Origin of the sequence: Bradyrhizobium sp. LB8.2 (assembly GCF_040548035.1) — a bacterium.
Classification (GTDB): Bacteria; Pseudomonadota; Alphaproteobacteria; order Rhizobiales; family Xanthobacteraceae; genus Bradyrhizobium.
Window position 1 is genome coordinate 172,887 of sequence record NZ_JBEPQV010000006.1, and the last position, 57,671, is coordinate 230,557.

Consider the following 57,671-nt stretch of genomic DNA (forward strand, 5'->3'; position numbering starts at 1 on the left):
ATCTTCGCGGTCTTGGACAAGCTACACTCTCGGTACGCCGCATGATGCAAACCGCCCTTCGCGGCCATCCGTCGGGGGTGCGCCCTCGATGCCGAATGTTGTGGCGAGTCCACTAACACCAACAGGGGTCACGACGAGCGCGCGGCTATCCCGGACATGCTCAACCCAATCGTTCTCGAGAGCGTGACGAAGAATGGCAGCACCGACCGCCCCAGCCAGATGGGGCCGGCGCTCGCTCCAGTCGAGACAGGGACGGCAGAAGACTCGGCGCTTGGAGGAGACGCGAAGATCGATGCCGTACTCATCGAAGAATGACCGACCGGCATCGGTTAGTTGCCCGCCATCCTCGTCGAGCAGAATAAACGACTGTTGGACTAGCCGGGCAGCGATCGCGACGGCGATGCGGCCGGCCATGTGATCATAGCATGTACGCGCGTGTCGGAGCGTCTCTCCGCCGCGCCAGAGATTGCGCTGCCGGGCGGGGCCTTCCTGCGCCAAGACCATGAGACCTTCCAGCATGCGCGCGACGAGCGGAGAGGCGAGGCGGAAATATCGTCGCCGGCCCTGCCTTTCGAGCGCGAGCAATCCGGCGTCGCTGAGTTTCGCAAGATGGCCGCTCGCTGTCTGCGGTGCCACGCCGGACACATAGGCGAGTTCCGAGGCGGTCAATGTTCGGCCATCCATCAGCGCGCTGAGCATGTTGGCGCGCGCCGGATCGCCGACGAGTGCCGCGACCTGGGCGATTTTGGGTCCCGTGTCCATGTCTTGTCCTACGCCGACGAGGACGCAGCGCCAAGCACAAATACTACGGCCAGGACGGTAGCAGTTCCGCGAGACTGGTTCGATCGTGGGACATAGGTTGCGCATACACCGATGTGCCCTGCGAAAGGAAGTGCCGCCATGAAGCGAAAGATCATCCTGCGGCTTCGAATATTCGATCAAATTCTCACAGGAAACTGAATGTGATCCATGCAAACAACTTTGCTCAAAACAATGCAGCCGGAACAAGCCCGCCCCGACAACACATCATCCCGTTCGCATCTCGCGACGGCGTTGGCACTTGCCGCCATGAGCCTTGGCCTTGGCGTGGTGCAGCTCGACATCACCATCGTCAATACCGCGCTGAGCAGCATCGGCGCCTCGCTCGGCGGTAGTGTCGCCGAGCTGCAATGGGTGGTGACCGCTTATACCATCGCGTTCGCCGCCTTCATTTTGACCGCCGGCGCGCTCGGCGACCGCCTCGGCGCCAAACGGATTTTCATGGCGGGCTTTGCGACCTTCACGTTGGCGTCGCTCGCCTGCGCGCTGGCGCCGTCGGCGGTGTTCCTGATCGCCGCGCGCTCGGTGCAGGGCTTGGCGGCGGCGATCCTGGTGCCGAATTCGCTGACGCTGCTCAATCACGCCTATGCCGATCCGAAGGAGCGCCGCCGCGCGGTCGGCTTCTGGGCCGCAGGCGCGAGCGTCGCACTGACCGCGGGGCCGTTCGTCGGCGGCGTGCTAATCGCGCTGGTTGGCTGGCGCTCGATCTTTCTGGTCAACCTGCCGATCGGCGCCGCCGGCCTCTGGCTCGCCTGCCGTTATGCGGAGGAGACGCCGCGACTCGCGCAGCGCGAGATTGATCTGCCGGGCCAGATCGCGGCGATCACAGCGCTCGGCGTGCTGGCCGGCGCCCTGATCGAGGGCGGCAGGCTCGGCTGGGGCCATCCGCTCGTCATCGTGGGCTTCGCGGCGGCGGCCGTGGTCGGACTCCTGTTCGTGTGGCGCGAGGCGCGCGCGCCACAACCGATGCTGCCGCTCTCGCTGTTCGGCCATCGCATGTTCGCGCTCACGGCGCTGGTCGGGGTTCTCTTCAACATCGCCTTCTACGGCCTGATCTTCGTGCTGAGCCTCTATTTCCAGAATATCCGTGGCTCGTCGCCGTTCGCAACGGGCCTCGCCTTCGTGCCCATGATGGCCATGGTGCTGCCCGCCAACCTCGTGGCCGCGTCGGTCAGCGAGCGCCTCGGAGCACCGCAAACCATCGCGCTGGCTTCGGTAATCACCGCCGTGGGCTGCGTTGCGCTGCTGCCCATGGCCTCAGACACGAGCTACTGGGCGATCGGCGCGCAGTTCCTCGTCCTTGGCGGCGGGCTCGGCCTGCTCGTGCCGCCTTTGACCTCGACGCTGCTCGGCAGTGTCGATAAGTCGCGATCCGGCATCGCCGCGGGTGTGCTGAATGCGACGCGGCAGACCGGCAGCGTGCTTGGCGTTGCCCTGTTCGGCTCGCTGGTCGGAGGGGACAACGAGTTCATTACGGGCGCGCATGCCTCGCTCGTGATTTCGGCCGCCGTTCTGCTCGCAGGCGCGATCGCGATCACCTATGGCCGCGCGAGGGAACCGCGATGAAGGGCAACGCCGGGTCTTCAGGCCTTGCACCGGTCGTGGCACCGCGCGCGGGCTGGAGCCTGATCCTGGACTTGATCGTCGCGACGCTGCGCGAGTGGCGCCGCCGCCACGTGGGGCGCCGCGAGCTCGCCAGCCTTGACGAGCGGACGATCCGCGAGCTCTGCCTCGATCCCAGCGTCGTCAACCACGAGGTGCGCCAGCCGTTCTGGCGGCCCCTTCGCGATTGGCGAGATTGATCGCCGCGGCGGCGAACCGAAAGGCCGTCATAGTGGCAGCGGCGACCGGACAAGAACGGAGGATTTTCGCGTGCGGGACGGGCACACCTACTTCAATCTCGTCCTTCAGGCCGGCGCTCTGGTTGGCGCTCTCGGTTTGCTCGTCCCGCCATCGACATTGATGTTGCTTGGAGCCGTCGAAAAGTCACGATCTGGTATTTGCCGCACTCTGATCAGCGATGCGTAAAGGGTTCGGGGACCACGATCTGCGGGAAACCCGCATAAAGATGGCCGTGTTCGCCCGTGTGGTTGTCGAAACCCGGCTTAGTCAGGAAGCCGCGAGGTGGGATGAAGCTATAGATTGTGCGCTTAGGTCTCTCATGCCACCCAATATTAAAGGCGGCGAGATTGGGGAAGAATTGGAGATCGCTGTAGGGCAGGTGGTCATGGATCCACCAGGCCATGGCCTCCCATGTCGCACCGGACCCGAGACGGTCGACCAGCCAGGGCACTACGACGCTTGTGACCGCGCCCATGCCGCCGTCCGCGCTGCGCCGATCCCACGTATGACGAGCCCTGTTCTTCTCATTCGAGGCGCAGCTGAGCCGGTGGATGCAGCCAAAGGCGTTGACTTGAGGCGACCGGTAGGCCGAGCGGATCGCTATGCGCCCGAATGTCGCCTGCAACGGTTCCAGGAGATTTTCGCAAAGACCGCGGCCGGCGGCGATTGCGAGATCGAGATCCTCGGGGAGGTTCGCCATGCCTTCGATTGCAGCGATCTCGCTGTAGAGAAAGTCGCGCATGAAGAAGGTCCGCGATAAGCGGACGCGACTGAAGGCCTCGGCGGCCCTGACCGTCATGGGCGCATTCATCGGATCATCGTCTCAGTTCTTTGACCGGTCACAGGGCCGGCGGCGGGCAGCTTCAGTTTGCCCCGCAAGGACTGCGCGCTCGCCGACGTACGGGCAGTGCGCACCCTCTCTTCCACGCGCGAGGGTCGTAGTCGAGGCGGCGGTGCTTGAGCACCTGCAATTGCCATGGTGCTCTCCAGCATTTGGCTGACCAACGGTGACGCGATCCGCGCAACAGTGCCGCCGGCCGCGCTCCGTCAAGATCAGAGGGTTGGGCTTCGAAAGCTTGGCCAAATGCCCGCTGGTCGTCCGGGGTGTTACTTCGGCTAGATACGACAATTCCTTTGCGGAAAGCGCGCGGCCATCCATCAGCGCAGCTAGTTCGGCCCGGGTCGCCGACAAGCGCCGCGATTTCGGCAACGTTCAAATTGAGTGACGGCATTTCGCAATCATAGCCAGTTCAGATCGAAAGGCCCCGCGCGTCATTACGGTCGTGACCGTAGTGTTTGCGGTGTTCTTCTTGGATCACCGGAACCAATGTTTCGTTGTCAACGGGAGCAAAGCGCAATGTCTGACAACAGCCCGATAAAACGCCCGCTGCACCACAGCGGGTTATTCACCCGCAGATCCGCCTTCACGATATTGGGGGGATCCGTTGCCTTGTCCGAGGCGGCTTTTGCGTTGCCGGCCGAGGCGCAATCTCAATTCCGAACACCCGAGGGAACGGACATTATGAGCCAGGGCAGTGTGAACCAAAGTGCAATAAACGAAATCGGGCGGGGCGGCGGTATCCTCGTCGTCGCTCAATGGGAAGCGAGGGAAGGAAAGGCGGACGCGGTTGTCGCCACGTTGCGCCGCTTTTTGCCGCAGGCACAAAGCGAACCCGGCATGAAGCTGTTTCTGATCGGTCAGGGCAAGGACGATCCCGCGCAGTTTCTGTTCTACGAGCTCTTTGAAAACGACGATGCCTTCCTGGCTCACCAGGCGAGCGAGTATTTCAAGAGCCTCATCGTGGGCGAAGCACTTCCGCTTCTTTCCAAGCGAGAACGCAAACAATATTCGCTTCTGTAGCCAGATGACGTTGGAGAATTCGAAGCCTAAGCAGCTTAGATGACGCGAGGTAAGACCCGGTCGACGCCAAATCGTAGCCCCGGCAAGGACCGGATAGAGTGGCGTGCATAAAAGTAAAAATGGCGGAGAGAGTGTCAGTCAATCCTCATTGAAAGATAAAGTGTTTCCGACGTTCCTGGACCAAAGCCCATCATTTGAGCTACGGCCAGAATGGGATTTCGCCGCCGGCAAAGGCCTGTTCAGCCGCCGGAAGAGCCATAGCGCCTCGCAAGGTAACGTAACGTGGAGCAAGGCTTCCAGGATTTGAACCCCATAGCGGTTGCTAGACTACGAGGAGTAGCATGTTGAGTGGCGTAGCTCTATCGCGCGCGCATACGGGCTGGGGGAAGGCCCGGCGCGTGTCCGGGCGATCCGACAGCGCATCCGCGTAATGGCTGTTGCGCGTTCGACATTTGGTCGAGGGCGATGACGATCAGCGCAAGCTGCCGCTTCATCTGCGCGAACTTGAACGCCTGCTTGGGATCCCTTGGGATCCCATCGCGCAATGCGCTCAGGCCGGTGGCGCCGCCGCTCGACGCGGAAGCTCGACCTGGAAGCCCTTGACCAGCCAATCAAATAGCAGCCCATACACTACCGCGAGTGGAATCCCGACAAAGGCAGTCGCCGCCATCAGCTCCTGCCAGTAATAGATATCGCCGCGAATCAATTCAGTGGGCACGCCGGCGCTCACGGTGCGGCTTGCGGTCGCGCTCACGAACACCGCCGCGTAGATGTAGTCGCTCAACGACAGCGCAAACGCGAAGACGACGCAGGTCGTAATACCTGGCACCGCAAGCGGTAGCGCCACACGGAAGAAAACGCCGACGCGGCTCCAACCGTCGGTCAGCGCCGCCTCCTCGACATCCCGCGGGATCGAACGAAAGAAGCTGAGCAAGAGCCAGGTGCAGAACGGAACGGTGATCGTCGGATAGACCAGAACCAACGACCATATCGAGTTGGCGAGACCGAGCTCGGTCACGATCTCATACAGGGGAATGAAGAGAAGCGTGGGCGGAATGAGATAGACGAGGAAGATCGCGATGCTCGAGTGTTCGCCCCAATGGCCCATGAGCCGCGCGAGGCTGTAGGCCGCGGGCACCGCGAGCAGCAGGGTGATGGCAACGACGATGATGCCGATCAGGAAGGAATTCCAGAGAAAGATCGGAAAATTCGTCTGCGCAAACAGGAATTCGATGTGGCTCAGCGTCGGAGGAAGATTGAACAGAAACGGATTGTTGGTCGGATTGTAGAGGTCCGCGTTGCTCTTGAAGGCGGTGATCAGCATCCACGCGGCCGGGAAGATTGCGAACACGCAGAACAGCAGCAGCCCCGCGTAGAAGCCGATCGAACGGAACAATCCCGTCATGCGCATAGCCGCTACTCCTCCCGCCGATAGGCCATGCGCAGCACGAGGACCGCCGCGGCGAGCAGTACAGGAAACAGGAACAGCGCGACCGCCGCGCCTTCGCTCAGCGCCCCACCCTGGATGCCTTTCAGATAGGCCCAATACGGCAGAATCTGGGTCGTGTAGCCAGGCCCGCCCCTGGTGGTCAGCGCGACGACCGTCATGTCGCCGAAGATGACGAGAACGGTGAACAGGATGGCGACAATGAGCAGGACCGCCAGCGCCGGCAATGTGATCTGGAACAGGACGCGGAAATAACCGGCGCCGTCGAGCGCAGCCTGCTCGTATAGTTCGTTCGGAATGGCGGTACGGCCAGCCAGGACGATGATGGTGGACAGCGGGAGTGTGCGCCACACGTTGATCACCACGATGGCACCGAGTCCAAGCCATTCGCGGCCGAGATAAAACAGGTTGTTGGCCGGCCCCAGCACGGTACCCGGTCCGAGCAGGCCCACCGCCCGAAGAATCCAGTCGATCGGGCTGAACTCCGAATCGAGCAGCCAGAGCCAACCGACGGCGGCGAGCGCAACCGGCATGGCCCAGGGCAGGATCAGGAGTATTTCAGCAAGCTTCTTGCCCGGGAAGTCGCGCGCCAGCAACTCCACCTGAAGGATCGTCAGGATGGTGAGCAGCACGAGCGTCGCCGCGGTGACGATGACACTGTTGCGTAACGCAAGCTGGAACGCGGCGTCGTGAACCGCGCTCACGAAATTGCCGAGGCCCACGAAGTGATGAATGCCGGGATTGCCGACCGTCGCGTCGCTGAGGCTCAGCGCAACGGCAAGAAAGAACGGTAGCGCGACCAGGCCGATCACGTAGATGATGGCCGGCGCCAGCATGATAGTGCCGACAGCACCATCGCGATCCGCAAGTCCGATCCGCACCGGGGCCTGCGGCAGCTCCTTCTGGCCGCCGGCTCGTCCACCCGATTTCACCTCGTCCCTCAAGCCTGCATCTCCCTGCAATATCTCAGATCGGCGAAGGTGCCGCACGCATGCCAGTCGCCTTGCTGAAAAAACGCAAGTTGTGGCGCGCCACCACGAACTCCTGGACTACGCCAGCTTTCACCTTGCCGACAGTCTCCGGTCGCAACTTGCACAGCACGTTGACGTTGCCGAATTGGCCATCCGCGCTGCCGTAGGCGAGCCATTCGGCGCCGAGAAATTCGATCCGCTTGATGCGCACCGAAAACGCGGCGACATCCGCGGATTCGGGAGCTGTGGCGCGCGGCAGAGCGTGCTCCGGGCGAAAACCCACGATCGTGCCGCCATGCTCCAACAGATTCATCGGCGGCGTGCCAATGAACCCGGCGACAAATGTGCTCGCGGGCTCGTTGTAAAGCTGCTGTGGCGAGCCCAACTGGCGCAGCGTGCCCGACTGCATCACCGCGACACGGTCGCCGAGACCAACTGCCTCGACCTGATCATGCGTCACATAGACGGTTGTGATGCCGGTGCGATCATGCAGTTGGCGGAGCTCGGCGCGCGCCACCGCCCGCACCTGGGCATCGAGGGAGCTCAGCGGCTCGTCGAAGATGAAGAGGGACGGTTTGCGCACGATCGCCCGCGCCAGCGCTACCTTCTGCTTCTCGCCGCCGGAGAGCCGCGCCGGCCGGCGCTGAAGCAGAGGCTCGATGCGGAGTATTCCCGCGGCCCAGCGGATCAGCCGCTCCTGCTCTGCTTTCGCAATGCCCCGCGCCTTGAGCGGAAAGGCGATGTTGTCGGCAACCGACATGTGCGGGTAGAGGGCGTAGCTCTGGAACACCATCGCGATATTTCGCGCCCGTGGAGGCAGCGGGGTGATCGGCCTGCCGTTGAGAAGGACGTCGCCGGCGGTCGGCTTTTCAAGGCCGGCGATCAATCGCATCAAGGTCGTCTTGCCGCAGCCGGAAGGACCGACGATGGTGAGGAATTCACCTTCCATCGTCGTCAGGTCGATTCCCTTGAGAGCCTTGAAATCACCGAAGTGCTTCGCCAACCCTCTGACTTCCAGTATGGCCACGACTGCGGTCCTCGGCTAGCTAATCCTTGCTGGCCTCGCGGCCGCAGCCGACGAAGCCAAGGTGCTTCCATTTATCGGTTATCTTCTGCACCTGAGCCGCGGTGTCCTTGACGGCCTGCTCGGGCGTTTTTTCACCGCGCGCCGCTTGCGTCATCATCGTGGAGAGCAGGAACGTGTTGTAGACCTCGCTGGTGGCCGGGCTGGCGTAGCCGGGATAACCCAGCCATGCGGTCCAGGCCAAGGCTCCCTTGAGCACCGAGAGCTTGTCCGGCGGGTTCGAACCCCACGGATCGTGATCGATCCAGCCGTCCTTCTGCGCAAGCTGCGGGACCGTCTTCGGATAGGCCGGGAAGTCATAGAGCTTGCTGTAGTACGTGTCCGAACTGTAATTGGCGGTGAGATCGAGCATGAACTTCTTCGCCGCCTCGATCTGGTTCTTGTCGGTCACGTATTTGGGCAGCACGTAGATGAACCACACATGCGCGGTCTGGTGCACGTCACCGGCCGGGCCCTTCAGCCCCGGCCTGAAGCCGGTGTCGGTCGCGGTCTGCGGGTTGGATTCCTGAGCTGTCCGATAGAAGGAGATCGAGTTCTGGACGTAGGACGCGCGGCCCGAGACGAACGCCTGATTATTCGATGCCGCATTCCAGGAGAACACCTCCGGCGTTTCGACGGTATGATACAGCTTGGCCTGATACTTCACCGCGTCGATCACTTTCGGCGAGTCCAGCGTTACGTTGCCGCAGGCGTCCTGCACCTGGCCGCCGAACGACCAGATCAGCGAGCGCGCATAGAATTCCGAATCGATCTCGGGCGACATTCCGACGCCGACCGGAATGCCGGTCTTCTTGTAGATCTTCTCGCCACCCTTGATGAGATCGTCATAGCTGGCCGGTCCCTGCGGATAGCCGGCGTCCTTCCACAATGACGTGCGATAGTCGCCGGGATCGGGGACCCAGCCGACGCAATAGGCATACCATTCCTGCTTGACGGGCAGATAGGCCTGATGGGTGCACGGCGCCACGCCCTCGCCGTAGGTGGCTTTGGCCGCGTCATTGACGTCGTCCAAGGGCTGCAAACCCTGGATGAACGCGGCGGGCGTCGCATTCATCTGCATGAGCGTCGGGCCGCTCTTGGCGGCAATGGCGGCGGCGAGTGTCGAATTGAGGTCGGCGTAGCTGATGTGCTGGACCGAGACCTTGACGTTATGTGCCGCTCCCCACTGCTGGACGTAGGCGTCGAACCACTTGTCGTACCTCGGAACGAAATGACTCCATTGCGTGATCGACAGCGTCGTGCCGTCCGGGAATTTCTCCGGGAAGGTCAGCGAGCCGTATCTCGTCGAAAAATGGATCGGTGACGGTTTGACGCCGGAAATGGGCTCATCTGACGTTTCTGCGGCGCGCACAATTGCGCTTGCGCCGAGTAGACAAAGCGCAGCGGCAGCAAGCGGCAGCGCTTTGCGCATTAGAACGTTACACCATGTGGGCATGGCTTCTCTCCCTTTGACGAAATGCTGGTGGATTGGGATCGAACCCCGGCCCTCGCTCGTACATGCTTTGTTCGATCGGCTTTCGGCTCCTTTTATCGTCCGCAAGACAAAGCGAATAACGCAACGCGTGCCCAAGGGTTGCTCGGCGCAGCGCTAGACTAAAGTTGCTAAAACATTCGACGCGGGCGCAGGTGACTCGATCTGAGCGAGGCAGCGCGCGCCTTCTGCGCTTGCGCCGCAACCAACGTGGCATCCGCGATCCAGATCGTCGCGGCATCCAACGTCATCATCGCTACACCCGACATACTGAAGGCTTCCACGCCACCGTGCCGGCAGCGTGGCGGATCAGCATGGGGGACGGGCAGAACCTGTTCCGTGATTAGGGAGACCAAAATCGCGTGCTGCGCGAATTACTCCTTCACCGCCCCCGTCAGGCTGGAGACGTAATACTCGACGAAGAACGAGTAGATCAATGCCACCGGCACCGAGCCGAGCAAGGAGCCGGCCATCAGCGAGCCCCATTGATACACATCGCCCGTGACCAACTCGGTCAAGATTGCCACCGGCACCGTCTTGCGGTCAGTGCTCTGGATGAAGGCAAGCGCGTAGATGAATTCGTTCCATGACAGGGTGAAGGCGAAGATCCCGGCCGAGATCAGCCCTGGCACCGCGAGCGGCAGGGTGATCCGCTTCAGAATCTGCAGCCGCGAGGCCCCGTCGATCAGTGCGCATTCTTCCAGCTCATACGGGATCGATTTGAAGTAGCCGATCAGGAGCCATGTGCAGAACGGCACCAGGAAGGTCGGGTAGGTCAGCACCAGCGAGATTGGGTTGTTGAACAGCCCGAACTGGAAAATCATTGTCGCCAGCGGAATGAACAGGATCGTCGGCGGTACCAGATAGGCGAGATAGATCGCCAGCCCGACATGTTGCGCGCCTTTGAATCGCAGCCGCTCGATCGCGTAGGCCGCGAGCACGCTCGCCGCCACAGACAGGAAGGTGGATGCGACGGCGACCGACATGGTGACCAGCAGCCAGCGCGGATAGTTGGTGTGGAACAGCAGCTTGTCGATGTTGGCGAGCGTCGGCGAGTGCACCCAGAACGGGCTGAACTTCGCATAGTCATACATCTCGTAGTCGGGTTTGAGCGCGGTGATCGTCATCCAGTAGAACGGAAACAGCAGCAGGATCACGAACAAGGCGAGCGGGATATAGAGCGTCACCACCCTCTTGGCCTGCGAATCCCACGACGGCCTTTCGGGCTCGTCCTGTACCGCGCGGGCGAGCGGCCCGGGCTCTGTGGCGTCGGTGATCGTATCAGTCATTGCCGGCCCCCTGCTGCCATTTGCGTCGGCCGACGCCGTAGAAGCATAGCAATGTCGCCACGATCAGGAACGGGATCATCGCAACCGCGATCGCCGCCCCTTCGCCCAATTGCGACCCCGGGATGGCGCGCTGGAACGCGAGCGTCGCCATCAGATGTGTGGTGTTGAACGGCCCGCCGCGGGTGATCGCATAGACCAGCTGGAAGTCGGAGAAGGTGAACAGCACCGAGAGCGTCAGCGCCACCGACAGGATCGGCATCAGGAGCGGCACGGTGATGCGGCGGAATCTCTGCCAGCCGTTGGCGCCATCCAGCAGGGCCGCCTCGTAGAGTGTGGGCGAGATGGTTTGCAGCCCGGCCAGGAGCGTGATGGCGACGAACGGAATTCCGCGCCAGATATTGACCACCACCAGCGACCCGCGCGCATTCCACGGCGCGCCAAGAAAGTCGATATAGGTGCTGCGCAGGTGCAGCACGTTCACCAGCAGATAGGAGATGATCGAGAACTGCGGGTCGTAGATCCACCACCACGCGATCGCCGACAGTACCGTCGGCACGATCCACGGCAGCAGCACGATCGCGCGTATGAAGGCGCGGAATGGGATGTAGTTGTTGAGCAGCATCGCCAGCCACAGCCCGAGCAGGAACTTCCCGCTCGTCGCGACCACCGTGTACATGATCGTGTTAGTCACCGACATCCAGAAGATCGGGTCTTGCGACAGCGAGATGAAATTCTGCAAGCCGATGAAATGGCCCGGCTGGCCGATCGTCGCATCGGTCATCGACAGCCACAGCCCGAGCCCGAGCGGATAGGTGAGGAAGATCAGCAGCAGCCCGGCCGTCGGCAGCATGCACAGTGTGACCAGGAATGCCTTGTTGTCGAACATCCGGGTCAGCCAGCCGTCTGGGCGGCGGATAAACAGCCGCTCGGCCGTGTTCGCGGTCGCGTCCATCACTCCTCCCTTCGGGGTCGATCCCCGCAACACGGAGGGGCGGCGACGCCGCCCCCCGCTCTCGCAGCTTCACTCGAGGGCCGGGGCCGCCGCTCCGCTGAGGTTGAACGTCGGCCTCTGCACCCCGCCGCTACCCGTAGTACCGTTGGGCCTGACTCGCCGCCAGCTTGACCGCCGATTCTGGCGATGCGGCGCCGGACGCGACCGACGCGAACATGTCAACGACGGTATAGTTCGCCGCGACGGCGCTCGAAGCCGGGCTGATCGGTCCCTTGTAGCCATCGTAGAACTGCGTATCCATCGCGCCGCGGAAGGCCTGCAACCGCGGATTTTCAGTCCAGAACTTCATCTTGGAATAGGCATCGAGCGGCTCCGACCAGTAGCCGAGGCAGGCCGACAGCCACGGCCCGTACTGATCCTTCTCCATCATGAAGCGAACGAAATCCTTGGCCGCGTTCGGGTATTTGGTGTGCTTGAACACCATCGCGCTCAACACCAGCGCCGATTCGGGCGTCGTATGCGCCATCCCCTTCGGCGCCAGTTGGAAGAAGGTGTCCTCGGCAATCGCCTGCTGCGCCTCGTTGGGCGAGAACCGGTTGGCGAAGTAGATCGACACACCGTTGAAGGTGAGGCCGATCTCGCCGGCGGCATAGGCCTTGTTGTTACCCGAATCGTTCCACGACAGTGTGCCGGGAATGAAGGTCTTCTGCAGCCGGGTCGCGTATTTCAGAGCCGCGACCGTCTCCTTCGAGTCAATCGCCATCTTGCCCTCCTCGTCGACCAGATAGGCGCCGTGGGTCCACAGCAGCCAGTTGGCGAAGGCGTTGGCGTCACCGACTGCATGGCCAAGTGACGCGCCGGCCGGATGCCCGGCCTTCTGCAGCTTCTCGCACAATGTCAGAAAGCCTTCGAGATCATCGGGGATCTTGCTGTAGCCGGCTTCCTTCACCCACGACACGCGATAGGCGCACGGACCCGAACTGCCGCCCATCGGGATGCCGATCCAGTCCTTGGTGCCCCATTTGGTGCCGTACAACTTGGCCAGATTGTACCAGCCGCCATACTTGGTGCCGAGATACTCGGCCAGGTCCGACATGTCATGGACCTTGGAAGCATAGATCTGCGGGTCGGAGCCAAAGCCCACGATCATATCTGGCCCGGCGCCGGTATTGGCGGTCACTGCCTCCTGCGGGCGCATGTCCTCCCAGCTCAGGAAGCTAGTCTTGACATCGATGCCGGTCGCCTTGGTATAGGCGGCGGTATTGATGTTCCAGTATTTTTCGTCGGCGGCGACGAACTTTGCCGGCCGTAACACGCTGAGCGTCGCCCCCTTCTCCAGCTTGTACTCAAGCTGAGTGACACTCTTGGTCGGCACGTCATCGACGGCGGCTTGGGCGCGCCCGGCGCCGAGGATCGGTATCGACGCGGCTGCCAGTCCCAGCGCCAACGATTCTCGCCGTGTGAATTCCACCATTTCCTGTTTCCTTCCCTTGCTCGTTATCCGGCCCGCCTCCAGCGCAGTGTCGCGCCGAACCGGCCCGGTGCTCAGCGGCCACGCGGCCGTGGCGCTCCGCCGTCAACCGCCCTCCATCCGCTGATGATTGCCGGCGTCGAACAGATGCACGCTCGCCGGATCTACCGCGATTTGGATGGTCTCACCCGGTCGCGCTGCGACCCGCTCGCGGAACGCGCAGATGATCGGCACACCAGCGAAGCGCGCCGTCACCTGGGTTTCCGACCCGGTCGGCTCGATCAGGCTCACCGTCGAGGGCTGTCCGTCGGGGCTCAGCTGGAAGTGTTCGGGCCGGATGCCGTAGATGATCGGTCTCCCGTCGGCGCCCTCGGCTTTCAGCGATTGCGGCAGCGGCAGCGCCACCCCATCCGCCGCCCGGAACGCCCCGCCGTCGATCCGCCCTTCGAGAAAATTCATCGCCGGCGAACCGATGAACCCCGCCACAAACATGTTGCGCGGCCGGTCGTAAAGATCGAGCGGCGCCCCGATCTGCTCCACATGGCCATTGTTCATCACTACGATCTTGTCGGCCATCGTCATCGCCTCAACCTGGTCGTGGGTGACATAGACCGTGGTCGTGGTCAGCCGCTGGTGCAACTCCTTGATCTCGGTCCGCATCTGCACCCTGAGCTTGGCATCGAGGTTTGACAGCGGCTCGTCGAACAGGAACACTTGGGGGTCGCGCACGATCGCCCGCCCCATCGCTACGCGCTGGCGCTGCCCACCGGAAAGCTGGCGCGGATAGCGGTTGAGATACTGCGCGAGGCCAAGAATCTGCGCTGCCCGCGCCACCTGCCGGTCGATCACGTCCTTCGGCGCCTTGGCGAGGCTGAGCGCGAACGCCATGTTGTCGCGCACCGTCATGTGCGGATAGAGAGCGTAATTCTGGAACACCATGGCGATGTCACGCTCTTTCGGCGCCACGTTGTTCACCACCCGCTCGCCGATCGCGATCTCGCCCGAACTGACGTTCTCGAGCCCTGCGATCATCCTGAGCAGCGTCGACTTGCCGCAGCCCGATGGCCCCACCAGAATCGCGAACTCGCCATCGCCGATCTCGACGCTGACGCCGTGCAGAACCTCGGTCGTGCCAAAACGCTTGCGCACATCGCGGATGGAAACGGTGGCCACAGTAGCTCCTTCTGCCACGTCTGTCCCGGTCATTGCCTCGGGCCGTCGCTGCGACCTGACCAGATTTCTGCCGGAGTCGTTATGAAATCCCGAACCGTCGATCTCTGTTACCGCTATCAAAGCCGGCACCGACAAGATAACGGCTCTCGCGTGTAAGATCGCCCTGCGTCAGCGCGGTCTCGTTGGCGTCCGGTTGTAACGCGAAGCGTGCCCAAGAGTTGCTCGGTGCAGCGCTAGACTAAAGTTTGCTGAAGCATTCGACGCGGGCGCAGGTGACGCGATCGCTCCCGAGCGAGGCAGCGCGCGCCTTCTGCGCTTGCTCCGCGCACCGAATTTCTCGTCCGGTGGCAAGCGCTGGACTGAATCTCTACACGCCTGATCGAGGCGTGCTTCGTTCCGGTTGTCTCCGGAGGAATGGCAGAACCGAATCTCAAATCCTGCCAACGGCATCACCGGCCGCCGGGAGTTGCGAAGCGCTCTGCTCGGCCCGGCGGGAATGATCCGTCGCGATCAACAGATAGACGGCCGGTACCACGAACAGCGTAAAGAGCGTCCCGATCGAAAGCCCGCTCGCGATCACGAGCCCCATGTTGAAACGGGATACGGCGCCGGCGCCGCTAGCGAGGATCAACGGGACGACGCCAAGCACCATCGCCGCCGTCGTCATCAGAATGGGACGCAGCCGGATTCCAGCGGCCTGCTCGATCGCCTCGCGCTTCGACACGCCGCGGCCCTGCAGATCATTTGCAAACTCCACGATCAAGATCGCGTGCTTGCTGATCAGGCCCATCAGCGTCACCAGGCCGACATCCGTGTAGATGTTCAGCGATGCCCCGCCGACGCCAAGGCTGACGACAATCAGCGCGCCCGCAATCGACATCGGCACCGAGACCAGGATGATGCATGGATCGCGAAAGCTTTCGAACAACGCCGCGAGCGAAAGGAAGATGATGACGATCGCAAATCCGAAAGTCTCGACGAAGCCGGAGGATTCCTGAATATATTGGCGCGACAAGCCGCTGTAATCGACCGTATAGCCCTCCGGCAACGTCCTCGCGGCCAGGGTCTTGAGAAACTCGAGCGCGTCGGCTTGCGCGACGCCGGGGGCCGCCACGCCCTGGATCGTGGCGCTGTTGAGCTGCTGAAAATGATTGAGCGTCTCCGGCACCGTCTTGGTGGTGATGTGCGCGATCGTCGACAGCGGAACGGGAACGCCGGAGATGCTGGCCACGTAGTAGTTCAGCAGTTGATCCGCATTGAGGCGATAGCGGTGTTGCACCTGGGGGATCACCTTGTAGGAACGCTGGTCAAGGCTGAAGTAGTTCACGTAGCCGCCGCCGAGCATCGCCGTCATGGCGCTGCCGACATCGCTCATCTTGAGCCCTAGCTGCGCGGCCTTGTCACGATCGATCTCCACCACCGACTCGGGGTTGTCGATCTTGAGATCGGTGTCGAGGAAAATGAACATTCCGCTGTTGATCGCGGCAGAGAGAAACCGCTGGGCGGCATCGTTTAGCCGTTCGAACGGGTCCGTGGTCTTGATCACGAATTGAACCGGCAGACCCTGGCTGCCCGGCAACGGAGGAAGCTGAAATGCCGCAATCCGCGCGCCGGCAACCTCGTCGAGCCGCTTCTGAACGATCGGCTGGAGCTCGTTGCTGGTCCGCGAGCGCTCGTCCCAGGGCTTGAGCACCATTCCCGCGACGATCCTGCTCGGCGAATTGATCTGGAAAACATGATCCGTTTCCGGGTACTCCTTCATGATCTGGAACACTTGCTTGGCGTACAGCACCTTCTGCTGCAACGTTGCGTCCGGCGCGAGCGTCGAAGACGTGACAACAACACCCTGATCCTCCTGCGGCGCGAGCTCGCTCTTGGCGCCCGTATAGAGGAAATAGATGCTGGATAGCACGAGGAGAGCGAAGACCGATGTCACGGGCAGATAGTCTAGGCTGTTGTGCAGCCGCTTCAGATAGAAGCGGTGTATGGCCTCGAAGGCGCGATCGATCAGCCTCGAGAGCTTCTCCTGCCAGCCATGTGTTGCGCTTGGCGGTTTCAAGAGGCGCGAGCCCATCATCGGCGACAGCGTCAAGGCGACAACTGCCGATATCGTCACGGTGCCGACAAGGGTAAACGCGAACTCCGTAAATAACGCCCCGGTCAACCCGCCCTGAAACGCGATCGGTACGTAGACCGCGATCAATACGACGGTCATCGCGATGATCGGACGGCCAAGCTCGCGCGCCGCGGCCATCGCAGCGGCAAGGGACGTTTTGCCCTGCTCGAGATGACGGTTGACATTCTCGACGACGATGATGGCGTCATCGACGACGAGCCCGATCGCAAGCACCAGCGCCAATAGCGTCAGGAGGTTGATCGAAAAGCCGAGCGCCAGCATGATCGTGAAGGCGCCGACCAGGGACAGCGGGATCGCGACCATCGGGATGACGACCGATCGCAGCGAGCCGAGAAACAGGAATACGACGATGTTGACGATCACCAGGGCTTCCACGAGCGTCCACGCCACGTCGCCAATTGCCGCGTGCACAAAATTAGTCGAATCGTAGACGATCTGGCCATGCAGGCCGTTGGGCAGCGCCGCGTGGATGGCGGGGAAGATCTTGTGCACGCCCGCGATGACATTGAGCAGGTTGGCCGCGGGCGCCACCTGGATGCCGATATAGACCGCGGGCTTGCCGTCAAAAGCGACCTGAGTCTCGTAACTGTCCGCGCCAAGCGAGACGTTCGCAACGTCCTTCAACCGCACGATCGCGCCACCCGCCTGCTTCACGATGAGATTGGCGAATTCGCTTTCGGTATGCAGGCCGGTCGATGCGGTCAGGTTGATCTCGACCATCCGTCCCTTGGTGGTTCCAAGTCCTGAAATGTAGTTGTTTTGTGCCAGCGCGGTCGAAACATCGGTCGCGGTGAGGCCGTAAGCGGCGAGCTTCTTCGGGTCGAGCCATGCCCGCAGGGCAAAATTCTGAGCTCCAAGGATTTCCGCGGTCTGCACCCCCGGCACCGCCTGCAGCTTGGGCTGCACGACACGGGTGAGATAATCGGTGATCTGATTGCGGGCCAGGACGTCGCTGTCGAAGCCGAGATACATGGCATCGATGGTCTGACCGATCTGTACCGTGAGCATCGGCTGCTGCGACCCAGACGGGAGTTGGTTGAGCACCGAGTTGACCTTGGTATTGATCTCGGTCAGCGCTTTGTCCGCATCGTAGTTCAGGCGGAGATAGACGGTGATCGTGCTGACACCGCTCGCGCTTTGCGAGCTCATATAGTCGATGCCGTTTGCCTGCGCGATGGCGGTCTCCAGGGGCGTGGTGATGAACCCCGCGATCACATCCGCATCGGCGCCGTAATAGGTCGTTGTTACGGTGACGACCGCGTTCTGCGTACGAGGATATTGCAGAACCGGCAGCGAACCCATGGCACGCAAGCCAAGTGCCAGGATCATCAGGTTGACCACGGTGGCGAGAACGGGCCGGCGAATGAATAGATCGGTAAAGCGCATGGGCGAGCCTCATTCTTCCGAGACTTGCGGATTGGCGCTGAAGGGAATGCTGATCTTGTTATCGATCTTGACGGGTGAACCGTTGTGGAGCTTGTTCTGCCCCGCGCTCACCACGACGGCGCCGGGCTCGACCCCGGTCAGGACCGCGACCTGGTCACCTCTCGTGTCGCCGGTCTTCACGAACACCTGCTGAGCGACGTACTTCTTCTCTCCACCCTTCTCTGCCTCCTCTTTGACGACGTATGCGATGTCACCATAGGAGTTGTAGTAGATCGCCGTCTTCGGCAGCGTGACGTAGTGCTGCGGCGCGCCCACGTCGATGTCGACTGTCACAAACATCCCGGGCAGCAGCTTCTCGTCGGGATTGCCGAAAGTCGCCCGGACCTGGACGTTCCGGCTCGCCGTGTCGACAAGCGGGTTGATCGCCAGAATCTTGCCGGTGAATTTCAGGTCGGGATAGGTGTCGACCTTGGCCGTAACCACCTGCCCGCCCCTGATTTCTGCAAGCGCCTGCTGCGGCAGATAGAAATCGACGAAAATCGGATCAAGCTGCTGCAGCGTGACGATCGGGGTACCCGGCGCGATGTACTGGCCGAGGTCGACCTGCCGTATGCCGAGCCGGCCCGAGAATGGCGCGGTAATCGATTTGTATCCGATCAGCGCTTGCTGCTGCGCGACCTGCGCCTGGTCGCTCTTTAGCGTCGCCAGGTCCGTGTCGGCGGTCTGCTTGCTGACCGCGTCGGTCTTCAACAGGTGGCTGGAACGGTCATAGTTGAATTGCGCGAGTGCTTCGGCGGCCCTGAGACTTTGCAGATGAGCGACGTCGTCGGCTGCCTCGAGTTCGACCAGCAGCGTTCCCTTCTCGACCTTCGCGCCGGATTGGAAGTGTATGGCCTTGACGATGCCTGGCACCTGCGCGCTGAGGTCCGCTCCCTTTTCCGCCCTTGTGCTGCCGACGGCCTCCAGCCGCTTCTGCCAAGGTTGCGTTGCGGCCGTGATGGTGGAGACCGTTTGCGGGGGATTGCGCAAGCCGGCAATCGCTTTTTGTATCATTCGCGCCTTGAAGGCTTGAAACCCGAAGATCGCCGCGAAAGCCGCGGCGACCAGCGCCAACATGATGACCATTCGTCGAAACATCGGGGAGCCTCGGGTAATGCGATGAACATCCGATAACGCGCGTGCGAGCCGTCGGGTCTCAACATCTCGCGAGTTTGCGTGCGAACGCATCGACTGTCGCCTAGATCTGTCTGATCGAGCCGAATTCGAAATTGGAATTCGGCGGGTTCTCGCCGATGCGCAGCATCGTGTCGCTGAGGAAGTGGTGCGGAGGAACCGGCAGATTATAGGGAGCCGGGACCCCGTGATAGACACGTCCGGCGAGATCATATTTGGAGCCGTGACATGGACAGAAATAGCCGCCTGGCCAATTCGGTGCAGGCGACGTCGGATTCGGTTGCGGTTCAAATATTGGAATGCAACCGAGATGGGTGCAGATGCCGATCACGATCCCGAACTCCGGCTTGATGGAGCGATGCCAATTCTTCACATAGGGCGGCTGCTGTAATTCGGATGATTGAGGATCGGCCAACAACGCCAGCAGTGCAGGATCCCTGAGTCTCTTCACTGCTTCCGGCGTGCGGTGGGTGACGAATACAGGTCGGCTGCGCAAGCGAATCACTACCTGCTGGCCCGGTGCGACCTTCCCGAGATCGAGCTCGACCGGGCCCCCTGCCGCCAGCGTCGACGCATCCGGATTCATCTGACTGATGAAAGGGACGATCGATGCCGCGGCGCCGATAGCACCGAAGGCGGCGGTTGCTATGTAAAGAAAATCACGACGCGTCGACTTCTCGGATGGAGCAGCGGTTGCGATGGACTCTGATTCGGTCATGACGGGTTCCTGTATCGACACGGCGCGAACGGCGTAGCCGCCGCGCGCGCCCGAAGTTGAGCAGTGCCCCGAGGATTGAATGGACCGGTTCAGGCGCCCGCGCCACGCAAAGGCGCAGTTGCAAACAACCAGCGCTGATTATCTGGCGTCGCTTTCGTGCGTGTCCAGATTGGCAGACCCGCTCTGGTCTGTTCTCAACGATTGTTGAACGCGCGCCTCGCCAGGGCACAGGCGCTCCTCTCAACTTCAGAAGCAAGGACGTCTCAGCCGAAAGGCTAACGGAACGGGCGGGCGATCGATGTGTTTTGTCCTAACTAACAGAGGTGCGCAGAACAAGGCAACGAGCTTCAAACGAAGCACTGGTTGCCCGCCGATAGTTTCCCCGCCAAAGCATCACTGGAACACTGACAGTAGCTCCTGCTTTCGTCCGCGAAGAAATCAACCGACATCGGCGCACCTCACAAAGGAGGTTCCCATGTCAACTATCACCACCAGTTCTGAAACCACATTCCAGGAAGCCGCAACGTACGGCGGAGTAGTCGATGCGATCGGCGGCATTGCTACCGTCATTCTGGCAATCGTAGCGTTGTCGGGTGTGAATCAATCCATGCTGGGCGGCATCGCAACCATCGTCTTCGGAGCGGCGCTGCTGATACAAGGCGGCACCATGCTCACCGAGTACACAAAGCTGACCGTGCCGTCCGGCATGGCCGGTACAGTCGAAGAGTTCACAGGAGGCGGTGGACTTTCGGCGCTGTTCCTGGTCGGAGCAGCCGGCATCGTGCTTGGCGTGCTCGCCCTGATCGGCATCTCATCACAGACGCTCACCGCGGTCGCGGTGATCGGCTTTGGGAGCGCGCTGCTTCTGAGCAGCAATTCGGTGTGGCATCTCTACCGAGCGAAGCAGGCTTGTTACCGGTCCGCCGCCCCGCGTACGATCTGGGGAGCCGAATTCCTTGCCAGTGAAATGGCCTCCGGCTCGGCGGTTTTGCAGTGCCTTTCGGGTCTTGCCGCGATCGTGCTCGGTATTCTCGCGGTAACCGGAACGAATCCGGGCGTACTCTCGCTCGTGGCGCTCCTGGTCCTCGGAGCCACCGTGCTCTTGACCGGGAGTACCCTGACCAGTGCCGTCATGGGGTTCATGGACCCCTCGGTCGCGCGTACTGCACGAACCTGGTCGCAGCCGTCGAATGCGACGGAATGACCACGCCAAACAACGCTAGCTGAAGACGAAGCAGCGGTGCCGCCACTGCTTCGTCGTTTGGTCGGAAAGAACCATCCACACGTTCAAGAGCTATTTTGCCGAACCGGTCTGCATTGTCGTCTTGACCAATCCGCACGTGCCTTTCTCCTCGGCCAACGGCCGGAACGCCTTGTCAGCCGGAATTTTGTCAAGGACCTTGAAATAGTCGTAGGCGCCCTTCGATTCGGCTGGCTTCTTGACCTCGACCAGATACATGGCATGGACGGCCCGGCCATCCTCGCGAACCATGGTGTCTCCGAATAGCGGATCGTCATACCGCGTCGCCTTCATCGCCTCGACGACCTTCATTCCGTCTGTGGCAGAACCGACCTTGGCGACCGCCTCGAGATAGTGAAGCACGGAGGAATACACTCCGGCCTGAACCATGGTCGGATATTTGCCGCCGTCGAGGCCGGCAAAACGCTTTGCGAATGCTCGCGTCTTGTCATTGAGGTCCCAATAGAATGCGGTGGTCAGCGTTAAGCCCTGCGCAGTCTGTAAACCGAGGGCATGAACGTCTGTCAGGAAGACGAGAAGTCCGGCCAGCCGCTGTCCACGCTGGACAACGCCGAACTCAGCGGCTTGCTTGACCGCGTTGATGGTGTCGCCACCGGCATTGGCTAGCCCGATGACTTGCGCCTTCGAACCCTGAGCCTGCAGCAGATACGAGGAGAAGTCGGCTGTGTTCAGGGGATGGCGCACAGCGCCGAGCACCTCGCCGCCCGCCGCCTTGACAACGGCCGCCGTATCGCGTTCCAGCGCATGGCCGAACGCATAGTCCGCGGTAATGAAGAACCAGGTCTTGCCGCCCTTGCCGCCCTTCCGCACAATGGCCTCTCCAGTGCCGTGCGCGAGCGCCCAGGTATCGTAGGTCCAGTGCACGGTGTTCGGCGAGCACTGCTTGTCCGTCAGGTCGGAATCCGCAGCGCCCGAGATCAGAAACGCCCCGTTCTTTTCCCGCGTTACATTGCTGACGGCGAGCGCCACGCCAGAGTTGGGCACGTCGGCGATTGCGTTCACGTGATCCACATCGTACCACCTGCGGGCAATCGCCGATCCAACGTCGGGTTTGTTCTGATGATCGGCGGAAACGATCTCGACCTTCATGTCGTGGCTGGCCGGATTGAAATCCTCGACCGCCATGCGGGCTGCAATGACCGAGCCCTGCCCGCCGATATCGGCGTAGAGCCCGGACATGTCACTGAGCACGCCGAGTTTGACCGTTACCGGCGCTTTGTCAGGTTGTTGCGCTCGGGCGGATGCGGCGCAGAGCGCAATTGCCAGAGAGGTAGCCAATACGATCGATGCACGCATGTTGGCATGTCCTTTGAACTTGATCGCAAGCCGCGGCCTGCGTTGCCCCGTCGGCGCCGTCCAGCTTAGCGCCCTGCTCTTCGGCACGCTTTGATCCTCAATATTGATCTGGATCAATTGCGTCAGCCGCAATCGCGGGCGCCCGCGGCCCGCCCAGGTGATAGCTGTTTCAGCGCACAAAGCTGACTTATGCCGCCGCGACCTCGGACCTCGCGGGGACTCTTGCGCGCAAGCCAGCAAAAGCGCGAACAGATGCGACTATCGGAATTGCAACGTTGGTGCATCGGACCTTGAACTTTAGTCCGTACGGCAAGTGAATCGAGCAGGTGCGCGGATCAGGCGCGGAACTGTTCCCGGCATCGACGAATTTACAATGACCACACCGGACGCTCGCGTCGCCGACGCCTCGGGTGACTTCCTGTTATCTGCCGTGAGCCGATGAAATAGCCATGATCAGCGCAGCAACTGCAAACATTGTTGACTTCTGTGCTGGCCACAAATTGGCAATCATCGTTGTCGGAGCCCTTCTTCTGCTGGGCAGCGCAACGTTCGACGCTCTAACGTTCTCGGTAAATACCGACGTCGAGGCGCTGATCTCCCAAAATCTCCCCTGGCATGAGCGTCAAGTTGAGTTGAACGAGGCTTTTCCACAACGAGCGATCTCCGTCGTTGTGACAGCGCCGACACCAGAGAATGCCGAGATTGCAACAGACGAATTGGCGCAAAGGCTATCGAAAGACCCGGACCTGTTCCAAAAAGTGGGACAACCTGAGAGCGGAGAGTACTTCGAGCGCAATGGTTTGTTGTTCAACGACCCCGCGGACATCAAGAAAGCCATGAGCGGATTGATCGGCGCCCGCCCGATCCTGTCAAACCTCGCCGCCGATCCAAGCCTGCGCGGCATCATGAAATCGCTGTCGTTTTCGGCTGAACTCGTCCAATCCCGGAAAATCAAGCTCGATCAACTCGTCTGGCCGCTCTCGCTTGCCGAAAATACGCTAAACGACGTACTTTCCGGCCAACGGGCCTGGTTTTCGTGGCAGGAACTGCTGCAAGGCCATTCGTTGCCTGTCGGCCAGCGGCGTCATTTCATTGAAGTCGCCCCCAGGCTTGACTTCAGGGCGCTTCAGCCCGGAAAGGCAGCGACGGACGGAATTCATCGCGCGGCGGCAGATCTGAATCTCGGAGAAAGCCGCGACGCAACGGTGGCATTGACCGGCCAGGTGCCGATGAATGACGATCAGTTTTCGGTCATCCGCAAAAGCGCCTTGCGCGACACCCTGTCGGCACTGGTAGGCGTGCTCATCGTCCTCTGGCTTGCGCTCCGCTCCTGGAAAATCATCGCTGCGGTTTTCTTCAGCCTGGTCGTCGGGCTTGCGGCGACCGCAGCGCTTGGCCTGCTCATGGTGGGATCTTTCAATCTGATTTCGATCGCCTTCTTTGTGCTGTTTATCGGTCTCGGCGTCGACTTTGGTATCCAGTTGAGCGTACACTATCGTACCGAGCGTCACGAGCTTGGTGATTTGCGAGCGGCATTGCGGAGCGCCGCGCAAAAAGCCGGTAGTCCTCTAGCGCTGGCCGCAGCGGCGACCGCCGTCGGGTTCTTCGCATTCCTTCCGACAAGCTACCGCGGCCTCTCAGAACTGGGGCTGATTGCCGGTTTCGGCATGTTGATCGCGTTTATCTCCAGCATCACCTTGGTGCCGGCAATGCTTGCGGCGCTAAACCCTCCGGGAGAACCCGCCGCGATCGGCTTCAATGGTCTCGCGCCGCTGGATGATCTTCTGCAGCGCCATCGCATTGCGGTGATCGCAGGCACGATCATCGTCGTGTTGGGCGGCGCTCCGTTGCTCATGCGCGTGCACTTCGACTTCAACCCGGTCGATCTGCAGAGCCCGGCCTCGCCGGCGGTCATCACCTATCGCCAACTGCAGAGTGATCCTCAGACCAGCAGCAATACTGCCGAGATTTTGGCGCCCTCCCTCGGGCAGGCCGACAGCTTGGCCAAGCAACTCGGCGAGCTTCCGGAGGTTTCGCGGACCCTGACGTTGAGCAGTTTCATCCCTGGTGAACAGGACGAGAAGATCGCTCTTCTGCGAGGCGCGTCGCGAACTCTCAACCGCGTTATCAACCCTCGGGACAAGTTGCCGGCTCCGAGCGATCAGGACAACGTTGCGGCAATCCGCAACGCTGCCCAGGCCCTCAAACAAGCTGCGGGCGACACACAAGGCCCGGGCGCCGACGCCGCGCGCAATGTCTCCAGCCTGCTCGACCGACTCGCGGACGCGGACGCAGACATGCGGAGAAAGGCCGAAGCGGCGCTGGCCCCCCCGCTGACCCATGATCTCGATCGGCTTCGCAAGAGCCTCGCGCCCGAAGCCGTAAGCCTGAAAACGCTGCCTCAAAGTCTCGTCCAGGATTGGATTTTGCCGGATGGCCGAACGCGCGTTCAGGCGATACCGAAAGGCGATCCGAACGCGACTGATGTGCTGCGCCGATTCGCGGAAGCGGTACTTCGAGTTGCCCCCGCGGCCACGAGTTCGGCAATCAGTTACTACGAATCCGGAAAGACAGTTACAACTGCCTTTATCGAGGCAGGGATTTTGGCTCTGGTCGCGATCGCGATCCTGCTGTTCATCGCGCTCAGGCGCGTCACAGACGTACTGCTGACGCTCGTCCCTCTCCTGATTGCCGGCGCTGTTACGCTCGAGCTCAGTGTCGTTTGGGGCCTGGCGCTCAATTTCGCAAACATCGTCGCGCTGCCGCTGCTGCTGGGCGTCGGCGTCGCGTTCAAAATCTACTACATCAAGGCATGGCGAGCCGGCAAAACCGGCTTGCTGCAATCGACGCTTACGCGCGCGGTGGTATTTAGCGCGATGACGAATGCAGTCGCGTTCGGAAGCATGTGGGCCTCCGACTACCCGGGCATGTCAAGCATGGGCAAGATGATGGCGCTGGCGCTACTGTGCACCATGGCAGCGGCCGTTCTGTTTCAGCCGGTGCTGATGGGCCGGCCTCGGCAAACCAAGCCGCTTCCAGAGACAGACCCCCATATGTCCGAGGCGGCCCAATAGGTCGCCGCTCGACCGCCGTCGCTCTTAAATCTGGTGCGCTGCGGCCTAAGCTGACCGGAACGGTGAGCCGCGCTGGGCAGGAAGCACCGGCTGTATCCCGGCAACAACTCCCGCCCGCGTCCGCTAAACGGCTACGGGTCGCGTGCCGGCGGCCATCTCGATAACGACGCGAGGCTTTGCCGGATTGACCGGCAACTGCAAGACGCTTGCCTTCTGCCCAATGACGAGATCGGTCACCAGGATAATCCTGCCGTTTGAGAATTCCAACGCATCGCGGTGCCTGTCCGGGCTCCTGTCGAGCTGGCGGAAACGAGCCATCCGGTCTCGAACCTTCTTCTGGAACATGAATCCGCGAACACGAACGTCCTGCTCGAAGGCGATCTCGGTGCCCGGCAAGAGGCAGACCGCCACTGTCGGATCACGCGCCGACGCGAAGCCGCGCGTGGTCGTTCCTCTGAACTCAGCCGAGATCAGCGTCTCGGCAACTTCAGCCGGCCGCGAAGCGACGGCATGAAGGCTATAATCACACATGAACGAGCTCCTTTTGATAGCCCAGCCCAACACTTTTAACCCGGCCTTTGCACCCGGCGTTCCCATTGACATTGGTATACTCTTGAATGAGGCCGCACCGCCGCGGCTGAACGCGAACCATCGCCGAAACTGGAGATGACCGTGCAGCGCGCATGTGGCGCATGGCGCCGCCACGATGCGAGCGTATGTCTCAGGCACGCGCTGCAAGCAATCATCGGTTACAATTGTTGAACCAAATTGAAGAAGCCGCGTTGTCCGCCAAGGGGCGTCTCACCTCACCTTCCCTTTCCGAAGGCGAAACAACGAGGAGTAGGACGATGCGCCCTGCATTCTGGCGAGCCGCAACGGTGTCGGCTGTCGCCCTCATGGTCACAGCGGGATCCGCGCTGGCGGCTAACCAATACGATCCCGGTGCCACCAATACCGAAATCAAGATCGGGAATATCATGCCATACAGCGGTCCCGCGTCCGCCTACGGCGTGATTGGCCGCGTCGAGGCGGCTTATTTCCGCAAGGTCAACGACGAAGGCGGCGTCAATGGCCGCAAGATCGACTTCATCTCTTACGATGACGGATATAGTCCGCCCAAGACGGTCGAACAGGCCCGCAAGCTTGTCGAAGACGATCAAGTGCTACTGATCTTCAATTCCCTGGGTACGCCGACGAACACGGCCATTCGTCGTTACATGAACGAGAAGAAGGTGCCGCAATTGTTTGTGGCAACCGGCGCGACCAAATGGAATGATCCGAAAAACTTTCCATGGACGATGGGATGGCAACCCAACTATCAGGCCGAAGCCGGCATTTACGCCAGATACATCCTGAAGAACAAGCCGAACGCGAAGATCGGTGTCCTCTACCAGAACGACGATTACGGCAAGGACTACCTCAAGGGCCTGACCGATGGTCTCGGCGGCAAGGCGAAGGGTATGATCGTCTCGGAGCAGGCCTATGACATATCGGAGCCGGCGATCGACTCCGAGATCGTCAATCTGAAGGCGTCCGGGGCGGACGTATTTGTCGATTTTTCGACCCCGAAGTTCGCCGCGCAGTCAATCCGGAAGGCGAGCGAAATCGGTTGGCATCCGACGTTCTTCCTGAACAATGTCAGCGCCTCCGTCGGAAGCGTCCTGAAGCCAGCCGGCTTTGACGCTGCGCAGGGAATCATCTCGGCCGCTTACCTGAAGGATGCAACCGATCCCGAATGGAAGAGCGACAAGGACATGAAGCAGTGGAACGCCTTCATGGACAAATATGCGCCCGATGTAGACAAATCCGACGCGGCAACCGTCTATGGATATGCCGTGGCTCGGACAATGGTTGAGGTGCTCAAGCAATGCGGCAACGATCTGACGCGTACGAACATCATGAAACAGGCTGCGAACCTGAACAATTTTGACCCGGGCATGCTGCTGCCCGGAATCACCATCAACACCAGCGCGAACAACTTCTCCCCGATCAGGCAGCTTCAGTTGATCCGATTCAAGGGTGAAACCTGGCAGCGGTTCGGACCGATCATGGGTGGCGAAACCACCGGTACCTGAGGCATCTCGAACAGTCCGGCGACATGATCCTTGCAGTGGCTGGCAAGAGCGTCAGCAAAGCAGCTGACCGTCGCAACGCCCTTGCGGACGCAAAGTCTCCGACGGCAGGCACGATGTCTTGATGCAGGTCAAGACATCGGACAACACGCACTTCGTTGCCGTGCCGATCGGCCGGACACGGTGACGGGCCTGCCGTCGCGCGTTCTCCAAGCGCGGCGACACCCGGTTGGATTTTCGCGTCCGATTTTTCCGGAGCAGAACCGGACCTGCATAGGGGCCTACGAGCCTGCATAGGACCTACGAGATGGACTCGAAGACAAAGATCAACATCTGGTACATCCTCGCGGCCTTCGTGGTGTTCTCGCTTCTGCAGGGATTTTATTAGGGGAGCAAGCAATACACGGCCATTCCCTACAGCCAGTTTCAAACTCTGCTCGACGCGAACAAGATCGACAAGGTCTGGGTCGCGCAGAACAAAATCAAGGGAGTGCTCAAGCGGCCCGAAAAAAGCGGGATCAGGCAATTCGCCACAACACGGGTCGACCCGGCATTGGCGGGCGAACTCGACAAGCACAAGGTAACCTATTTCGGCGAGGCGCCGAACACCTGGCTGCCGAACATTCTTTCCTGGATACTTCCGACGCTGTTATTCTTCGGCGTCTGGATGTTCGTCGTGCGGCGCTTCGCGCAGCAGGGCGGTGGCATGATGGCGATCGGAAAGAGCCGCGCCAAGATCTACGTGGAGAAGGACACCAAGGTAACCATCGCCGATGTCGCGGGAGTCGATGAGGCCAAGGAGGAACTGAAGGAAATTGTCGACTTCCTGCGCGATCCCAGGGCCTATGGGAGGCTGGGAGCGCGAGTACCGAAAGGCGTGCTGCTGGTAGGGCCGCCAGGGACGGGCAAGACATTGCTGGCGCGCGCGGTCGCGGGAGAGGCAGGCGTCAAGTTCTTTTCGATCTTCGGTTCCGAATTCATCGAAATGTTCGTCGGCGTCGGCGCAGCCAGGGTGCGCGATCTCTTCGAGCAAGCTCGCAAGGAGGCGCCGGCGATTATCTTCATCGACGAGCTCGACGCGCTTGGCGGGGTACGCGGCGCTTATCCGTTCAGCGGTCACGCCGAGAAGGAGCAGACGTTGAATCAGCTCCTGGTGGAGCTGGACGGCTTCGATCCGACGACAGGCGTCATCCTGATTGCTGCAACGAACAGGCCGGAGATTCTCGATCCCGCCCTCCTGCGCGCCGGACGCTTCGACCGCCAGGTCCTGGTCGACCGTCCGGACAAGAAGGGCCGCATCGCGATATTGAAGGTGCACCTCAAGAAAGCCGTGCTTGCAGCCAATGTCGATCATGAAACGATTGCTGAACTGACCCCCGGCTTTACCGGGGCCGACCTCGCCAATCTTGTCAACGAAGCCGCTTTGCTTGCTACCAGGAGGGGCGGCGAAAGCGTCGAGCTTCGCGACTTCACCGCGGCGGTCGAGCGCATCATCGCCGGCCTGGAGAAAAAGAACCGTCTCCTGATCCCGAAGGAGCGGCGGATCGTGGCCTACCACGAACTCGGGCATGCCATCGTCGCGATGAGCCTGCCTGGTGAGGATCCGGTCCACAAGATATCGATCATCCCTCGCGGAATTGCGGCACTTGGTTACACGATCCAGCGCCCCACCGAGGACCGCTTCCTGATGACACGCGAGGAGCTCGATAACCGTATGGCCGTCCTGCTCGGCGGCCGCGCCGCCGAGCTGGTGTTCTTCCATCATCTTTCGACCGGCGCTGCGGATGATCTCCTCAAGGCCACGGACACGGCGCGGAGCATGGTGTTGCGCTACGGAATGGACGAGAAACTGGGCCACGTCGCTTATGAGCGTGAGCGTCCTTCGATGTTCGCAGCCCAGGATCCCCGCGGCGCCCATGGGCGCGAGTTCAGTGACGAGACCGAGCGGCTGATCGACCACGCCGTTCGTGGCCTGGTGGGACACGCGCTGGAACGCGCCGTTGCCATCATCACCTCGCGTCGCACGGTTCACGAAAGAACGGCGCAATTGCTGCTGCAGAAGGAGACGCTCGAGGAAGAGGATATCGAAGCGCTCCGCTCGCAGGTTGTCTCAGGTCATTCGCGTCGAGCGCAGAAAGGTGATGACCGGACGCAGGATGGTGAGATCGGCCACCAGTGCCAATATCATGGCAAGGGTCGCCAACCCTCCAAACAGCCGCAATGACGGCAGGCTCGAAAAGACCGTCACCACCATCCCGCAAGCAAGCACGATCGACGTCAGGATAAGCGCCGGCCCCATCAGGACGGTCGCACGCCGAACTGCGACGTCGATCTTATCGCCAAACCGCTCCTCAAGCCTCAGCCGGTTCAGGAAGTGAATGGTCGCACTCATCCCGAGCCCGAACGAAACGGTTAGCGCGACCACGCTCGCGAACTGCAATCCATCGCCAAGCGTCCAGAGCAGCGTTCCCGCCGCCACGATCGGGAATATCGCCGGCAGGAGGCTGGCGGCCATCACGCGCCACGAGCGAAATGCGAGGCCGATGAACGCAGCAACAAAGACCACCTCGACCGTCAACCCGCGATTGAGCTTCTCAATCATGATTGCGCTGTTGCGGGCAGCGATGGCGGACAGGCTGGTAACGGATATCGTAAAGCCGGGGTTTTGCGCACGGATCGGTCCAAGTGCTTTGTCGAGCGAGCGAACGATCGGACGTATCCTGCTGGCGTCAAGGTCCGGAACCCGGCCCGCGACGATGACGGCGTGTTGATCGGCGGAGATGAAGCGCCTGACCAGATATTGCGGCAGGACGTCAACGTATTGCTTCAGGGTGGCGACGTCGCTTTTTCCGACCTTCTCGGCCAGCCAGCGCCGCAGGGTCTCAAGTGACCACACATTCCCGATTCCCGGTTCGCTCTCCATCACGTGATGCACCTCCGCGATCAACTGCAAGGACTGAGGCGCATAGAGGGAAACGTCCGGAGGAAGCTGAATCATGACATTGATGGGATTTGCGCCGGTCAGCTCCGCATCCAGGCGGTCGCTTGCGGCAACAGCCTGCCCCTGATCCGGCACCTGATCTGCCAGCCGGTAGCGCGGCTGCAATTGGGCATAAACGGCGCCAAGGCCGCCGACCACCAGCAGCCCGACCAAGCTGTAGATCGCGGGACGGCTCACCATGCGGGCGGCGACCCAGCCGCAGAAGGTCCGCAAGAATTCCACTCCGAGATCGGATTTTCCCGCGCGCGCAGCAAGCGTTCCTTCGTGCCTGACAAGAAGACTCCCGAACAGCGGCACAAGCGTCAGCACCGTTACAAGCGCAATCGCCGTAGAGATGAGACCCGCCGCGCCAAAACTGCGGATGAGATCGGATTGCGAAAATTGCAGCGCAATGAAGGATAGGGCCGCCGTACCATGCGTAAGCACGCATGCGGGTCCGACTATCAGGATCGCATCGCGAAAGGCCGTTCGGCGGTCGGCGCCGGCGATCAGCCTGTCTCGCGCTGCGAAGGTGAGCTGCATGCTGTCGGAGAAGCTGATCACCATGATCAGCGGCGTCATGACATTCAGGAACAGGTTGAGCTGAAAGTTCAGCCACCCAAGCGTTCCCAGGCCCAACAAGATCGCAAGCAGCGGGGGCACGGCGGCGACAATCATGAACGACACGCGTCGGAAGAAAGCCATCGCGATCAGGCAGCCTGCCGCAAAGCCGAATGCATTGTAGATGACCCGATCGCGCTGTAGCGCGTTCCGGATCTCGAGTTGCATGACGGGGACCCCCGTCATGCTTGCCTTCAGGCTCGTGCCGGTCAGGTCATTATGAGCCGTTTGCCGTATCTGGTCGACGATGCCGGAGAGCTTCGTGCTCTGTACGGCATCGGGGTCCAGCGCAAGGACGATCAGGGTCAGGGTACCGTCCCCGGAGAGCAGCTTGTTACGAAGAATCTCATTCGACTTTATTCGCTGGACCAGTTGCTCATAATCCGCCCCCTGCGGCAGCTCGTTGGGGATCAAAGGTTCGGGCAGCTTGCCGGCCGCTGGCGGCTCGCGGGCGGAAAACAACGAGATGATGCCACGGGCGCCGTCGATCAGTTGCAAGTCGATGACGAGATTCCGCAGCTTCGCGACCGACGCGCGCTGCAGCAGCGTCTTGCCCTGAACGACGACGAGAACGTCGAATTCGCTGGAAGGGAATCTCCGCGTCTCCTGCTGATACAATCTGAACTCAGGCGTATCCGAATGGAAGAGCTGGCTGAGGGAATCGTCAATCTTGATCCGGGTGATGCCAAATCCACAGAACACCGCCAGTACGAGCGCCAGCAATCCAACCGCTCCTGGAAAGCGCAGCGATGCGAGTCCGATACGCTCGATGCCGAGGGCCAGATCGCTCGCGTGACGCTTCCACCACCTCCGCAGAGACCGGTGCCACTTAACTCGCCATTTCTCTGGGAACATGGAGGACCTCAGTAAGCCGAAGTGCGGCCATCGCCGCGCCCTGCCCTCAATTTCGTGGTCTCGGGAAATGCCGCCTTCCAGTAGCCGCCACAGGTGCGATCAACGCTCACAATATTGTCGCGGCCCCCAATATGGCTGGTAGGTGCAACCCGAAGCCCGAAACGAGTTATAGAACTCCTCACAGGCCGGAACATTACACTGCGCGGTCTGCGCTTCCGGCGGCGGAAGCGTGGGACTTTGTTCAGGGGATATGGAGGTCTCGTCTGACGATGTTGACCCTTGCGGGCTTGTTGTCGGACCCAGGCTTGCCGTCGTGGGCGTACCGGCTTGCTCCATGAAGGCTTTCCAGATCATCGCCGGCAAGGAACCGCCGACCACGCCTTTCATCGGACTATGATCGTCGTTACCGACCCAGACGCCGACAATGAGGGAGTCGTCGAAGCCGATAAACCACGCGTCCCTGTAATCCTGGGTCGTTCCGGTCTTGCCTGCCGCGAAGCTCTGCAGCTTCGCCGCATGACCGGTACCGTGGTCGACGACACCCTGCAGCAATTTGATGAGCTCGGCCTGATGTTGCCCCAAGCTGTGCTGCGATCCACCGCGACCGTCCGTGGTCACATAATTCGGCTCGTCCTGTGTCTTGATCGCCGAGATGCCCCATGGCGTCACGGGCGCCTTGCCGGCGCGAACTGCCGCGTAGGCTGCCGTCAAATCGAGGAGCGTCACCTCGGACGTACCAAGGGCAAGGCTCGGGTTGTTCTGGAGCGGCGCATGCAAGCCTAGATCGCGCGCCGCGGCAATCACCTGATCGATGCCCACCTGCTGCGACAGCCGAACAGTCGCATCGTTCAGTGAATCGGCGAATGCGTCGGCAAGGGTGACATTGCCATGGTGTTGGTGCCCGTAATTGGCCGGCTGCCAGCCATTAATGTCGACTGGCGCATCAAGAATTTCGTCCTCGGGGGTATAGCCCCGCCGGAGAGCTGCGTAGTAGTCGAACAGCTTAAAGGCAGAGCCGGGTTGCCGCCTGGCCTGCACCGCGCGATTATAACTGCTGTTTGCATAGTTCCGCCCACCCACCATCGCGATCACTGCGCCATCCGGGCGCATCGCAACGAGCGCGGCCTCACTCGCGTGCTTTTCGGCGCCATATTGGGCCAGCGTTGTCTTCACGATCTCGGCGGCCTTCTGCTGAAGTCGCGGATCGAGGGTCGTTCGGATCTGGACGGTACCGGCATGAGCCGGCGTCGCCGACAAGGCCTTCTTATAGACCCAATCGCCGAACCAGCCATTCGAAGTCGGCATGATGTTGGCTCTATTGGGCATGGCCGGATGCAGCTTCGCCATCAATGCCTCGCCTTCCGTCAACTTTCCGTTAGCTACCATCGCGTCCAGAACAGTTGCGGCACGCCGGCGCGCCGCGTCGAGATCGTGAAACGGATCGTCTTGCTCCGGCGCGTTGATCATTCCGGCAAGCATGGCCGCTTCGGCCAGATTCAAATCGACGGCACTTTTGCCAAAGTAGAGCTTGGCAGCAGCCGGAAAACCCGTTGCTCCGGATCCCAGGTAGACGCTGTTGAGGTAGCTGGTCAAAATCTGATCTTTCGTCAGATGATGCTCGAGCCAGGTCGAGATGATCGCTTCTCGGATTTTCCGCCGGTACGTCCGCTCCGGACCGAGAAAATTCGTCTTCACGAGTTGCTGGGTGATCGTGCTGCCGCCGGCGACAATCCTGCGGGCTTCAATATTCTGCCTGAGCGCCCGCAGCACGGAGGAGAGATCGAGCGGTCCGTGCCGGTAGAAACGTCGGTCTTCGATGCTCAAAACCGCGTTGATAAGGTTGGCCGGCATGTCCTTTGCCGCAACCGGCGCCAATCTCAGTTCTCCAGCATGAGGCACAATTTGTCCGCTACTCGACGCGAGCACAATGACCCGCGGCGAGGTAATCTCAGCCACCGCAGGAAAGTGGAAGCCTGCCAGGAGCCAGGAGGCTGAGCCGGTCAGGCCGACGATCGCCACCACCATGATCGCGACCGCATAGCCAAACCAGGATCGCCGAGACGGGTGCGAGACAGGTTCTTGGTTGGGATCTGCGCTCATGAAGGAACACCAGAAAAGCAAGCCGCATCGGCTCAATCGGCTCACGATCCACGCGGCTTCGTCTAACGGATTTCGCCGGAAGAACTCCCGGAGACGGCAGCTGAAGGGCTCGCGCGCGAGCAAAACGCAAATTGATGTGGGGAGTTCCAAACATCCCCCTAAAGAACGAGCGGTCACCGTCGTGCCCGTCGGAAAACGAACCGCCGATGGGATGAACCAAAGGATCACAACGAGACGGCATGGACCGGCCAACATTGCGAACGCTCGCACAATTGCGAACGCACACATGACTGCAATTTAATGCAACCTTCTCGATTTCGTGGATGTTCATTTCCCAAGGGGGCGACGCAACCCGGAATATTCACCATGAAAACTCACCTCGTCGTCGCCGCGACAGCGGTCGCACTCGCATCCAGCGTCGGCATCGCATCCGCTGCGGAGCAAGGCTCAACCATGTCGAAGATGGCTCAGCCTTCGGCCATGCGTGAAATGACGAAGCCAGGACTGTCGTTGACAAGCGCTCAGCAAAAGCTGGCCTGGAAGGATGTCGAACGAATCGCCATGGCCCAGAAGGCACCAGCAGACTTTACGCCCCGCGTGGGCGCAACGGTTCCGAACGACGTTGCGCTAAAGCCCGTCCCAGCCAACCTTGGACGGCAAGTAAGCACGCTGAAACCATATGACTATGCTCTGCTGAAGCACGAGCTTTTGATCGTCGATCCCAGCAGCAAGAAGGTCGTCGACGTCATCAATCGTCACGCCTAGGCACTGGAACGACTCTAGCGGCTCGCCGGCCGCGCTTGACGCGCTCGCAGTCAGCGTGTGCCGCGTCTGCGCAAGACCACTGACGTTGCCGCACGCTTTTTTGGGAATCTAGAGCAAGGTGTTCGAACGCAATAAGGCGGAGCAGGCTCTGCTGCAGTATCCGGCCACCCAGGTCTGGCGTGAAATGCCGCTCACCATTCTGCGGACATCACTGGTCAACGCCATGTTCGGGGGCGCGTCTTCGGTACGAGCTACATGAAGGCCGTCGGCTTCGCGGGCTCCACCCCGGAGGTCATCGGGCTTATTGCTGCGGCCTTCATGCTGGTGTTCACGATCATCGGCTCGTTGCTTGCCCACATTATAGACCGGCGCACAATTCTCTTGATCGCCGCGGGCGTTCTGCTCGTGTTCGCCATCCCCTACTTCCGTATGGTCAACACCCGAAGTTTTGCTCTAGCCGCGATCGGCGACATCATCGGCTTCGGCTTTGTATTTGGATGGCTACGGCGCCATCCCTACTTTATATACGGAGAGTTTTCCGACCCGCTACCGCGCGTCGGGTGCGAGCGCCGCCTATCAGATCTCGCAGAGTATATGGCGGAGGGCTGATCCCGATTCTCGCGGGATTGATGCTGAATGCCTATGGGATTCACCAAGCTTATATCTATATCGGTCTGCTGGTGATGGTGTACGCAGCCTTGGCCATTCTTGCGACGCTCCGCACACCTGATACCACGAAGATCGATCTGGAAACCATGGCTCCGCACGCTTGAGGATTTGGTTCCTGGACGACATGAAGAGCCAAGAACGACGCGGCGCCAACGGCGGCGCTCGTTGCGCGCGAATTCGTCTTCCACCAACGGGCATACGAGACGAGCCCCGATGAAAGAGTCTCAGGTCTGGCACAGGCAGTGACGGACGATCGAGACTCTCATCGCGTCCGGTGCGGTGAGGCATGATGTGACTCCGGATGCACCCACTGGTCGCAACGATCCCCCGAAGCTGAACGTTTCCGCGTCCTGCCTTCATCAATTGGTCCGATCGTAACGAACGCGACAGAAACACGTCTGAGCTGAGCGCCCACGCAGACGGCTTCTGCTGGAACCTTCTTACGCCAGCTTCGTTCAGATAACGGGGGCGATGCCGCGAGTCATTTGATCGCCCGTGATCCTCAGTCGAAGAGATGTTCTCCGGGCAACTGCTCTTTCCGCTTTCGCGCCCTTTCTGGAGGCGGGACAGCAGCCCACACAGGTGAAAGCTTCACAAGCCCTACCCTGGAAGCACGGTGTCTGTCTGCTGGGCGACCTGAAATATCCTCCAAACTTCAGGCAGTTTGACTATGTGAATGTAAGCGCCAAGCGCGGCGGCCTGGTTCGCCAGGCCGCACTGGGGACCTTCGACAGCTTCAACATGGTGGTCGCCGGGGTAAAGGGCGACGTGGCTGAGGGAATCGAGCTCATCTACGATCCCTTGATGGCGTCCTCGCTCGACGAAGCCGCAAGCGTCTACGGACTGATCGCGGAGGCTGCGCGTTACCCGGCAGACTTCTCGTGGGTGAGCTTCCGGCTGCGAGCCGCGGCGAAATGGCACGATGGCCGGCCGATCCTGCCCGAGGACGTGCTGTTCTCGCTGAAAGCCTTCAGGAAATATCATCCGCAATTGTCGGTCTACTACCGCCATGTCCTGCATGCCGAAAAGACCGGTGACCGCGATGTCAAATTCCACTTCGATGCGCCGGGGATCCGGGAGCTGCCGCAGGTCATGGGACAGCTTATCGTATTGCCGCAGCATTGGTGGGAGGGAACGGACAAGTCCGGCAAGCGGCGGGACATTTCAAAGACGACGCTTGAACCTCCGTTGGGCTCCGGCGCGTACCGGATCAAGCAGTTCGAGCCCGATCGTTACGTCCTCTACGAGCGCGTGCCCGACTATTGGGCAAACGAGGTCCCCGCCAATGTCGGGGCCAACAGCTTTCAGGAATTACAGTTCGAGTACTTCCGCGATCCGAATGTCGCGTTCGAAGCGTTCAAGGCCGGCGCGCTCGACTGGCGCACCGAGAACGCCGCCAAGAACTGGGCGACCGGGTATGACTTCCCTGCCGCATCAGAAGGCCGCGTCGTATTGGAGAAATTTCCGATCCGGAGCATCGGAATGATGCAAGCATTCGCCATGAACCTGAGGCGCCCCAAATTCGCGGATCGGCGCGTCCGAAGGGCTTTCAACTTTGCCTTCGATTTCGAGAGGTTGAACCAGGAACTCTTCTATGGAAAATACTGGCGTATCAACAGTTATTTCGACGGAACAGAACTCGCTTGCTCGGGGCTCCCGCAGGGACGCGAGCTGGAGCTTCTGCAGCCGATGCGCTCCCGGGTGCCACAGGAAGTATTCACGACACCTTACTGGAATCCGCTGACTCCGGATCACAAGGCGGAGCGCGCCAATCTGCTCGAGGCGATCGATCTGCTCTCGCAGGCGGGGTACGAGATAAAGGACCTTGTTCTCATCGATCCCAACACCGGAAGACAAATGACCGTCGAATTCCTGATTGGAGACAAGAACCTCGAGCGGGTCATCTTGTTTTATCAGCCGCTACTGGAGCGGATCGGGATGAAGGTCAGCGTTCGCCTGGTCGACGACATACAATACATCAACCGTCTGCGCGAATGGGACTTCGACATCATCGTCGCCAACTGGCAGGAATCGCTCACGCCGGGCAATGAGCAGCGCAATTATTGGGGCTCGCATGCGGCAAGCCAGCATGGCTCGCGCAATCTGATCGGCATCAGGGATCCCGCGGTCGACGCGCTTATCGAGCGCATCGTCTTCGCGGACACGAGGGATGAACTCGTCGCAGCGACCCGTGCGCTCGATCGGGTGTTGCTGTGGAATCATTTTGTCGTGCCGCAATGGACGCTTTCCAACGAACGTACCGCGCGCTGGGACCGCTTTGATCATCCCGAGCACATGCCGAAGTATGGCGAGGCGGCGTTCCCGGCACTCTGGTGGTGGAAGGAGGAGCATACCAACGTCCAGCGACAGGCTCGCATCGATAGGTAAGAGGATCACATGAAGAGATCACATCTGCGCGCATTGGCAATTGCGTCCGCGGCATCGGCCGCAATCATTTGCCTCGGATTGGCTGCCGCGGTTGCGACCAGCGTCTCGAAACCCGACGTGGAGCTTCTCGCCGACGTGATGCAGCTCGTTCAGCGGGACTATGTGCATCCAATCGATTCAAGCAAACTCACCGACGATGCCCTGAAGGGAATGCTTTCCCGCCTCGATCCGCATTCCTCCTACATGACCGAGCCGGAATTCCGCGAGTCCATGGAGGACATGAACGGAAAATTCGGCGGCGTCGGTCTGAAGATCACGGATCACAACCGGGTGCCAACCGTGATCTCCCCAATCGATGGCACGCCCGCCGCCCATGCAGGCGTCCAGCCAGGCGACGGCATCGTCGCAGTCGACGGCCAAAGCACCCGTGGCGCGGAGCTGATGGAGGTCGTCAGGAAGATTCGCGGCAATCCGCGAACGACGGTGAAATTGACGGTCGTGCGCGGTGACAAGCCACCGTTCGAGATACCTCTCACTCGACAAGTTATTGCGGTCCATAGTGTCAAGTCAAAGTTGGAACGTGATCGCATCGGTTACATCCGGATCAGCGAGTTCGGCCGAGACACGCCGAACGAACTCCGGCAGGCGATCTCGACGCTGAAGCGGGACGCCGGCGGCAAACCAGCAGGCCTCGTCCTGGATCTGAGAAATGACCCGGGCGGCCTTCTCTCGTCCGCGGTCGACGTGTCCGGCGATTTCCTGAGTGGCGGGACCGTCGTCTCCATCCACGGACGCAACAGTAGCGACGATCGATCGTTCAAGGCCCCCGAAACGGGCGCGCTATTGCCGGATATCCCAATGGTGGTTCTCGTTAACGGCGCGTCGGCTTCGGCGTCCGAAATCGTCGCGGGCGCATTGCAGGACCGCCACCGCGCGACCGTGATGGGGACCCAGAGTTTCGGCAAGGGATCGGTTCAGTCCATCATCACGATCAAGGGCCACGGCGCCCTGCGGCTGACGACCGCCCTCTACTACACGCCGTCGGGGCGGTCCATTCAGGACGATGGGATCACGCCCGACATCGTCGTCCAGGCGCCAAACGACGAACAAGTCGCAAATTCCCTGGTCTGGCGCGAAGCCCAGCTCCATGGCGCTTTCGCCAATCCCGGGCCGCTCACCAAATCCAAGGACGGGTCGAACGGCGGGCGTATGTCCGCTGAAACGGCGTCGCCGCCCATTAAGCCGCAACTCATCGGAACCAGTCGGGATGCGCAACTCACTGCTGCGCTGAACCTCCTTCGGCCGCCCACACCAAATTCCGCGGCCATTGGCGCGAGCGCATCGTGATCATCACGCCGTTGCAGGCGGCGGTGATGCAGCATGTGCCGTCCATATTTTTGCAGGAGTCACGCCCATGACCACTGAAGATCCCGTCACCAAATCCGAGACAGGAGGAAGGCCGATAGCCGAGGAATTTTCCGCGCTGATACGAGAATATTCGCCCGCTTTGGCCGGTTGGTCTTGCCTGATCATCGCGGCGCTGGTCGCCTTCCGGCTGACCGAGGCAACGCAATATCATCAGCTCGCGGCAGGCATTCTGATGTCGTCGTCGACGCTGTTTATTCTAATGGCGTTGTTCGAATGTCTTTGGCGGATGTTCGTCGAGCGAAATCCTTGAGACGACAGGCTGAGCCGGCGCAGCTCGGGCGCGCCTTTCGCGCGCTTCGGGTCGGGTTCGTATCAAATCAAGCCTCCTTCAAATATTTAACCTTTCGCGCAAGTTGCAACGCGTGCCGCACATCTTAAATGCTGGAGTGTGGGCATCAAACAACGCCTTGTAACGGCGCTGCCAACACCCTCAATGAGGTTTCCGCGGATGAAGCCCCGGCCCCTCGCCGTTCCCCTACCGATGCGAGCCGGGGCTTTCTTTGTGCCTGAGGCCAGCCTTTCGGCAACGACCGATCCCGGTAAACCTGCAGTGCAGCAACGAGCGCGCATCAAGGCAGAGCCGACGCGGTCTTGCATCGTCTCGGCACGAACACCAATTGAATAAGATGAAAGAGGGCACAATTGCTCCAGGAGTGAGAGCATGGCCAGCAGCAGAAGAGTGGTCCAGGATCTCCCCGTGATCGCGCGCTTCGAGGTGCGCCGCCGCGCTTACCTCGCGGCAGACGGCTCGATAGCCCGACCGCTCCCCGCCTTCGCCTCCGATGCCGACCTGCTCATCGCGCTCTACCGGGCCATGGTGCTGCTGCGCCTCTTTGACAAAAAGGCCGTTGCATTGCAGCGCACCGGGCGGCTTGGGACTTATGCCGTTTCGCTCGGCCAGGAGGCGGTGTCGGTTGGGATAGCCAGTGCGATGCGGGAGGAAGACGTGCTGTTGCCTTCCTACCGCGACAATGGCGCACTGCTTTGGCGCGGCGTCAAGCTTGAAGAGATCCTGCTGTTCTGGGGCGGGGACGAGCAAGGCAATTGCTTCTCCGGACCGCCCCATGATTTTCCGTTCTGCGTTCCCGTGGGATCGCAGGCGCCTCATGCCGCCGGTGTCGCCTACGCCTTGAAGCTGCGCAAGGAGCCGCGTGTCGCCGTGTGCCTGTTCGGCGATGGCGCCACCTCGAAGGGCGATGTCTACGAAGCGATGAATTTTGCCGGCGTGCACAAACTGCCGGTCGTGTTCGTTGCCGCCAACAATCAATGGGCCATATCGGTACCGTTGCGATTGCAGACCGCTTCCGAGACGCTGGCGCAGAAGGCGATCGCTGCGGGATTCACCGGCGAGCAGGTCGATGGCAGCGACGTGGTGGCGATGCACGCTGCCGCCGACGAGGCCATTACCGCGGCCCGTGACGGCAAAGGCCCTCGCTTCATCGAGGCGGTCACCTACCGCCTCGGCGACCATACGACCTCCGATGACGCTTCACGCTATCGTTCGGTTGATGACGTCCAGGCTCATTGGAAGGAAGAGCCGATCGCCCGCTTGCGGGCCTATCTTGTTGGCCGGAAAATGTGGAGCAAAGCCGACGAAGACCGGCTCGCCACCGAGTGCCATGATCGCGTCGAGGCGGAGGTCGAGCGCTATCTGGCAGCGGCACCGCGGCGGCCCGAAACCATGTTCGATCACCTCTATGCCGATCTGCCCGAGGTGTATGCCGCACAGCGCCGTGAACTTGCGGGAGAGCACGATGGCTGAGGTCACGTTGGTGGAAGCCGTCAATCTCGCGCTCGGACGCGCGATGGAGGACGATCCGGATGTAGTCGTGCTTGGCGAAGACGTCGGCATCAACGGAGGCGTCTTCCGTGCGACGGCAGGCCTGCAGACGCGCTTTGGAGCGGAGCGCGTCCTCGATACGCCGCTTGCCGAACTCCTGATCAGCGGACTCTGCGTCGGCATGGCGGCGCAGGGGCTGAAGCCCGTCGGCGAGATCCAGTTTATGGGGTTTATTTATCCCTGCCTGGATCAACTGGTGAACCACGCATCCCGAATACGCAACCGCACCCAGGGACGGCTCACCTGTCCGATGGTTCTGCGCACGCCCCATGGCGCCGGCATTCGCGCGCCCGAGCATCATTCCGAAAGCACCGAGGCGATGCTCGCTCATATTCCCGGCTTGCGCGTCGTGATTCCTTCTTCGCCGGAGCGCGCCTATGGACTTCTCCTCGCCGCGATCCGCGACCCCGATCCGGTGGTCTTTCTGGAGCCAACGCGCCTATACCGCGCGGCGAAAGGCGAGGTGCAGGATAATGGCGAGGCCTTGCCGCTGGATCGTGCCTTTGTCCTCCGCCAAGGTCGCGACCTCACGCTGATCGGCTGGGGCGCTGTGTTGAAAGAGACCATGGCCGCGGCCGACGTGCTCTCTGCCGAAGACATCGCTGCCGAGGTCATCGATCTTGCCACGCTCAAGCCTTATGATGAAAGCACCGTGCTTGGCTCGATCGCAAAGACCGGACGTTGCGTCATCGTGCATGAGGCGGCACACACCGGCGGATTTGGAGCGGAGATCGCAGCCCTTATCGCCGAACATGGCCTGTCCTCGCTGCTCGCGCCTGTGACCCGCGTCACCGGCTACGACACCGTCATTCCGATGGCACGCCTCGAGCAATACTACATGCCTTCGGTTGAACGCATCGTCAGCGGGGCACGCAGGGTGTGCCAGTTCAGCTAAATCTCGACGGACTTCGTCCCATGCGCCAGTTCATGCTGCCGGATCTCGGCGAAGGTCTTGAAGAGGCGGAGATCGTCAGCTGGTATGTCAACGAAGGCGATCACGTCGTCACCGATCAGCCGCTCCTCTCCGTCGAAACTGACAAGGCGGTCGTCGAGATACCATCGCCGTCGAGCGGACGCATCGCGCACGTGTTTGGCGTCAAGGGCGATATCGTGAGGGTCGGCATGCCGCTCGTCGAATTTGCCGAGGGCGTCGAGCAGGACACCGGCACAATTGTCGGTGAACTCGGCAGCAGCGATCATCCGCCAACGAGAGGCATCTCCTCCGAGCGGCCGACCGGGCCGCAGCCTCAGGTGTTTCCGGCCGTGCGTGCACTCGCACGCAACCTCGATGTCCATCTTGAGAGCGTCGAGGCCACCGGACCCGGCGGCACCATCACACGGGCCGACGTCGAACGGGCTGCGAAGGGCATGTCCCCGGCCGGTTCCGCCGAGCCGCTGCGAGGCATGCGGCGCGCGATGGCCCAACGCATGACGGCAGCCCATGCGCAAATCGTTCCCGCCACGGTAACTGATGAAGCCGACATCGACGACTGGCCGACCGGCGAGGACGTGACGATCCGTCTGGTGCGGGCCATCGCTGCCGCCTGCAAGGCAGAACCCGCTCTCAATACCTGGTTCAATTCCGGCACGAGCGAACGGCGCCTCATCGCGCGTGTCGATCTCGGCATCGCCGTCGATACCGAGGGCGGCCTGATCGTTCCGGTGTTGCGTGATGTCGGAGAGCGCAGCGTATCTGACTTGCGGGCCGGCCTCGACCGCCTGCGGGCTGATGCAATCGCGCGCTCGATACCCCCTGAGGAGCTGCGTGGCGCGACCATTACGCTGTCGAATTTCGGGATGATGGGAGGCCGGTTTGCCAATCTGGTCATCGTGCCCCCGCAGGTGGCAATCATAGGAGCGGGGCGGATCTCCCAACAGGCCGTCGCGCATCGGGGCCAACCTGCGGTGCGGCGTGTGCTGCCGTTGTCGCTCACCTTCGACCATCGCATCGTGACCGGTGGCGAAGCGGCCCGCTTCCTGGTCGCACTCAAGTCGGAGCTCGAGCTGACGTCGTGAACCACCTCGTTTGCATCCGCTCTCAAGGGGAGTCGTTCAGCAGAGCCGAGCATCGCTGTCAGCCGCCGGTCGCGAAACCCGGAAAGAGCGTCATGCCGCCATCAATAAACAAGGTGGCGCCCGTGACGTAGTCGGCCGCATCCGAGACAAGCCAGGCGACGGCCTGGGCAATGTCCTCGGGTTCACCGATGCGTTTGTAGGGCACGAGAGTCATCAGCTCGCGGTAGGCTTCAGAGGTTTCCCAGGCCGGACGGTTAATCGGAGTGCGGATGGCGCCCGGCGCCACGGCGTTGGCCCTGACCGCAATCGGCGCCACTTCCTGTGCGATGCTTCGCATCAATTGCATCACTCCGCCCTTCGATGCGGCATAGTTGGCGTGACCGGCCCAGGGGATCTCCTGATGGACCGAGCTCATGAACACGATCTTGCCGGCGGCCACGGAAATTTCTGGCGCCACGCCGCGCCTCTTGAACTCCCGTACCGCTTCCCGCGCACACAGGAACTGGCCGGTCAGGTTGACGGCAATCACCTTGTTCCATTGCTCGGTCGTCATATCGAGCAAGGGCGCGTCGCGCTGCAGACCTGCATTGTTGACGGCGATGTGGAGTGTTCCGAAATGATCGACGGCCGTCGCGAACATTGCTTGAACCTCTTCTTCCCGGCTGACGTCCGCCTTGATCGCAAGCGCCCGCCGTCCCCCGGCTTCGATCTGGTGCGCCACCTCCTCTGCGGCTACGGGGTTGACGACATAGTTGACGACGACATCGGCGCCCGACGCGGCAAGACCCAGCGCAACCGCCTTCCCGATCCCGGAATTCGCGCCGGTAACCAAGGCTGGTTGTCCCTCCAGGACGATAGGGAAGCGGCTGGCGGGAAGCTGCCGCGCCCCGGGAGCCGCAGGCGCGGCCGGATCGGTGGTCGTTTCAGGCATGCTCGGCTCCCTCAAGTCCGCGAGTCCTTTGTCCGTCTTTGCTTGGCAGCGCTTTCTTTCCGCCGCGCTTTTCCGACGGCTTGTCGCGATGGGTGAGGTTATGGGCGGTGTTCACCATGGCGATGTGCGAGAATGCCTGCGGGAAGTTGCCGACCAGCCTGCGCCGGGCGACGTCATATTCCTCGGATAACAAGCCGACGCCGTTGCACAAGGACAGAAGACGCTCGAACAGCGCCTTGGCGTCCGCATTCCGGCCAACGAGGTGATAGGCATCCGCGAGCCAAAAGCTACAAGCCAGGAACATGCCTTCGCCCGGCGGCAAACCATCCTTGGCCGTGCCCGTGTCATAGCGACGCACGAATCCGTCTGCGACCAACACGCGTTCGATAGCGTCGATCGTGGATATCACGCGTGGATCGTCCGGCGGCAGGAAGCCTACGGCAGGGATCAGCAGCAGGCTCGCATCGAGCTGCCTCTCGCCATAGACCTGCACAAAGGTCGCGCGATCTCTGTCGTATCCTTGTCGACATACGTCGGCATGGATGGCGTCCCGTATCGCCTTCCACTCCTCTACCGGACCATGCATGCCGAATTCCGTAGCGGACTTGATTGCCCGGTCGAACGCCACCCATGCCATGATCTTCGAGTGGGTGAATTGCTTTCGGCCGCCACGAACCTCCCAAATTCCTTCATCGGGTTCGGTCCAGATCTCCTTGAGGTGTGCCAAGAGGGCGCATTCGATCGCCCAGGCTCTCTTGTTCTCGGGGAGGCCGCCGCGGCGCGCCTGATAAAGCGCATCCGTGAGCTCACCATAGACGTCCAGCTGCAGCTGGGTGTGCGCGGCGTTTCCAATGCGGACCGGCTTGGAGTTTTCGTAGCCGCAAAGCCACGGAACTTCCCACTCCGTCAGCCGGCGCTCACCGGAGACGGCATACATGATCTGAAGCTGGTTCGGACTGCCGGCGACCGCACGGATGAGCCAATCGCGCCAGGCGCGCGCCTCATCGTAATATCCTGCTGCCATCAGTGCGAGCAGAGTGAGAGTGGCATCGCGAACCCAGCAGAAGCGGTAATCCCAGTTTCTGGAGCCGCCGATCTCCTCAGGCAGCGAAGTGGTCGCAGCCGCGACGATGCCGCCACTTGGCCGGAATATCAGAGCCTTTAGCGTGATGAGAGACCGGAGAACATGGTCCGAATAGGGTCCGGCTGTTGCGCAACGGCCGGACCAGTCCCGCCAGAAGCACTCGGTGTGGGTAAGGAGATGGAAAGGGTCTGCAGCGGGCGCCTCTTCCTGATGAGAAATCTGATAGGAAAGCTCAAAGCTCCTCAGTTTGCCTTGTGCGATGATGAAGGAGCCCAACGTCCTCATCCCCTTCCCGTGGACCGGCACGTCGCTCCGCAGCACCAACTTTGACGCTCCGGCCACCAGCGATACAGCGCGATCATCAAGGCGGCTGACCCATGGTACAGTGATGCCGTACTCAAAGCGTACCGCAAGTTCGCTTTGCATCTCAACGCGACCCTGAAGGCCTTCAACGATCCGGACAATCCTGGACTCGCCGGGTTTCGGCGGCATGAAATCGGTGACGCGAACGCGTCCTTCGGCCGTGGTGAAAATCGTTTCAAGGATCAAGGTGCCCGGTCGATAGCGCCGCTCGACCGACTGCCACTGCGTGGGCGCCAGGCGCCAATAGCCGTTGTCCTCCGATCCGAGCAGCTTTGCGAAACAACTGTCGGAATCAAACCGTGGGAGACATAGCCAATCGATCGAGCCGTCCATCCCTATCAGGGCTGCGGTCTCGCAATCGCCGATGAGCGCATAGTCTTCGATTCGAGCCATAAGCAATCCCACTTATCCAAGCAGGTCGCTCCTGTTCCAGTTCCCTTCGCAGACGCCGCAGCGGGACTAGACTTAGGTTTAAGGCTATCTGGGTCGAGCCGGCGTTCGGCGCGGAGATCGAGTGCACTCTCCAAGGAGCAACGCCGGGTTAGATTCCCAGATAAGCGCGACGGACCTCGGGATCGTCAATGAGTTTCCTGGCGAGGCCGCTATGAACGATGCGACCGGTTTCCATCACATAGCCCCGGTCGGCCGTTGACAGCGCCAGATTAACGTCTTGTTCGACCAGCAACACCGTCACGCCTTCATCGCGTATCGTCGCCAGAACATCCGTCAACTGTTCCACGATGACGGGCGCCAGTCCCAAACTCATCTCATCGATCATCAGCAAGACCGGCGCCGCCATCAGGCCCCGTGCCATCGCGCACATTTGCTGTTCGCCGCCCGACATGCTTCCTGCGAGTTGATCTCGACGCTCCCGCAGACGCGGGAACAGCGTATACATCTTATCCAGATCGCGTGCGATCCCCGCCTTATCGTTTCGCCTGAAGGCGCCCATCAGCAAGTTGTCCTGTACACTCATGCGATCGAAAAGCTGACGACCTTCCGGAACCTGAACCAACCCTGCGACAAATGCCTGATCGGACGTCATCGGGACCAGATCCTGGTGGTTCATGACAATGCCGCCCGTGCAGGAAAGCACGCGCGACAGTGTACGCAGCAAGGTAGTCTTGCCCGCCCCGTTGCTGCCGACCAGCGCCACGATCTCGGCCGGGTAGACCTTCAGAGTGACATCGCGCAAAACCGGCATTCCACCATAGCCTGCGTTGACCGCACGTACGTCAAGCAGAGGCTCCGCCTTGACTGCCGACTCTTCGTTCATGCCCGCCTCTTGCCAAGATACGCCTCGATGACGGCCTGGTTGGCGAGCACCGCGCGGGGCTCGCCATCGGCAATCTTCTCGCCATGATGCAACACCAGCAGCCGATCCGACAGGCTCTTGATGGCCTTGATGACGTGTTCAATGACGAGAACGCTGATGCCCGCGTCACGGACCTTGCGGATCACCTCTATCACCTCTTCGATCTCGACGAGATTCAGCCCCGCCATGACCTCATCGCACAGGAGAACCTTCGGCTGCATCGCCAAGGCTTTTGCCAGCTCCAGACGTTTGCGGCCAGGGCCTCCCAATTCATCGGCGCGTTGATCGACATTCCCGCCCAGCCCGACGAAATCCAGCTGAGCGCGCGCCTGCTCGCGGGCTTTCGTCAGTTGGGCCTGTCCAACGCCACGTCCAAAGAGGGCGCCTACCGCGACATTGTCCAGCACCGACAAGCCGGGAAAAGGCCGCATGATCTGAAAGGTTCGTCCTATGCCCAGCCGTGCACGACGGTACGCAGGCAAGCGGCCAAGAGACCGTCCTTCAAAACGGATTTCGCCCGAGTTCGGAAAAAGCGTTCCGCTGATCAGGCTGATGAGCGTGGTTTTCCCGGCACCGTTCGGGCCGATCACGCCGAGAATCTCTCCTCGCTGCAGGATGAAACTTACGTCATCCACCGCGATCAGGCCCGCAAAGCGTCGGGTCACGTTCTTGATCTCGAGTATCGCGGTCACAGCCGGTGCGTCCGAACGTTTTCGGCGAAATACCGCCACCCCATCTTGCGGAAGCGCCGCGACATGTCCGCCAGACCGCGCGGCATCAGCACAACTGCGGCCACGACGACAACACCAAAGAAAAGGCCCGCGAGACGGGTAACCTCGCTCGAGAGAACTTCGGAGATCGCCGAGAGCGACAATGCCCCGACGACGGCCCCGAGAATCGTGCCGGGTCCTCCGAATACCGTCATGATGATCATCTTGACGTTCAGGCTGATGTCGAATGCACTCTCCGGATCGATAAACGTAACCCAATAGGCGTGAATGCCGCCGGCCAGAGCGCTGAATATGCCCGAGAGAGCAAATGCCAGCGTCTTGTACAATGTTGTATTGACACCCATCACTGCCGCGCCTTCCTCGTTTTCGCGGATAGCGATTAGCCCAAAACCGAAGCGGCTGCGCGTCAGCCAGAAAATGGTCAACGTAGCCAGAATAAGAAGGCCGAGCGACAGCTCGTAAAAGAGAGGATCATTGTTGAGCGGCGGCAAGACGAGTCCGATATTCTGGCCGGCCAATTTCACGTTGGAAACGATCGCGGTCATGACCTGGGCCAACGCCAGCGTAGCGATCGCAAAATAGTGACCTCTCAGCCGCAGAATCGGCACTCCGAGGAGAACGGCGAAGATGACCGCAAGCGCCGCGCCGAATATCAGACCGATACCGAACGGCAGTTGCCACTGCACCATCGCAATGCCAACACCGTAGCTGCCGAGCCCATAAAACACCGAATTGCCGAATGAGGCGTAACCGGTGTAACCCCCAATGATGTTCCAGCCCTGAGCCAAAACCGCGAGCAGGAGGGCATTGATGCCGAACTGGATCAGAACATCCGATCCGAACCAGGGCACGGCCGCAAGAACGGCAAGCGCCGCCAGCATGAGCGCGATGCGCAGCGCTCTCATGCTGCTTTCCCAAGCAGGCCGTTGGGCCGCACCATCAGCACCAATACCAGCACACCAAAGCTTGCCACGTCGGCGTAGGTCGAGCCGACGTAAAGTGCAGTCAACGATTCGAGGATTCCCAGAAACAGGCCGCCGACGATCACCCCGAGAGGATTATCCAGCCCGCCAATAATCGAGATGGCAAACGATTTTGCCGTCAGTGCCGCACCGATGTAGGGATTGATTTGCGATACCGTTCCGTAGAGGCCTCCCGCCATTCCGGCCAGCGCGATTCCGATCCCGAAAGTCGTGGCGTAGAGATGCCGAGGCTCAACGCCGTAGAGGCGAGCCGCCACCAGGTTCTGCGCGGTGGCGCGGATGGCACGCCCCAATCGTGTGTGCAGAAGGAACAGCCACATGCCAACCGTCAGCGCGATGGCAACGCCGAAAGCCAGAAGCCGCGCCAGCGGCAACACGACCGGCCCCAGGACGATGCTGTCGCCTGCATAGGCGGGGTTAATGGTACGAAAGTCGGCCGAGAACACGAGCTGGGCCAGATAGGTCAGCACGACCTCCAGCCCGAAAGTGATCAGCAACGTGTTGAACATGGGCGCGCGGACGATCAAATTCAGGAGCCCACGCTGTACGCCATACCCGATGGCAAACATCGCCGCCGCAGTGATCGGCAACCCCAGAAACGGGTCGACATGCGCGTACGTGTAGAGATACCACGACACGTAAGCGCCGAGCATGATGAATGCACCGTGTGCCAGATTAACGATATTGAGTACGCCCCAGACGAGCGCGAGACCGAGAGCCATCACCGCGTACAAGCCGCCCGAAAGAATGCCGTTGATGAGGATTTGCTCAAGCAGATCCACGTCGTCCTCTTTCAGCCGACCGATCGTTCGATCCGCTTAGCGTGCGTCCCAGGCCGGCATGGGATATTTCGGCTCCGTGATCTTGCCGTCCACGCCGTAGATTGCGACCAGCGCGTTTCCTTGAACCTGAACAACGATCTGCGGCAGGTCGATCTGACCGTTTTCGTTGAACGCAACGCGGCCGTAAAGGCTGTCGAATTTCACCTTCGACAACGCTTCTCGCACCTTCTGCGGATCGGTCGAGCCTGCATTTTCCACGGCTTGCACCAATGCTTCCACGTCGGCTACGCCGGAAGCAGCGTGGTAATCAGGATCATAGCCAAACTTTGCCTTGTAGGCCGAGGCGAACTTTGCAGCGTCGCCAAACCAGCGATCCTTCAGTTCGGCGGAAGGCAGCCAAGCGGTCATGCCGAAAGCATAGTCCGCATCCTTGCCCAGGGCCTTGCGGAAATCTTCGCTGGGAACACCCACCGTGAAGGAATACATCTTCGGCGCGACAGCAAGGCTCTTGGCCTGTCTCACGAAGTTCAGGATTTCGGTTTCATGGCCCGCCACCAGCACCGCATCGATGTTCTTGCTCTTGATCTGCGAGAGCAGCGAATTGAAGTCGGTGGCGTTCGTGCTGTACCGCTCGTCCATGGCCAGCGAGAGGCCCGCCTTTTCCAATTTCGATCGCGTGCCCTCGGCCACCGAGACGTCGAAGGCATCGTCGGCATAAAGCAGAGCCACTGATTTCGGGGCTGGATCGAGCCCCTTCATCATGTCCACGGTCGAGCCAAAATAGTTGCTGGCCGGCGCCAGCGTTCCAAAAATATACTTGAACTTGCGGGCGAATATCTGGTCGGACGCGCCACCACCCTGAACCATCGGAATCCTGTACTTTTCGGACACGGCCGAATCCGCCAGTGCAAAATTGCTTGCGAATGGCCCCAGCAGGAAATCCACCTTGTCCTGAGAAACCAATTGAGTGTACTGGCGCACACTCAAATTGACGTCCGACTGATTGTCGTACAGCTTGAGGTCGAGCTTGTGTGATTCATTGCCGACCTTGACTCCGCCCGCAGCGTTGATCCTGTCGATCGCGAACTGATAGGCGTCGCGGTAGTAGCGGCCGGTATTGGCAACCGGACCCGTGAGCTGCACAGACGCTCCCAGGACGATTTCTTTTGCCATTGCCGGACCTGACGGCATCGTAACGGCAGCGGCCGCCAACAAAAGGGCTGAGACGGTGGATGTTTTCAGCATGGTACGATCCTTCCTGCGTGCTATCCTTCCTGCGCCCGTGTTTTTCGCATTGGAGTAACGTTATTTTCCATGTGCTCCGGTTTGACCGCGACGAGCATGCTGCAAGGCGGATGATGCAAAACCGATTCGCCGACCGATCCGTTCAGCCAGCGTGCAAGCGTGCCTTGATCTCGATGGCCGACGATGATCAGGTCCGCCTTCATTTCCCTTGCGGTCAGAACTATCTGTTCGGCAGGATTGCCGTACCTGATGTCGTTCGTTGCCGTGCATCCGACGCTCTGCAGACGTTTCACGCCGGCATCGAGCACCGACTGCATGACATACCGCCGGTTGTCGGGAATGAAAGCCATCCCTTCGACGACAAGCATGTTCTCGGAGAGGTCTATGATTGCGAGAAGATGAACCGTCGCACCCGACGCCGAGGCCAAGCTCTTCGCCTGGGCTAAAGCTTCGCGGCCATCGAGCGACCCGTCGTAGGCCAGGAGAATTTTTTTGTACATGCCTCGATCTCCTTGTTGTCCGTTGAGGCAGTGTCCGCGCGTGTCAGTCAACGCACCTCTTGACTTCGCTGGTCCTGACCTTCCGGATTTCTGCGACGATACCTACGTTCCCCCTTTGCTGGCTCTCGAGCCCGACGGCTTTTCCCGCACCCAACAGCGCCATTGGAGCGTCAAGCTGGCCGGCGACGGATGCGAATGGGCGCCAAGGATGACGGCAGCTCGCCGCCATAAACTCCACGCCAAATGGACAGTGTTGGGTATCGGTCGCTTTTGATCTGGCGCATCTTCTCGAACAGACGGTTTCTCAACCTGGGCATATTCACCGGCATCTTTTTCATCCCGTTCTCCTGTCCAACCATGCCTTCAGGCAACTAGTCATACGCTCACCCCGGCCGACGCATCCGCGCGTCCGTCATGCATCCCATCCTTTTCGCCGCGGAGTGAATCACTCGGCACGAAGCCGGAGGAAGCTCGCTGGCAACAACATATGCTCGAAATAATTTTTGACGAACGAATAATTTAAGCTCTTGATATCTACGAATTAGATATGAAGAGGTGTTTCCGATGGACACGGAGCTGGCGAGAACCTTTCTGACGGTTGTTTCGAGCGGAAACTTCATCAGCGCCGCGGACCGGCTTCATGTCAGCCAGTCGACTGTGAGCACGCGGATCCATACGCTCGAAGACCAACTCGGTTGCGTGCTCTTCGTCCGCAACAAAGCCGGCACGACGCTGACATCTGCTGGCCGGCAATTTCAGCGGCACGCGGCCACGCTCGTTCGGACGATAGAGCAGGCGCGCCATGATATCGGAATTCCTGAAGGCTTTGGTGGTACGCTGGTTGTCGGCGGCCGAATGGGCCTGTGGGAGGAATTTTTGCTGAAGTGGCTTCAGCTGATGCGTGAGGCCAGACCGGAGATTTCCGTTCGTGCGGAGAGCGGCCTGGAGCCAGAACTCATGCAAGGCCTCATCGACGGTCGAATTGATATCGGCGTCATGTACACCCCCCAGAGTCGACCGGGATTGAAGCTCGAGCAACTATTCGAGGAAAAGCTCGTCATGGTTTCGACGGATGCAAAGAGCAAGCCTGAGCCCCGGCCCGGCTATGTCTATGTGGACTGGGGACCGGAGTTCTACGCCCGACACAATGCCTGCTTTCCGAATTTTGGTCCTCCGCTGACTGCGAATATCGGCTGGCTCGGACTGCAACACGTGCTGGAGAATGGCGGCTCCGGCTACTTTCCGGAGCGTATCGTGCGGCCTCATCTCAAGGCAAAACGACTGAATCTAATCGGAAACGCGCCCGAATTTTCGATGCCTGCTTACGTCGTTTATCCTCTTGACTGCGATCGCGACCTCTTCGGGATCGCGCTTGAGATCATGCACGGGATCGCGAACTCGAAAGCGGCAACGACAGTTGCCAGGAATCCCTCGAGGCGTTCGCGAAGAACGCGCTAGTTCCCACTTTCCGAAGTTCGTACACCATTTCAGCAACCACCCTTTACGAACTTCGGAAAGCCATGGGCACTAGCAAACTTACGATTCTAGTGCCGCTTTTCGATTTGAAGTCCCTGGCTTCATTTCGCCGCTTGCAGTGCGGGGACTTCGAATCGGCGGCACTAGTTGGGCGCGCACCACAAATGGCGGCGATGCCGGCGTTGGCTCGCACTCCATTCCGGGCGAGCGGGGCGTAAGCGAGGGGAGCGAAACAATTATTAGTCGATCCATCGATCGATTTTCTGAATAGAAAGAGTCAATATTTCTCGCTTGCCAAATAGACCTGAGGAGCAAGAAGATGGCCCCAGTCGCTGTGCCGCGAAGGGATACGCGGACCTGGCGTTCACCCGGCCACAGAAGGATGGGAGATGTGAAATGACCGAAGTTTCTCGTCTCGAGTCGAAGTACGATGCCTTTCTGTTCGCCTCACTTTGTGAAAACGATGAATTGCCTCTCACCGTTTTGTCTGTGCTGGCGCGGCAAGACCTCGATCCGTGGCAAGAGGCTGATCGTCTGGCGCGGTTATCAGAAGAGCAGGCAATAAACAGTCTCGCATCAAGGATATGGAAATCGAACAGTGAGCGCTGGTCACCCTCGGAGGCAAGTATCCTCGCGATCCGCGTGATACAGCTTCTGCCATCGCACGGCGGCATCAGGTCGGACCGCAACTCGACCGAAGATGGCGACGGCAGAATGATGTGGCTGGTCGTAGGCATGCTGGCGGCCTCAATTGCCGCATCCGGAGACGGCATCAGAAACTCGCTCGAGAGTTCCGGCAATCCGGACCATCACGTCAGCGCGGTCGCACCGCCAGAAGCGTCGCCGCTATCGTCCCGGGGCGTTGCTACCGATTAGGAACGCCGAGACAATTTTCGGGAGCCATGCTTATGGGCAGGAGAATTGCGGCTGCAAACGTCAGATTGAAGCGGGCATACAAGAACCCGGCTGCAGAGGATGGCATCCGGATCTTGATCGACCGCTTGTGGCCGCGCGGCGTTGCGAAGGCAAATGCCGCGATCGATCTGTGGGCCAGGGACATCGCTCCCAGCACCGCGCTACGGAGGTGGTTCGGCCATGACCCCGCTCGCTGGCAAGAATTCCGACGCCGTTACTCGGAAGAGATCCATCGGCACCGCGACCGGCTCGACGAGCTGCGCACGCTCGCTGAAAGAGGCCGGATTACGCTCGTTTTTGCGGCGCATGACGAAACTCACAACGACGCGGTGGTCTTGCGGGACATCCTTCTCGGTCGAACCTCCGCACGGAAGTCCCAACCTGCAGAAGCCGAAGCATAAGAAAGTTGCCTACGGGCGATCACCGCGTTCCTCATACCACGCCTATCGTCAGGTCGCGGGTCTGACCTTAACCACGGTCAATTTGCGACGCTCGCCTGTTCTGGTATGGAATGAAATGGTTTGATTGACGGAAAGCCCCAGAAGCGCGGCGCCGACCGGCGTTAAGACCGACACGTGCCGGCGAGCAAAGTCCGCATCAATCGGATAAACCAGGATGATCTCCTGAACCTTCCCGGTTTGCTCGTCGCGAAATTCGACCGAGCTGCCGAGATTGACGATGTCCGGACGCAGTTTTTCCGCCGGAAGGATATGGGCGCGGTCCAGCTCCTCACGAAGATATTCGGACACTTCGACCATTGGCCCGCTCGTCAGCGACGAGAGCGCGGACAGTCTGGCAAGGTGATTCGCATCAATTGCAATTGGCGGTCTCATGCCGGTAATCCTCTCTCTATGCATGCCGTACTGGTGATCGTTCGCCGACCCAACTCGCTCTTTCTAAAGTGGCCTTGAAGACGCGCGTGGTCTCGTCGTGCGATGATGATCGGAGGAAAATGTTCGCTCATGTCTATTCCAGTCCTGGTATCCGCGGATTTTGCATCAGCCGTCAAAGGATGACGCAGCTTGTCATGACCGCTTCCGTTCTGAACGGCTCAGCCGCGTCCTTCGGCATTTTGCAGATCAGATCGACGAGGTTGTCGGTATAGCCGCCCAGGACGTTTAGTTGATTATGGCAATGCGCACCCGAAAGCGCGATGACTTCCAGGCCCGTCTTCGCGTCAGCAAGTTGGGTCATGTATACAAACGACCTTAATGCGTGGTCGCTCGACAGCTTCATGTTTTTTAGATTGTGGTCAGCAACGGCACGAGCAACGCTGCTCGCGGAATCCAGACAAAGCCGGCTCATTTCGCTTGTCCTGCTAATCATCACTTGCTCCTCTGTCACAATGATCGGATCTCGCGGCCGAGGTGCTGGACTGGGTCGCCGTCACCGTTCGAAGGCGACAGACTTCACAACCGTCACTTTCGGCCGCGTCTTGCCGTCGTGCGACGGCTGCGCTTGCTGGCTCAAGCGCGAGCGATCGCGAAGCGCCTGCTCCGGAACATCGCAGTCAAGCAGAGCTACATTTTTCTTGGAAATTTCAACCCGGACAACCAAAGGGTAGCCCGGGCTACTTGCCGATTTGCAAGAGTCCCGCGCGACAAAGGTCTTTTTGGTCAAGCGCAATGATAATCATGGCTCATAGTTGGCGAGACAATCCATGAAATCAAGCCTGCGATCCACCGCCGTGCCGTTTTGTCGCTGTTTAGCCGCCCGATTCATCTTCCTCGACATCAAGCTCGTTTGTCGCCGGCAACCCTTCGCCTCGATATCTCGCGGGCGATCTCGTCTCCTCTTATGTATCAAGTTTTGCGAATTTAACCGTCAACATTTCTCGCTTGTAAAAATTGAAGACGGGCCGAGAGTACCATTAACGACATGGGGCATGGGCAGCAGCAAGTGAGGTAATCAAGCCATGACTTCTGTCGAATACGCAGCCCATGGTCCAAACGACACACACAGTCGCCGTGCCGGCTGGCGGCGCTATGTCTATTCGACCAACCACAAAGATATCGGCACGATGTATTTCGTGTTCGCGATATGCGCAGGGCTGATCGGCGGGATTCTTTCGGTCGTGATCCGGATGGAATTGCAGCAACCGGGGCTGCAGATTTTCTCCAATACACATACCTATAACGTGTTCGTGACCAGCCATGGGCTGATCATGATTTTCTTCACGCTCATGCCGGCGATGATGGGTGGATTTGGCAACTGGATGGTACCGCTCATGATCGGCGCGCCGGACATGGCGTTTCCGCGAATGAACAACATCTCGTTCTGGCTACTGCCCTCATCGTTTGCGCTGCTCATCATCTCGATGTTCGTCGGGGGAGAGCCGGGTTCGCATGGCGCCGGCACCGGCTGGACACTCTACGCGCCGCTATCGACGTCCGGACATCCCGGCCCGGCGGTCGATTTCGTCATCCTGTCGATCCACCTGGCCGGCGCATCCTCGATCTTGGGCGCAATCAATTTCATCACCACCATTTTCAACATGCGTGCCCCCGGCATGACCATGCACAAAATGCCACTATTCGCATGGTCGGTCCTTGTGACGGCGTTTCTGCTGCTGTTGTCACTGCCCGTACTCGCCGGCGCGATTACCATGCTCCTGACCGACCGCAATTTCGGGACGACGTTCTTCGCCGCGGAGGGCGGTGGAGATCCGGTGCTGTTTCAGCACCTGTTCTGGTTCTTCGGCCACCCGGAAGTTTACATCATGATATTGCCGGGTTTCGGAATCATCAGCCAGGTGGTTTCGACCTTCAGCCGCAAGCCTGTCTTCGGCTATCTCGGAATGGTCTATGCCATGGTCGCAATCGGGTTCATTGGCTTCGTGGTCTGGGCCCATCACATGTACACCGTCGGGATGTCGAGTAGCGCTCAGGCTTTTTTTGCGCTCTCGAGCATGGTGATCGCGGTACCGACTGGCGTCAAAATCTTTTCATGGATCGCGACCATGTGGGGAGGCTCGCTCAGATTTCAAACGCCGATGTTGTGGGCGATCGGGTTCGTCTTCGTGTTCACGATCGGCGGCGTGACCGGCGTGGTGTTGGCCAATCCGGGCGTCGACCGGACGTTTCAGGACACTTACTACGTCGTCGCACATTTCCACTATGTGCTGTCCTTGGGCGCCGTTTTCTCGATCTTCGCAGGCTGGTACTACTGGTTTCCGAAAATCACCGGCTACATGTATTCTGAAACCCTGGGCAAGCTGCACTTCTGGCTGACCTTCATCGGCGTCAATCTCGCATTCTTTCCAATGCATTTCCTCGGACTATCGGGAATGCCGCGACGCATCGCCGATTATCCGGATGCGTTCGCGGGCATGAACCAAATCTCCTCGATTGGAGCTTATGTCTCTGCAGCGGGCCTGGTTGTTTTCTTTGTGGGCCTTGCGTTCGCATTTGTCCGTAAAGAGAGGGCTGCGGACAACCCGTGGGGGCCCGGCGCGACCACGCTCGAATGGACCCTATCTTCGCCGCCGCCATTTCATCAGTTTGAGGTCTTGCCCCGTGTCGCCTGATCGACAGTCTTGCGGTCCGAGCCGGGCATTCTCATTCTTTGAGTCAGTCGACCCGACGCTAGCCGGAGAATACCTGGAGATCAGATCGGCGTCGAAAGTGAGTTGGAGTACGCGCCATGACAAAAGAACCCATCAACGAGCGTGACAAGAGACAGTTGGATCTGCAGTTGGATCGGGAGTTGCTAGATACCTTTCCGGCGAGCGATCCGCTGTCCATCACCCGCTTTCCCCGTGAACGGCGCAGGGCGGAAAAGCCGCGAATGCGCAGCGATACCGCCAGCGCGCCATCCGACTCTTCTAGCAAGATACGACATCAAGCACCAGGGTAGTGCCTGAAGTTCCGCCGCGCCGTACGCTCTCGCAGTCCTTCGTGTGACGCAGGGCGGCGTATGTGCGATGACTCGGAAATAGCCCTGTGCGGTTGAGAGGAGGGATGTCTCGTGTCTGACCGGTTGCTTGGAACGTTCAACGAGCGCATTAGCCGCTTACAGGCAGTGACTCAACGTTGGCCATCCTGGGGAGGCGCCGCCATTGTCGCCCTCTTCGTCGTAACCGCAGCCTTGACATTCGATGCATTGACCCCGCAGATAATCTCGGTCGGCACTCTATATGCGGGTCTGGTCCTTCTGGGTTTCTGGTTTCCCAAACCGAAGGCAGCCCT

General features: G+C 60.5%; 50 protein-coding genes and 1 pseudogene (1 of these 51 only partly in view). 22 read left to right on the forward strand and 29 right to left on the reverse strand.

Going from position 1 to position 57,671, the window contains the following annotated elements:
• Positions 1-21: 21 nt before the first annotated feature.
• On the reverse strand, positions 22-762 hold the full coding sequence (locus ABIB06_RS10465; RefSeq protein WP_354049502.1) for an ArsR/SmtB family transcription factor: 741 nt from the start codon (positions 760-762) through the stop codon (positions 22-24).
• A 231-nt stretch (positions 763-993) separates the two neighbouring features.
• On the opposite strand from ABIB06_RS10465, the gene ABIB06_RS10470 reads away from it, so the two are divergent.
• Together ABIB06_RS10470 and ABIB06_RS10475 are read left to right on the forward strand one after the other, a co-directional pair.
• Positions 994-2,385 (forward strand): MFS transporter, encoded by a 1,392-nt coding sequence (locus ABIB06_RS10470; RefSeq protein ID WP_354049527.1) that lies wholly within the window; start codon positions 994-996, stop codon positions 2,383-2,385.
• Positions 2,382-2,621: a DUF1127 domain-containing protein gene (locus ABIB06_RS10475; protein ID WP_354049503.1), complete on the forward strand. Its 240-nt coding sequence runs from the start codon at positions 2,382-2,384 to the stop codon at positions 2,619-2,621. The genes ABIB06_RS10470 and ABIB06_RS10475 overlap by 4 nt, the downstream gene beginning before the upstream one ends.
• Positions 2,622-2,833: 212 nt before the next feature.
• Here the strand turns inward: ABIB06_RS10475 and ABIB06_RS10480 are convergent, their stop codons facing one another.
• Entirely contained in the window at positions 2,834-3,472 is a 639-nt protein-coding gene (locus ABIB06_RS10480) for a hypothetical protein (protein ID WP_354049504.1), read from the reverse strand.
• A gap of 546 nt (positions 3,473-4,018) precedes the next feature.
• Between ABIB06_RS10480 and ABIB06_RS10485 the strand changes: the two genes are divergently transcribed.
• Positions 4,019-4,522 (forward strand): putative quinol monooxygenase, encoded by a 504-nt coding sequence (locus ABIB06_RS10485; protein ID WP_354049505.1) that lies wholly within the window; start codon positions 4,019-4,021, stop codon positions 4,520-4,522.
• A gap of 550 nt (positions 4,523-5,072) precedes the next feature.
• Here ABIB06_RS10485 and ABIB06_RS10490 read toward each other — a convergent pair.
• The 11 genes from ABIB06_RS10490 to petA form a co-directional block, all read right to left on the reverse strand.
• A complete protein-coding gene (locus ABIB06_RS10490; RefSeq protein WP_354049506.1) occupies positions 5,073-5,927 on the reverse strand; it encodes a carbohydrate ABC transporter permease in 855 nt (284 codons plus the stop codon).
• A gap of 11 nt (positions 5,928-5,938) precedes the next feature.
• Entirely contained in the window at positions 5,939-6,913 is a 975-nt protein-coding gene (locus ABIB06_RS10495; RefSeq protein WP_354049507.1) for a carbohydrate ABC transporter permease, read from the reverse strand.
• Between the two features lie 22 nt (positions 6,914-6,935).
• Entirely contained in the window at positions 6,936-7,967 is a 1,032-nt protein-coding gene (locus ABIB06_RS10500; protein WP_354049508.1) for an ABC transporter ATP-binding protein, read from the reverse strand.
• Positions 7,968-7,986: 19 nt separating this feature from the next.
• Positions 7,987-9,459: an ABC transporter substrate-binding protein gene (locus ABIB06_RS10505; RefSeq protein WP_354069038.1), complete on the reverse strand. Its 1,473-nt coding sequence runs from the start codon at positions 9,457-9,459 to the stop codon at positions 7,987-7,989.
• A gap of 410 nt (positions 9,460-9,869) precedes the next feature.
• A complete protein-coding gene (locus tag ABIB06_RS10510) occupies positions 9,870-10,784 on the reverse strand; it encodes a carbohydrate ABC transporter permease (RefSeq protein ID WP_354049510.1) in 915 nt (304 codons plus the stop codon).
• Entirely contained in the window at positions 10,777-11,736 is a 960-nt protein-coding gene (locus ABIB06_RS10515) for a carbohydrate ABC transporter permease (RefSeq protein WP_502916542.1), read from the reverse strand. The genes ABIB06_RS10510 and ABIB06_RS10515 overlap by 8 nt, the downstream gene beginning before the upstream one ends.
• 130 nt (positions 11,737-11,866) lie before the next feature.
• Complete coding sequence (locus tag ABIB06_RS10520; RefSeq protein WP_354049511.1) at positions 11,867-13,210, reverse strand: ABC transporter substrate-binding protein; 1,344 nt, start codon at positions 13,208-13,210, stop codon at positions 11,867-11,869.
• Positions 13,211-13,312: 102 nt separating this feature from the next.
• On the reverse strand, positions 13,313-14,380 hold the full coding sequence (locus tag ABIB06_RS10525; RefSeq protein ID WP_354069036.1) for an ABC transporter ATP-binding protein: 1,068 nt from the start codon (positions 14,378-14,380) through the stop codon (positions 13,313-13,315).
• Positions 14,381-14,810: 430 nt separating this feature from the next.
• Entirely contained in the window at positions 14,811-17,903 is a 3,093-nt protein-coding gene (locus ABIB06_RS10530) for an efflux RND transporter permease subunit (protein ID WP_354069034.1), read from the reverse strand.
• Between the two features lie 9 nt (positions 17,904-17,912).
• A complete protein-coding gene (locus ABIB06_RS10535; RefSeq protein ID WP_354069032.1) occupies positions 17,913-19,040 on the reverse strand; it encodes an efflux RND transporter periplasmic adaptor subunit in 1,128 nt (375 codons plus the stop codon).
• 100 nt (positions 19,041-19,140) lie between these two features.
• The gene (petA, locus tag ABIB06_RS10540; RefSeq protein WP_354069074.1) at positions 19,141-19,794 is read right to left on the reverse strand and encodes a ubiquinol-cytochrome c reductase iron-sulfur subunit; all 654 of its coding nucleotides are present in this window, start codon (positions 19,792-19,794) and stop codon (positions 19,141-19,143) included.
• A gap of 475 nt (positions 19,795-20,269) precedes the next feature.
• Here petA and ABIB06_RS10545 point away from each other — a divergent pair, with 475 nt between their 5' ends.
• Positions 20,270-20,998, forward strand: a complete 729-nt coding sequence (locus tag ABIB06_RS10545; protein WP_354069030.1) for a hypothetical protein — start codon at positions 20,270-20,272, stop codon at positions 20,996-20,998.
• A gap of 90 nt (positions 20,999-21,088) precedes the next feature.
• On the opposite strand, the gene ABIB06_RS10550 is transcribed toward ABIB06_RS10545, so the two are convergent.
• Complete coding sequence (locus ABIB06_RS10550) at positions 21,089-22,351, reverse strand: ABC transporter substrate-binding protein (RefSeq protein ID WP_354069072.1); 1,263 nt, start codon at positions 22,349-22,351, stop codon at positions 21,089-21,091.
• Positions 22,352-22,800: 449 nt separating this feature from the next.
• On the opposite strand from ABIB06_RS10550, the gene hpnN reads away from it, so the two are divergent.
• The gene (gene hpnN / locus ABIB06_RS10555) at positions 22,801-25,425 is read left to right on the forward strand and encodes a hopanoid transporter HpnN (RefSeq protein WP_354069028.1); all 2,625 of its coding nucleotides are present in this window, start codon (positions 22,801-22,803) and stop codon (positions 25,423-25,425) included.
• Between the two features lie 123 nt (positions 25,426-25,548).
• Here hpnN and ABIB06_RS10560 read toward each other — a convergent pair whose 3' ends face one another.
• The gene (locus tag ABIB06_RS10560) at positions 25,549-25,956 is read right to left on the reverse strand and encodes a hypothetical protein (protein WP_354069070.1); all 408 of its coding nucleotides are present in this window, start codon (positions 25,954-25,956) and stop codon (positions 25,549-25,551) included.
• A 365-nt stretch (positions 25,957-26,321) separates the two neighbouring features.
• Here ABIB06_RS10560 and ABIB06_RS10565 point away from each other — a divergent pair, with 365 nt between their 5' ends.
• Together ABIB06_RS10565 and ftsH are read left to right on the forward strand one after the other, a co-directional pair.
• On the forward strand, positions 26,322-27,500 hold the full coding sequence (locus ABIB06_RS10565) for an ABC transporter substrate-binding protein (RefSeq protein ID WP_502916547.1): 1,179 nt from the start codon (positions 26,322-26,324) through the stop codon (positions 27,498-27,500).
• 304 nt (positions 27,501-27,804) lie between these two features.
• Positions 27,805-29,721, forward strand: a pseudogene (gene ftsH / locus ABIB06_RS10570) (ATP-dependent zinc metalloprotease FtsH).
• On the opposite strand, the gene ABIB06_RS10575 reads toward ftsH, so the two are convergent.
• A complete protein-coding gene (locus tag ABIB06_RS10575) occupies positions 29,608-31,953 on the reverse strand; it encodes an efflux RND transporter permease subunit (protein ID WP_354069026.1) in 2,346 nt (781 codons plus the stop codon). The pseudogene ftsH and the gene ABIB06_RS10575 overlap by 114 nt on opposite strands.
• A gap of 99 nt (positions 31,954-32,052) precedes the next feature.
• Positions 32,053-34,053 (reverse strand): PBP1A family penicillin-binding protein, encoded by a 2,001-nt coding sequence (locus ABIB06_RS10580; protein ID WP_354069024.1) that lies wholly within the window; start codon positions 34,051-34,053, stop codon positions 32,053-32,055.
• Between the two features lie 366 nt (positions 34,054-34,419).
• On the opposite strand from ABIB06_RS10580, the gene ABIB06_RS10585 reads away from it, so the two are divergent.
• The 9 genes from ABIB06_RS10585 (at position 34,420) to ABIB06_RS10625 (ending at position 43,159) form a co-directional block, all read left to right on the forward strand.
• Positions 34,420-34,818, forward strand: coding sequence for a DUF1236 domain-containing protein (locus ABIB06_RS10585; protein WP_354069022.1), 399 nt, complete (start codon positions 34,420-34,422; stop codon positions 34,816-34,818).
• Positions 34,819-35,073: 255 nt separating this feature from the next.
• Entirely contained in the window at positions 35,074-35,427 is a 354-nt protein-coding gene (locus ABIB06_RS10590) for a hypothetical protein (RefSeq protein WP_354069020.1), read from the forward strand.
• A gap of 20 nt (positions 35,428-35,447) precedes the next feature.
• Positions 35,448-35,591: a hypothetical protein gene (locus tag ABIB06_RS10595; protein WP_354069018.1), complete on the forward strand. Its 144-nt coding sequence runs from the start codon at positions 35,448-35,450 to the stop codon at positions 35,589-35,591.
• Positions 35,592-35,982: 391 nt separating this feature from the next.
• Positions 35,983-37,875: an extracellular solute-binding protein gene (locus tag ABIB06_RS10600; RefSeq protein WP_354069016.1), complete on the forward strand. Its 1,893-nt coding sequence runs from the start codon at positions 35,983-35,985 to the stop codon at positions 37,873-37,875.
• A gap of 117 nt (positions 37,876-37,992) precedes the next feature.
• A complete protein-coding gene (locus ABIB06_RS10605) occupies positions 37,993-39,222 on the forward strand; it encodes a S41 family peptidase (protein ID WP_354125590.1) in 1,230 nt (409 codons plus the stop codon).
• A 67-nt stretch (positions 39,223-39,289) separates the two neighbouring features.
• A complete protein-coding gene (locus tag ABIB06_RS10610) occupies positions 39,290-39,553 on the forward strand; it encodes a hypothetical protein (RefSeq protein ID WP_354069012.1) in 264 nt (87 codons plus the stop codon).
• Between the two features lie 411 nt (positions 39,554-39,964).
• Entirely contained in the window at positions 39,965-41,065 is a 1,101-nt protein-coding gene (gene pdhA / locus ABIB06_RS10615; RefSeq protein WP_354069010.1) for a pyruvate dehydrogenase (acetyl-transferring) E1 component subunit alpha, read from the forward strand.
• On the forward strand, positions 41,058-42,038 hold the full coding sequence (locus tag ABIB06_RS10620; RefSeq protein WP_354069008.1) for an alpha-ketoacid dehydrogenase subunit beta: 981 nt from the start codon (positions 41,058-41,060) through the stop codon (positions 42,036-42,038). Before pdhA ends, ABIB06_RS10620 begins: the two co-directional genes overlap by 8 nt.
• Positions 42,039-42,058: 20 nt before the next feature.
• Positions 42,059-43,159, forward strand: coding sequence for a dihydrolipoamide acetyltransferase family protein (locus ABIB06_RS10625; protein ID WP_354069006.1), 1,101 nt, complete (start codon positions 42,059-42,061; stop codon positions 43,157-43,159).
• Between the two features lie 58 nt (positions 43,160-43,217).
• On the opposite strand, the gene ABIB06_RS10630 is transcribed toward ABIB06_RS10625, so the two are convergent.
• The 9 genes from ABIB06_RS10630 to ABIB06_RS10670 all read right to left on the reverse strand — a co-directional run bounded on the left by ABIB06_RS10630 (position 43,218) and on the right by ABIB06_RS10670 (position 51,431).
• Complete coding sequence (locus ABIB06_RS10630) at positions 43,218-44,090, reverse strand: glucose 1-dehydrogenase (RefSeq protein WP_354069004.1); 873 nt, start codon at positions 44,088-44,090, stop codon at positions 43,218-43,220.
• Positions 44,083-45,930, reverse strand: coding sequence for a glycoside hydrolase family 15 protein (locus tag ABIB06_RS10635; RefSeq protein WP_354069002.1), 1,848 nt, complete (start codon positions 45,928-45,930; stop codon positions 44,083-44,085). Before ABIB06_RS10635 ends, ABIB06_RS10630 begins: the two co-directional genes overlap by 8 nt.
• 148 nt (positions 45,931-46,078) lie before the next feature.
• A complete protein-coding gene (locus tag ABIB06_RS10640; protein WP_354069000.1) occupies positions 46,079-46,813 on the reverse strand; it encodes an ABC transporter ATP-binding protein in 735 nt (244 codons plus the stop codon).
• Positions 46,810-47,544 (reverse strand): ABC transporter ATP-binding protein, encoded by a 735-nt coding sequence (locus ABIB06_RS10645; protein WP_354068998.1) that lies wholly within the window; start codon positions 47,542-47,544, stop codon positions 46,810-46,812. The genes ABIB06_RS10640 and ABIB06_RS10645 overlap by 4 nt, the downstream gene beginning before the upstream one ends.
• A complete protein-coding gene (locus tag ABIB06_RS10650; protein WP_354068996.1) occupies positions 47,541-48,488 on the reverse strand; it encodes a branched-chain amino acid ABC transporter permease in 948 nt (315 codons plus the stop codon). Before ABIB06_RS10650 ends, ABIB06_RS10645 begins: the two co-directional genes overlap by 4 nt.
• Positions 48,485-49,348, reverse strand: a complete 864-nt coding sequence (locus tag ABIB06_RS10655) for a branched-chain amino acid ABC transporter permease (RefSeq protein WP_354068994.1) — start codon at positions 49,346-49,348, stop codon at positions 48,485-48,487. Before ABIB06_RS10655 ends, ABIB06_RS10650 begins: the two co-directional genes overlap by 4 nt.
• A 36-nt stretch (positions 49,349-49,384) precedes the next feature.
• The gene (locus tag ABIB06_RS10660) at positions 49,385-50,539 is read right to left on the reverse strand and encodes an amino acid ABC transporter substrate-binding protein (protein ID WP_502916546.1); all 1,155 of its coding nucleotides are present in this window, start codon (positions 50,537-50,539) and stop codon (positions 49,385-49,387) included.
• 74 nt (positions 50,540-50,613) lie between these two features.
• Positions 50,614-51,093, reverse strand: coding sequence for a universal stress protein (locus ABIB06_RS10665; RefSeq protein WP_354068990.1), 480 nt, complete (start codon positions 51,091-51,093; stop codon positions 50,614-50,616).
• Between the two features lie 170 nt (positions 51,094-51,263).
• A complete protein-coding gene (locus tag ABIB06_RS10670; RefSeq protein ID WP_354068988.1) occupies positions 51,264-51,431 on the reverse strand; it encodes a hypothetical protein in 168 nt (55 codons plus the stop codon).
• A gap of 226 nt (positions 51,432-51,657) precedes the next feature.
• Between ABIB06_RS10670 and ABIB06_RS10675 the strand changes: the two genes are divergently transcribed.
• The 3 genes from ABIB06_RS10675 (at position 51,658) to ABIB06_RS10685 (ending at position 53,885) form a co-directional block, all read left to right on the forward strand.
• Positions 51,658-52,551 carry a LysR family transcriptional regulator gene (locus tag ABIB06_RS10675; RefSeq protein ID WP_354068986.1) on the forward strand — a complete coding sequence of 298 codons (894 nt, stop codon included), beginning with the start codon at positions 51,658-51,660 and terminating at the stop codon, positions 52,549-52,551.
• A 414-nt stretch (positions 52,552-52,965) separates the two neighbouring features.
• Positions 52,966-53,445 carry a hypothetical protein gene (locus tag ABIB06_RS10680; RefSeq protein ID WP_354068984.1) on the forward strand — a complete coding sequence of 160 codons (480 nt, stop codon included), beginning with the start codon at positions 52,966-52,968 and terminating at the stop codon, positions 53,443-53,445.
• 32 nt (positions 53,446-53,477) lie between these two features.
• The gene (locus tag ABIB06_RS10685; RefSeq protein WP_354068982.1) at positions 53,478-53,885 is read left to right on the forward strand and encodes a DUF488 domain-containing protein; all 408 of its coding nucleotides are present in this window, start codon (positions 53,478-53,480) and stop codon (positions 53,883-53,885) included.
• Positions 53,886-53,933: 48 nt separating this feature from the next.
• Here ABIB06_RS10685 and rnk read toward each other — a convergent pair whose 3' ends face one another.
• The 3 genes from rnk to ABIB06_RS10700 form a co-directional block, all read right to left on the reverse strand.
• Entirely contained in the window at positions 53,934-54,317 is a 384-nt protein-coding gene (gene rnk, locus ABIB06_RS10690; protein WP_354068980.1) for a nucleoside diphosphate kinase regulator, read from the reverse strand.
• A 172-nt stretch (positions 54,318-54,489) separates the two neighbouring features.
• A complete protein-coding gene (locus ABIB06_RS10695) occupies positions 54,490-54,810 on the reverse strand; it encodes a phasin family protein (RefSeq protein ID WP_354068978.1) in 321 nt (106 codons plus the stop codon).
• Between the two features lie 60 nt (positions 54,811-54,870).
• Positions 54,871-55,104 (reverse strand): hypothetical protein, encoded by a 234-nt coding sequence (locus ABIB06_RS10700; RefSeq protein ID WP_354068976.1) that lies wholly within the window; start codon positions 55,102-55,104, stop codon positions 54,871-54,873.
• 295 nt (positions 55,105-55,399) lie between these two features.
• Here ABIB06_RS10700 and ctaD point away from each other — a divergent pair, with 295 nt between their 5' ends.
• The 3 genes from ctaD to ABIB06_RS10715 form a co-directional block, all read left to right on the forward strand.
• Positions 55,400-57,010 carry a cytochrome c oxidase subunit I gene (ctaD, locus tag ABIB06_RS10705; RefSeq protein WP_354068974.1) on the forward strand — a complete coding sequence of 537 codons (1,611 nt, stop codon included), beginning with the start codon at positions 55,400-55,402 and terminating at the stop codon, positions 57,008-57,010.
• Between the two features lie 116 nt (positions 57,011-57,126).
• Positions 57,127-57,339: a hypothetical protein gene (locus tag ABIB06_RS10710; protein ID WP_354068972.1), complete on the forward strand. Its 213-nt coding sequence runs from the start codon at positions 57,127-57,129 to the stop codon at positions 57,337-57,339.
• A 111-nt stretch (positions 57,340-57,450) separates the two neighbouring features.
• Positions 57,451-57,671: the beginning of a sensor histidine kinase gene (locus ABIB06_RS10715; RefSeq protein ID WP_354068970.1), read on the forward strand. It continues 787 nt past the right edge of the window; the window shows 221 of its 1,008 coding nt (coding positions 1-221); it begins with the start codon at positions 57,451-57,453; the stop codon falls past the right edge of the window.

Excerpts from the sequence above, each read along its gene's own strand:
- ctaD (WP_354068974.1), top strand. The coding sequence starts at position 55,400 with ATGACTTCTGTCGAATACGCAGCCCATGGTCCAAACGACACACACAGT.
- ABIB06_RS10575 (WP_354069026.1), bottom strand. The coding sequence starts at position 31,953 with ATGTTCCCAGAGAAATGGCGAGTTAAGTGGCACCGGTCTCTGCGGAGG.
- ABIB06_RS10670 (WP_354068988.1), bottom strand. The coding sequence starts at position 51,431 with ATGAAAAAGATGCCGGTGAATATGCCCAGGTTGAGAAACCGTCTGTTC.
- ABIB06_RS10590 (WP_354069020.1), top strand. The coding sequence starts at position 35,074 with ATGAAGGCCGTCGGCTTCGCGGGCTCCACCCCGGAGGTCATCGGGCTT.
- ABIB06_RS10675 (WP_354068986.1), top strand. The coding sequence starts at position 51,658 with ATGGACACGGAGCTGGCGAGAACCTTTCTGACGGTTGTTTCGAGCGGA.
- ABIB06_RS10530 (WP_354069034.1), bottom strand. The coding sequence starts at position 17,903 with ATGCGCTTTACCGATCTATTCATTCGCCGGCCCGTTCTCGCCACCGTG.
- ABIB06_RS10660 (WP_502916546.1), bottom strand. The coding sequence starts at position 50,539 with ATGCCGTCAGGTCCGGCAATGGCAAAAGAAATCGTCCTGGGAGCGTCT.
- ABIB06_RS10610 (WP_354069012.1), top strand. The coding sequence starts at position 39,290 with ATGACCACTGAAGATCCCGTCACCAAATCCGAGACAGGAGGAAGGCCG.
- ABIB06_RS10515 (WP_502916542.1), bottom strand. The coding sequence starts at position 11,736 with ATGGACGCGACCGCGAACACGGCCGAGCGGCTGTTTATCCGCCGCCCA.
- ABIB06_RS10695 (WP_354068978.1), bottom strand. The coding sequence starts at position 54,810 with ATGATTAGCAGGACAAGCGAAATGAGCCGGCTTTGTCTGGATTCCGCG.
- ABIB06_RS10475 (WP_354049503.1), top strand. The coding sequence starts at position 2,382 with ATGAAGGGCAACGCCGGGTCTTCAGGCCTTGCACCGGTCGTGGCACCG.
- ABIB06_RS10520 (WP_354049511.1), bottom strand. The coding sequence starts at position 13,210 with ATGGTGGAATTCACACGGCGAGAATCGTTGGCGCTGGGACTGGCAGCC.
- ABIB06_RS10465 (WP_354049502.1), bottom strand. The coding sequence starts at position 762 with ATGGACACGGGACCCAAAATCGCCCAGGTCGCGGCACTCGTCGGCGAT.
- ABIB06_RS10560 (WP_354069070.1), bottom strand. The coding sequence starts at position 25,956 with ATGTGTGATTATAGCCTTCATGCCGTCGCTTCGCGGCCGGCTGAAGTT.
- ABIB06_RS10550 (WP_354069072.1), bottom strand. The coding sequence starts at position 22,351 with ATGCGTGCATCGATCGTATTGGCTACCTCTCTGGCAATTGCGCTCTGC.
- ABIB06_RS10545 (WP_354069030.1), top strand. The coding sequence starts at position 20,270 with ATGTCAACTATCACCACCAGTTCTGAAACCACATTCCAGGAAGCCGCA.
- ABIB06_RS10580 (WP_354069024.1), bottom strand. The coding sequence starts at position 34,053 with ATGAGCGCAGATCCCAACCAAGAACCTGTCTCGCACCCGTCTCGGCGA.
- petA (WP_354069074.1), bottom strand. The coding sequence starts at position 19,794 with ATGACCGAATCAGAGTCCATCGCAACCGCTGCTCCATCCGAGAAGTCG.
- ABIB06_RS10630 (WP_354069004.1), bottom strand. The coding sequence starts at position 44,090 with ATGCCTGAAACGACCACCGATCCGGCCGCGCCTGCGGCTCCCGGGGCG.
- ABIB06_RS10510 (WP_354049510.1), bottom strand. The coding sequence starts at position 10,784 with ATGACTGATACGATCACCGACGCCACAGAGCCCGGGCCGCTCGCCCGC.
- ABIB06_RS10485 (WP_354049505.1), top strand. The coding sequence starts at position 4,019 with ATGTCTGACAACAGCCCGATAAAACGCCCGCTGCACCACAGCGGGTTA.
- ABIB06_RS10680 (WP_354068984.1), top strand. The coding sequence starts at position 52,966 with ATGACCGAAGTTTCTCGTCTCGAGTCGAAGTACGATGCCTTTCTGTTC.
- hpnN (WP_354069028.1), top strand. The coding sequence starts at position 22,801 with ATGATCAGCGCAGCAACTGCAAACATTGTTGACTTCTGTGCTGGCCAC.
- ABIB06_RS10490 (WP_354049506.1), bottom strand. The coding sequence starts at position 5,927 with ATGACGGGATTGTTCCGTTCGATCGGCTTCTACGCGGGGCTGCTGCTG.
- ABIB06_RS10625 (WP_354069006.1), top strand. The coding sequence starts at position 42,059 with ATGCGCCAGTTCATGCTGCCGGATCTCGGCGAAGGTCTTGAAGAGGCG.
- ABIB06_RS10480 (WP_354049504.1), bottom strand. The coding sequence starts at position 3,472 with ATGAATGCGCCCATGACGGTCAGGGCCGCCGAGGCCTTCAGTCGCGTC.
- ABIB06_RS10710 (WP_354068972.1), top strand. The coding sequence starts at position 57,127 with ATGACAAAAGAACCCATCAACGAGCGTGACAAGAGACAGTTGGATCTG.
- ABIB06_RS10635 (WP_354069002.1), bottom strand. The coding sequence starts at position 45,930 with ATGGCTCGAATCGAAGACTATGCGCTCATCGGCGATTGCGAGACCGCA.
- rnk (WP_354068980.1), bottom strand. The coding sequence starts at position 54,317 with ATGAGACCGCCAATTGCAATTGATGCGAATCACCTTGCCAGACTGTCC.
- ABIB06_RS10620 (WP_354069008.1), top strand. The coding sequence starts at position 41,058 with ATGGCTGAGGTCACGTTGGTGGAAGCCGTCAATCTCGCGCTCGGACGC.
- pdhA (WP_354069010.1), top strand. The coding sequence starts at position 39,965 with ATGGCCAGCAGCAGAAGAGTGGTCCAGGATCTCCCCGTGATCGCGCGC.
- ABIB06_RS10665 (WP_354068990.1), bottom strand. The coding sequence starts at position 51,093 with ATGTACAAAAAAATTCTCCTGGCCTACGACGGGTCGCTCGATGGCCGC.
- ABIB06_RS10505 (WP_354069038.1), bottom strand. The coding sequence starts at position 9,459 with ATGCCCACATGGTGTAACGTTCTAATGCGCAAAGCGCTGCCGCTTGCT.
- ABIB06_RS10470 (WP_354049527.1), top strand. The coding sequence starts at position 994 with ATGCAGCCGGAACAAGCCCGCCCCGACAACACATCATCCCGTTCGCAT.
- ABIB06_RS10685 (WP_354068982.1), top strand. The coding sequence starts at position 53,478 with ATGGGCAGGAGAATTGCGGCTGCAAACGTCAGATTGAAGCGGGCATAC.
- ABIB06_RS10585 (WP_354069022.1), top strand. The coding sequence starts at position 34,420 with ATGAAAACTCACCTCGTCGTCGCCGCGACAGCGGTCGCACTCGCATCC.
- ABIB06_RS10640 (WP_354069000.1), bottom strand. The coding sequence starts at position 46,813 with ATGAACGAAGAGTCGGCAGTCAAGGCGGAGCCTCTGCTTGACGTACGT.
- ABIB06_RS10565 (WP_502916547.1), top strand. The coding sequence starts at position 26,322 with ATGGTCACAGCGGGATCCGCGCTGGCGGCTAACCAATACGATCCCGGT.
- ABIB06_RS10650 (WP_354068996.1), bottom strand. The coding sequence starts at position 48,488 with ATGAGAGCGCTGCGCATCGCGCTCATGCTGGCGGCGCTTGCCGTTCTT.
- ABIB06_RS10595 (WP_354069018.1), top strand. The coding sequence starts at position 35,448 with ATGCTGAATGCCTATGGGATTCACCAAGCTTATATCTATATCGGTCTG.
- ABIB06_RS10535 (WP_354069032.1), bottom strand. The coding sequence starts at position 19,040 with ATGTTTCGACGAATGGTCATCATGTTGGCGCTGGTCGCCGCGGCTTTC.